The organism is Pontibacter diazotrophicus (assembly GCF_003367245.1).
GTDB classification, from domain to species: Bacteria; Bacteroidota; Bacteroidia; order Cytophagales; family Hymenobacteraceae; genus Pontibacter; species Pontibacter diazotrophicus.
This window is the reverse complement of the sequence record NZ_QRGR01000019.1, coordinates 115,344-155,908: the sequence shown is the minus strand read 5'-3', so window position 1 is coordinate 155,908 and position 40,565 is coordinate 115,344. Positions and strand designations below refer to the sequence as shown.

The window sequence follows — 40,565 nt, the reverse complement described above, 5'->3', positions numbered from 1 at the left end:
ACATCGAGATCTTCTACAACAGAGAAAGACTCCATTCAAGTCTGGGATACCGTACACCCAAACAAATGGAAGAAATGTTAAACATTTAGCAGCTTAATCCTTTGTCCAATTTATTGTTGCAAGTTCAGGGTGTAGAGTTCAGAGGTAAGGTGCCTGTTCTATATTGAAAGCAGCTTTAGAAGTGATGATTCTCTTTGTAAATAATTGTCCGCAGGTGTAATCATCCCCCTACCCCCTTCAAAGGGGGACTTTTCGCAAATGTTTACTTTAATTTTAACTCTCTAACTTCAGAGACCCTCTAACTCCCAAACTCTCTAACTTCAGAGACTTTCTAACTTCCCCAACACTTCCTCCACCTGGTTCCTCACTTGCTTATAGCCGGCTTTGAAGTTGTTGATGCCTCCTTCGGCCCAGCCGCGCCAGAGGAGCATTTTTGATTGAGGACTGATGAGGTCGATGATGAGGGTGCCTTGCTTGAACAGGTCGACGCTGCGGTAGCCGGGCATATCGGCATTCCCATAATTATAGCGGTAGCCGCGCATGTAGCCGTAACTATAGCCAAACCCGGTACTGAAGTTCTCCGGCTTGTCTTTCTCCTCCGGCACCGACACACTGACATCGTAGGCTACCAGCACATCCGGATTCCTCTCGGCTTTCCTGTAGCCGCGCTCCTCTAACTCCTCCTCCACTGCCCGCCGAATATGCATGTCCAGGTTCTCGTTAAAGCCCTTGTCATAGTCAGCTTCAGCTACGGGTTGTTGTTGAAACCAGGCATAGGTTTTATAGGTTTCCATGCGGGCGTAGGGCGCTTTAATGGCACTTGCTCCCACTGCCCCGGATGTTGTGACGCAGGAGTTCAACCCAATAGAGCACATCATGAGGCAAAGCAGGACTATCAGGCGGTTAGTAGCTGTTATCATTAATTGAAACAAATGGATGTAAGTAAAGATGCAACGCAAAATATGAATTGATTATTCCCACTTTGAAGGTAGGGCCGTTTCATTCTAGGCGATTCTCCCCTTGAGGGGAGCAAGAGGGGTGTTTACATGCGCAGAGAAATTACTTGAAACATTTTCCTAGCTGTTTGCCTCTGTATTAGACACCCCTATAATCCCCTCAAGGGGATAGTTTGTAGAATGAAACGGCCCTGTCCTTGAAGGGGGTAAGGGGATGTTTACACCTACGGTTTATAACGCCACCTTCCTTCTTAGTGACAGGCTTCGACCCAATGTCGTCAACTGTAGCTGAACTGTCATTTCGAACAGGGTGAGAAATCTGGGTCATTTCATGTCCCCGCAATATTTAATACTTATCAAAGCGTTTAAAATGACAAATTAAAGCTTACGTTGGTGGCATGGGTCCCAACCTGTCACTACTGGATTACGCCCCCACACAACAGGTGACAAGTATCATTTTTCCAGACCAAGTGAACCAGTAGGTTTGCAAAAATAATACAAAAACAAATTTAGGACGAAGCAGCCAGCATCGCAAGCACTAGTACAATTCATTAAACATACCATATACTTACAAAGTATAGCTACTAAAAAAAACAATAAGAATGTATACCCAACCCACAACCTATAAATCAGCTGAAGAAGCGCTTTCCGTTATTCAGTCAGGAGACAGGGTTTTTCTGCACGGAAGTGCGGCCACTCCCTCCTACCTCATCAAAAAATTAGCAGAACGCGCTGACGAACTGCGCGATGTAGAGCTGGTGAGCATCTCCACCTTTGGCGACATGCCCGTGGCCGACCCGAAGTACAGCGACTCCTTTTATATCAACTCCCTTTTTGTGTCGGCCAATGTGCGGGAAGCGGTAAACAGTGGACGCGGCGATTATGTGCCTATCTTCCTGAGCGAAATCCCCAAGCTCTTCCGCAGCGGCATCATGCCCCTCGATGTGGCCATCGTTCATGTTTCCCCTCCCGACCGCCATGGCTTTTGCTCGCTGGGTGTATCCGTGGACATCGCCCGGGAAGCAGTGCTGAGCGCGAAGCATGTGATTGCGCAGGTAAACCCACAGATGCCGCGCACGCATGGCGATGCCCTCATCCATACCCGTCGGTTTGATGCCCTGGTGGAGGTGAACGAACCGCTTCCGGAAGTAGACTACAGCCAGAAGATAAGCAGCGCAGAGGAAAAGATTGGAAAGTATATAGCGGAAATGGTAGATGACGGGGCCACGCTGCAGATGGGCATCGGCGGCATTCCGGATGCGGTGCTCGGTTACCTGACAAATCACCAGCGACTCGGCATTCATACCGAGATGTTCTCAAACGGCATCCTGCCGCTGGTGGAGAAAGGAGTTATCACGAACGAACACAAGAAGAAGCATCCGGGCCGCATCGCGACAGGGTTTATAGTAGGTAACCGCCAGCTGTACGATTTTGTGGATGACAATCCTCTTATTACAATGTTGCGGACAGATTACGTGAATGATGTGACGGTGATACGAACCAATCCGAAAATGACCGCCATCAACAGTGCCATAGAGATTGACCTGACCGGGCAGGTGGTTTCAGATTCTATCGGCACCTACCAGTACTCCGGCATCGGCGGCCAGATGGATTTTATGCGTGGTGCTGCCCTATCTAAAGGAGGTAAACCTATCATAGCACTGCCTTCTATTACACACAAGGGCATCTCCCGCATCACGCCTTTCATTAACCAGGGAGCCGGCGTGGTGACGACCCGCGCGCACGTGCATTATGTGGTAACGGAATACGGCGTGGCTTACCTGTACGGCAAGAACCTGCGCCAACGGGCCAAAGCACTCATCGGCATTGCTCACCCGGACCACCGCGAACGCCTGGAGGAAGAAGCATTGAAGCGTTTCCGGCATATATAAAAATATTTTGCCTGCAAATGCAGGGGTAGGTTTAAGTATAACAGACGGTATGAATAGAAAAGCTCTTCACTTCTAGCTCCAGAGGAGCGGTCTTCACTGATATAAAACAGGCCGCTCCTCTGGAGCTAATTATGCTTTTGAAACTGCCGGCTATTAACAGGCCGTCCCGCTGGGACTAAGTAAGACATAAAAGGAAGGGGGCATTTTGATATAATCATATATAATACTCCGACTATAGCGCGAGCGTCTTCGCTCGTGTTTACTATCGTGCGGCCTCTGGCCGCTTTAATCTATACAAATCGGCCAGAGGCCGTGTGATATTAATCATGAGCTAGGAGGCTCGCGCTATGAAATATGTTGATGAAACGGCCCTACCTTCGAAGCAGGGCTGTTTCATTCTCCAAGATTATCCCCTTGAGGGGATTATAGGGGTGTAAATTTCGGAGCTATATTGCCTGATTTACCCTTTTTGCGGTCTTCCCGCAGGTGTAAACACCCCTCGCGCTCCCCTCAAGGGGAGAATCGCCTAGAATGAAATGGCCCTACCTTCAAAGGGGACTCTTCAATAAGTTTACACTTGTTGCTTCCCTTACTATAAAGCTGTTTATTATCTATTAGAAGCTATACCAAGGTCTTTTTTACTTCTAAAGTACAGCCATTTATAAATTACAACTTCTTTTTATTTGTCTGCTGTTTGTACGTATAAAACGCTATAGCCTCTAGGTATAAAGCTATACAACGAAAATAGCTTTATACCTGTATGAGAGGTAGAAACTATGAAAATTAAACTCTAAGAATATGGCTGATATTTCAACGCGTGTACCGTCCGCACCCCCTCAGTGGGTGGAGAACTTTGCTAAGTTAGGACTTAGTGCCAAAGGTGTGGTGTATTGCCTGATTGGGATTCTTGCTTTTATGTCTGCTTTTGAACTTGGAGGGCAGTCTACAGAAGGCGCAGACCGATCTGGTACCTTTCAGTTTATACTGGAACAGCCTTTCGGCAAGTGGCTTTTAGGAATAGTGGCAGTAGGCTTGGCGTGTTATGTGCTCTGGCGCTTTATACAGGCAATACAGGATACAGACCACGAGGGCTCCAACGCGAAGGGTATAGCCAAACGCCTGCGCTATGCCTTCAGCGGATTGATATACGCTGGTTTAGCTTACCTGGCAGCTAACATGGCTTTGGGAAACGGCGGAGGCAGCGGCGGCGATTCCCGCCAAACCCTGGCCAGCGAGCTTTTGCAGCAACCCTTCGGCCAGTGGCTGGTGGGCATTGTGGCGGTGGGCACGATGATAGCCGGGCTCAACCAGATTTACCATGGATACTCTGAGGATTATAAGAAAAAAATCCGGAGCACGGGTTTGAAAAGTGACGTCGAAGACACGATGATTCGCGCCGGCATGGCCGGTTTTATAGCACGCGGCATCGTCTGGCTGGTGATTGGTTATATGTTTCTTCGGGCAGCCCTTCATTCTAACGCCCAGGAGGCCGGAGGCAGTAGCAGAGCTTTTGCTTTCCTGGAAGATGCTTCCTATGGCTCCTACCTGCTCGGCGCCGTGGCCCTGGGATTGATTTGCTACGGCGTATTTATGTTCATGCGCGCAAAGTTTCTGCCAGTATACAGGTAACTGCTAACGTAAGTCAATTACTTAAACATCCTGTTCTTCCTATCAAGAGGCAGAGCAGGATGTTTTTTTACTGGCTTACTAGCAACTCTACTGTTAGGGCTTCAGAATAAATCCCATCGTTCCAGTTCTGTAGAACTTATTTTTCTGATGTACCGGGTCAAACCACCCCTGCCCCTCCTGGGGGTGCAGGGGCCCCCTTTAGAGTCCAAGGAGGGGAATCTGCTTCTTTAGGTTGCCAATGGCTTTTTCTATTGTTAAGGCTTTTTGTTAAGGCTTTACCTATATACAAATTTCCAATGTTTTCCGCACGGAGTGAATGAGTTTACAGTCTTTGGGTTGAGCGCCTGGGGGTAGAGGCCCTCTATTTGGAGATTTTTCGGTGCCGCGTGAGCGGCAGCGCCCTGGCGCAGAAAAACTCTCAGCGCGATGCCCTTAAAGTGGGCCCCTTCCCCCAAGACGAGGCCTCTCGGCCTTGAGAGCTCGGAGAGAAATAATGAAACAGTAGGTCTGATGCCGCTGGATAAGCTATCACCACGGATGCTTAGGCAAAGAACAACAATGAGCATAAACTATGGAATGAGCTATAGGAAAAGCGGTATCCACAGCAAAACCTTCTCTCCTATACCAATTATCAAGTTGATTCCGTACCTAATCATATCAGCTGTTATAAACAGTACATGCCAATAATCATCTTACATGCTCCAACACAAACTAACCAATCCAGACGCACTTATCCAGTTACGCCACGATCTGCACCAGCATCCGGAAGTATCAGGGCAGGAGAAGCAGACGGCAGAACGCATTGTGCAATACCTCCAGCAGTATAATCCCGACCAGCTATTGACTGGCCTGGGAGGTACTGGCGTAGCCGCTGTCTTCAATGGCAAGAACCCGGAGGGGCCGGTGGTGCTATTCAGAGCGGAATTGGATGCCCTGCCTATAGCAGAGACAAACGAGTTGGCTTATACTTCAAAGCAGAAAGGTGTCGGCCACCAGTGCGGCCACGACGGCCACATGACCATACTGACCGCTTTGGGAAGTCTCTTACACCAGCACAAACCAGCGAGAGGGAAAGTCATACTGCTGTACCAGCCAGCGGAAGAGACAGGCGCAGGAGCATGGGATTTGTTGCAGGAAGAAGCCTTCTTAGCGTTACAACCGGATTATGTGTTTGCCCTGCACAACCTGCCGGGGGTACCGATGCACCAGGTGGTGGTGCGGCAGGAAGTGTTTGCCGCTGCCTCAACAGGTATGGTGGTCGAATTGCAGGGGAAATCATCGCACGCAGCTGAACCAGAGAAAGGTTTGAACCCCGGGCAGGCGATGGCTGAAATTGTGCTGAACTTCAACCAGATTATTCAGCAGAAGGCACAGTTTGAGGACCTCACGCTGCTGACGGTTATTCATGCCCGCTTGGGAGAGGTGGCCTTCGGCACCAACCCCGGCTTCGCTACAGTGATGGCTACACTCCGCTCCTACCAGCCTGCTGATCTCAAAAAGCTTAAAACGCTAACTCAGGGGGCTGTAGCCCGTATGGCAGAAAAGCACGGGGTAAGCTATAAGCTGCATTTTGTAGAAGAGTTTCCTGCCACGGTAAACTATCCGGAAGCGGTGCAGCTGGTACAGAAAGCAGCTGACTATTTGAACCTGGAGGTGAAGGAAGCGGAGCATCCTTTCAGATGGTCGGAGGATTTCGGCCACTTCACACAGAAGTATAAAGGGGCCATGTTCGGGCTCGGGTCCGGTGAGGCACAACCACAGCTGCACCACTCTGACTACGATTTCCCGGACGAGCTTATCCCGACAGGAGCAGCTATGTTCCATCGCATTGCAAAAGAAATACTGAGCCAATAACACACTATGTTTCACTCTTCTTATATCGAGATAAGTAAATCAGCACTTCAAAACAATATCAATTTCCTGAAGCAGCAGGTCGGACCTAACGTTACCTTCTCATCTGTTATTAAAGGCAATGCCTATGGCCACGGCATTGAAGTATTTGGGCCACTGGCGCAGGCATGTGGCATCGATCACTTTTCCGTGTTCAGTGCCGATGAGGCACAGCGGCTGCAGGATGCGCTTCCCAGGCCTGCCACCATTATGATAATGGGCTACATCGACAATCCGGAACTGGAATGGGCAATTGAGCATGATATTGAGTTTTTTGTTTTCGAACCTGATCGATTAATAGAAGCCGCCAAAGCAGCCGCGAAGATTGGCAAGCCTGCCCGCGTACATATCGAACTGGAAACAGGCATGAACCGGACGGGGTTTAGCCCATCTGAACTTGATCACCTAAAGACTATCCTGCTGAAATACAGCCAGCATCTGGTGCTCCAGGGGCTGTGTACCCATTTTGCCGGGGCTGAAAGTTTTCAAAACCACGAACGTGTTATGGCGCAACAACAAAGCTTCGAGGCACAGCGGAAAGCGTTGGAGGAAAGTGGTCTTGTTCCGAAGCAAACGCATACGGCCTGTTCGGCTGCGATGATGGGTTACCAGGATACGCACATGGACATGGTACGGGTGGGCATAATGCAGTATGGTTTCTGGCCCAGCCCGGAAGTGTACAGCCAGTATGTGAGCCGGCAAAAAAACAGAACAGACCCTTTGCAGCGCCTCATTAACTGGAAAAGCCGCATCATGAGCCTGAAGCAGGTGCCGCAGGGTGAGTTCGTTGGCTACGGTTCCTCTTTTCAGGCTCCCCGCGATATGGTGATGGCGGTGGTACCCGTAGGGTATGCCTGGGGCTACAGCCGCTCGCTCAGTAACCAGGGGCAGGTACTGATACAGGGGCACCAGGCAGGCGTGGTCGGCATCGTAAACATGAATGTGATGATGGTGGATGTGACCGATATTCCGAATGTTCAGAAAGACGACGAGGTGGTGCTGCTCGGGAAGCAGGGCAGCCAGAGCATCTCCGTCGCCTCTTTCAGTGAACTCAGTTCGCAGCTTAACTATGAGTTACTGACAAGGCTGCCACTGAACATACCCCGCGTTGTAGTAGCGTGAACTGATTTTTGATAGACGTAAAAGGATAAAGTTTAGCTGTCGAAGCTGTTACTGATATTTCTGCCTAAAAGAGCAGCAAAAGAGCAGCGTAATTCTAAATCACAATTTATACCCGCAGTTAAAGCAGTAGTTGGCGTCAGCAGGATGACCTTCTACATGGCAATTGGGGCATACGCGGGTGGTGTCAGTCCCACGGTCAGATTTTGCCAGTTCTACTGAAACAATGCCAGTAGGCACTGCAATGATGCCGTAGCCCATGATCATGATGCAGCTTGCAAGCATCTGGCCGAGCGTCGTTACAGGCGCAATATCACCGTAGCCCACAGTGGTCAGGGTGACGATGGTCCAGTAGATGCTCTTCGGAATGCTGGTAAACCCGCTTGCTTCCCCCTCGATCAGGTACATCAGAGAACCCACAATGACCACCACCAGGAGGACCACTCCAAGAAACACCAGGATTTTGTTCATGCTGGCGCGCAGCGCCTTCGACAACACCTGCCCTTCGTTGATAAACCTGGTCAGTTTAAATATACGCGCAATCCGAATCAGTCGCAGCACCCGCACCACTGAAAGGTACTGGCTTCCAAAAATAAGGAGACTCAGGTAACTCGGAAGTATAGAGAGTAAATCAACTATTCCAAAAAAGGAGAAGATATACTTGAACGGGCGTGGCGTGCTGTAGATGCGCAGCGCATATTCAATCGTGAAGAGGATGGTAAATGTCCACTCCAGAAAGCGAAAAAGAGGAAGGTATTTATCGTTTATCTCCTCTATACTTTCCAGGGAAACAACAAGCACACTCAGCAGTATGAGCAGCAGTAACACCACGTCGAAAGCCTTTCCACCCGTGGTTTCGGCTTCGAAGATGATGGTATAAAGTTTCTTTCTGAGCGTGCTTTTGGGTTGTTGAGTCATGTGTGGATGAACAGCGCTAAGATCATGTTTAAATTTTTCCTTTGCGATACAAATTGCCCATATAGGAACCTGACTTCACGCTTTTATCGCCCCAAAGCGCTGCTGTGAGGCTCAGAAACCGTTTCTCCAGAACCCTTTCTGAACAATTTCCGCTTGAAAAAGAAGTTTGAACATGCTCTAAAGAGTTAAGTATACGTCAAAAATAATTTAAGGCTTTATTCATGCTGCCGGCTTTTGCAGGCACCATATAAAAGAGATACAATCCGCATTTAATCTCGCTGCAGCTTAGAGGCCGGAACTTACCTTAAAGCAGGCATGAAGCAAAACTAAGCATTTCAGCGGGAAGCATTTACTTCTTCACCTGAAGCTGGGGCAGGGCAGTTTGCAGTACGTTCATCCTGTTCAGTTCCTGGACCTGCACATTGATCTTCTGCCGGTCGCCGGGGTTATGAATTTCTTTGTCAGCATCAAACAGCAGCAATTCAGCTTCTTTAGAAAGAACAGGCTTTAGATGCGGGTATTCCTGCACCTTAAACAACAGGCTGCGCAGCAAGAACAACAGCCGCAGCAAAATAACACTGCTGCCCTTGCCATAAAGCCGGATCGGGCTCAGGGAAGCAGCATACAGGTTCTCGAACGTTTCGTGCTGAAAGCGAATGCGGGCAGCACCGTCTTTGTCATACAGCACCTTTTCATCCGTTAGCTGCATCCGAAGCACAAAAAGGTCTGTGAGGTAATCAATGGCTTTGATTGCCGTTCCGGGATCATTGATTCCAGGACTTAAAGCCTTCACGGCACTTTCTGTAATATGTTTGAAGCCAAAAAGGTAATTAACGCTTGGTCGCTCCTCCCTGTAAAAATTCACCAGGTCAAAGAAATTCTCTTTGAACTCGTCCATATTTTCGAGGCGCTTGTTGATACGCGCAAAGGGAATACCATCTATCAGAAAGCTACCCAAAGACCTCTCAAAATCCATGACAACATTATACTTGCAGCACAGTTCAAGCACAGCCTGCTCGTCAAGGCTTTGCAGGTACCCGGTTTTAGGGCTTGTAAGGTAATGCCAGCTATGGTCACTTACAAAAACATTCGGCACTCCGGGTCCTTTATCCTTTTCTATCGCCTTAGTTAATTCCTTATGGGTGACCGTGTAAATACTTTCAAGGATGCTTTCAATCTGAATGGATTGAGAGATAGAATGAATGAAATACACAAAAAAGCCCAGGCACACGAAGGTAAAGCACATGGCAAGGAAAATGGAGAACCCGGGAAGGGAGTTGTCATAATACTCGGCCCGCACATTTACCATGATAATTAAGGTATAAATGAGAGTGCCCAGGTATAAGCCCAGCACACGCTGGTTCGATTTATAAGATATAAGCCCAGGTATAACCCGGGGGGTAAAATTGGCACTTGCCTGGTTCAGCACCAGCATCACCATGGTGAAAGAAAAAACGGTGAGTGAGATGATGCCGGTGGTAATGGAACTCAGTATAAGCCGTGCTGTCTCACCATTTGTAATGATCATAAAGGGCAGGTCTTCTCTGAAATGCGAACTAAGCCCCTGTGCTTCTAAGTAAAGCATGAGCAAAGCCAGCGCGAAAAAGAAGGCAGAGATCAGTGTCGGGTAAAAGCCAATACTGTTAACGATGTAGTGGTAGGCAAACTTTAGTTGACTCAGTATTTTCTCCATGATGCAAATTAAAAAAAGCTGCAAAATAAGCAGCTTTTTCTGTTGGCTCATTTAGTAGTACCTGGAGTGAGAGGTTATAAAAAAGAAGTTATACGTCTGTCCAGACCGGCGTTTTCAGAGCGACCTCCTTCAATCTTATCGCACCTCTCCTACTCATACAGACAGGTCACAACCTGTTCGAATGAGGCATTTATAAAAGGAAAAAGCTGTTCCAGTCACATCTCCTGCTGTTAGCTAAAATCCTGTTTAAACCCCAGGCTTATAAGAGGTAAAGGTCTTGTCGGTGTAGAAAACCATGACCTGTTCTATGGCTCTACCGTCAGCCAGTGGTGCTCTTACTACAGGAGACGGTTCTTGTACTTTTTCAGGTGGTGGCGATGGGTTTGGTGTTTCAGCACTTGCCTTAGGCTGTTCATCTTCTGGGGAGGCAACAGCTTTTTCAGGCTTACTTTCTGAGGCTAAACCTTTTAGCATATCTCCTTCTCCGAGCAAAAGCCAGTTGACGCTTATTTCCCTGTAGCAGCTTATAATCTTTAGCATGACGTCCAGACTCGGTTTATTCCTGCCGCTAAGGATGTGGCTGACTACAGCACGAGGCACTTCTATGTTATCAGCAAGTTGAGTAGAGGTAAACTCCTTATACTCCATGAGTTGCCTTATTCGATCCACCATAGGATGACGTTATTTTGCTTTTTTAGACCTTTACATTTGTAACATACAAATGATTTTACAAGAAAACAAACGTTAATCAATATAAATATAGCTTACTCTTGTTCTTCACATAGTATCTCACTACAGTCTATAAATGAGCTGTTTATAAGTAATGATTGCCAGCAAAATAGTACTGTTTACAAATGTATATACATTTGTAAACAGTAAAACCGCTATTATTCCTGCAGCCTTCGCTCCTGCTTCTATAATAACATCAGGAAAACAGAATTTTGTTGGTGAAATGGAGGCTAAACTTTAGAAGAAATGTGTATCAAAACTATATAAGTGACATAATGGCAGGGATAAAAGACGCTATTGTGGATAAGTCGAGTTATCCACAATAGCGTCTTTTTCAACCTTTTATCACTATTCAAAAGGTCTTATACTTTCAATCTGTTGAGTTGATTCTGGCCAGGCTATGACATAAATGGCGAAACAAACGAAGCGGCAAACACTCTATAGTGTCTATATTGATAATAGCACTATACCGGCAAACCTATGATGCACTACTGATAAGAAAGAGGAAGGAAAAACAAAGGCCGGTAAGAAGGCTTATTCAAAAGCAGCTCTCTTACCGGCCTCTAAAAAATTAAAAAAGGAGTTTTCTATTTGACGAGTAAAACACCATGCATCCGGTGCCAGTGGTCTGGATAGGTACACACATAATTGTAAGCACCCGGTTTTGAGGGAGAGATAAACTCGAGCTCAACAGTCTGCCCGGGCAAGGCCATGGGTGAGGCCGCAATCACAGCCGGTGTTTCCGGCACATAGTTTCCGGAGGCGCCTACTTCAGCAGCCGCCATCGCTACCTGCTTGTACTTGTCGGGGGCAGTGAAAACTACATTATGCATCATGGGCATATCTACCCCTTCGTTGATGAATGTCAGGTTTACCAGAACCTCTGCTTCAACCTCAAGGGTATCCTCTTTGTAGGCTATCTCTTCGAGGGTATTCCCGATGGCATGCAAGGTTATTTCCTGTACCGGCTGCAGCGTCGTATCCTGCTCCTCCACCACATAGGCACCCGCGCTATCAGCTTCACCTTCTGCCATCAGTTCTTCAGAAGCAACAGGAATCTCCTCCGATCTAGAATCTGCCGGATTACAGTTCCAGAGGAACAAGCAACAAAACAGCAGACTTCCATTCAAAACATATCTTTTCATTAGTATCTCATTTAATAAGCAACAGAGCCCTTAAGCCATGCAGTTGATTGAAGGTGAAAGGCTCTGTTGCTTGTGGCTGGTGCTCTTCCAAATGTTCAGAGACCACAGCCATCTTTTCTTATATCAAAAGCGGATTACCCGAAGTATTCTTGGGCCAGCTTTTTATCGTGGCCGTAGAGGTCTTCCCGGAAATGTATCTGCCCCTTCTCATCTACCCAGCTGGTAAAGTAAACAATATACACCTGCACCTTGGTAGGCAAGGTTACCCATTCTTCCTCACCGCTGGTCATGGTACTTCTAATTTTAGACTCGGTCCATTCCGGCTGGTCCTGCAAAAGGTATTTGGCAAGTTCCACCGGTTGCTCTACGCGCACACAGCCATGGCTAAAATCACGGGAGGTCTGGCTGAAGAGCGCATCAGCGGGTGTATCGTGCAGGTACACGTTATACTCGTTCGGGAACAGGAACTTGATCATACCCAGGGAATTCTTAGGGCCCGGTTTCTGGCGCACCATGTACTGGAAGTTCTCCTTTGTAACATTGTCCCAGTTGATGGAAGAAGGAGAAATATTCTTCGGATTCTTTTCCTTCGTTACCACCTCCATGTTCTGCGTGGACAGCCAATCCGGGTTGTTCACCAACTTCGGCTTAATCTCAGCTTCCATAATGGTATTGGGCACGTTCCAGAAAGGCGCCATCACCACATACTCCAGTTTATCACTGAAGATGGGGGTCGAGTGCATGGTTTTACCTACAATCACGCGCATGTCCATCACCTTCTTATACGCTCTTTCGGCTTCAGGATCGTTATCGGGGTCTTCATAGATGTACATCTTGTACTCCGGAATATTCACCCATATATACTTCTGATCCAGGCTCTTTGGCACCAGACGCTTTGGAATCCAGCGCCAGCGCTCCATGTTAATCGTTATCTGGCGGATGCGTTCCTCCACCGGCACGTTCATGGTGGAAAGGGTATTCCCTCCTACTACGCCGTCTTCTTTCAGGCCGTGCAGCATCTGGAACTGCTTTACCTGCCTGGCCAGGTTTCCATCATATACATACAGGGCAGAATCGTTTTGTGAGAATTGCTTATCCGGGTTAAGGCGCTTGCGCAGCGTTAACACAGCCGCCGCCGTATCCCCTTCTTTCAGCACCTTTCTATCGCCTAGTTCAATTTTGGGCCACCCGCCTTCTTCCTCTAGTTTACGATACTCCTGGAGCTTGTCACGAAGCCGGGTATAGCCTGCATGCAAGGCCTCAAACTCATAGTATGGGTACGTACTCTCACGCTCGCGTAAAATAGTCTGGAGGGTCTTGTGCAGTTTGATTTTGTTTTTCTTAACATCCCAGCTGTTGTTTCCAACCAGCTGCGGGTTAAAACGGCCCCGGTAAAAGTCAGACGCATAGTTAAAGTAGGAAGCTGTGAGGGCCACGTCAATTTCCTGCTGCAGCGCAAGCCTGGCAGAATCCTTGGGCTCCATCTGCCTGTACTGCTCTATCATTTTCTCGATGTCCACGATGCGGTATTTTGCCGGCTCAAGCCCCTCTTTGGAAGAACCTTCTATAACAGCCAGAAACTTTTCTGTTTCAGGCACCAGTTCGTTTTCACGGAACCAGGCCAGTTCATAATCCCGGTCGCCGTAAAACAGGAACATATATTCTTCATGCTCCTTAAATTCCGGTTCTTTTTCAATGTAATTGACTACAAACACGCTGTCGGTAGAGGCTTGTGGTAACTCGTTGCTACCAAACAGGCCGGAGGTTATTCCCCCCTCATCGCCTCCTTCTGAAGAGGTCTGGTTACAACTGCTTACTGCAACCATGCCTAGGCCAGCAACAAGTGGCACAACAAGATATTTATGAATGTAAGGGTTCATTTTTCGGGTTTAGTTGGTTAATGTGCTTTTTAACTGAATCTGTCTGAATACTGCTCTGGTTAATCCTACAACAATCTTTAAATAGTCCAATTAAAAGTATCTTAATGAGTTAAATTTGGCACTTCAGCTCTATGTACTACAAAACAGCACAAAATGTTCTATAGAGGTTCTTCTATGCTTTGTTTTAGCTTTTCAGCCCCTGTTATACGTTGCTTACTGCCACCATTCTACATCATAACAATACGAAAGAGAAAATAGTTAACGGCTGCCCCAAGCGAATCCGGCCCGGCCTTTGCTTCCGCTTTCGTCATTTGGCTTTAAGAGCATGTTTAAAATTCATACTTTGCGCTGCAAATTGCCCATAAAGGAACCTGGCTTCTCCTTTTTCTCGCACCATAGCGCTGCTATGCTGCGAGAAAAACACTTCGCCAGAACCCTTTCTGAACAATTTTCGCTTGCAAAAACGAAATTTAAACATGCTCTAATGCCTATCTTACACCTAAAAGATATAAAATAAATAATGAACGTATACCTACGATGCTTACTTGGGCTGGGTGTGGCAGGAAGCCTGCAGCTTGCCTCCTGCTCCACGCAACCTGCTAACAACAACCAAACCATGACAGAAGAACAAAGTGCTGTAGAAGCAGCCCCTGTTGATGTGCACAGCTATGCCAGGCCCGCAGAGGCAGTAGCCCAACACCTTGACCTGAATATTGCGGTTAACTTTGACCAGAAAGTACTAAGTGGCCGGGCAGCTTACCAGATAGAGAACAAGACCGGCACAGACCAGATTATTTTCGACACGCGCAACCTGCAGATTGAAAAGGTTTACTTAGGCGATGCACTGGAGGAAACAACCTTCCGCTTAGGCGACAGTGACCCGACCCTGGGCCAGCCCCTGATCGTACAGATCAAACCTGATACGAGGAAGGTGACTATACAATACAGCACTTCGCCGGATGCGGCCGCCCTGCAGTGGCTGAACCCACAGCAGACAGCCGGAAAACAGCACCCGTTCCTGTTCACGCAGTCGCAGGCTATCCTTGCCCGCACCTGGATCCCGATCCAGGACAGCCCCGGCATCCGCATCACTTATAATGCCAATGTAAAAGTGCCAAAGGAGCTGCTGGCTTTGATGAGTGCAGAGAACCCGACAACAAAGAACGACACCGGTGTTTACTCGTTTGAGATGAAGCAGCCGATCCCTTCTTACCTGATGGCCCTTTCAGTGGGTGACCTGACGTTCCGCGAAATCGGGCCGCAGACAGGTATTTATGCAGAACCTGCTACCATTGACGCGGCGGCTTACGAATTTGCTGAAATGGACAAGATGCTCGTGGCTGCCGAAAAACTGTACGGGAAATACCGTTGGGACCAGTATGACCTGCTGGTGCTGCCGCCCTCCTTCCCTTTCGGCGGTATGGAGAACCCACGCCTGACCTTTGTGACGCCTACTGTGCTGGCAAAAGACCGCTCCCTCACCAGCCTTATTGCGCATGAGCTCGCACATAGCTGGAGTGGTAACCTGGTTACCAACGGCACCTGGAACGACTTCTGGCTGAATGAAGGCTTTACCGTATACTTTGAGCGCCGCATTATGGAAGAACTCTATGGCAAAGAATACGCGGATATGCTGAACGTGCTGGGCTACCAGGACCTCACCAACACCATAGAGGAAATAGGTGCCAGCCACCCGGATACCCGCCTGAAACTCGACCTCGCAGGTCGTGACCCGGATGAAGGGCTGACAGATATTGCGTACGAGAAAGGAAACTTCTTTTTAAGGAATGTTGAACGGGCCGTAGGCCGCGAAAGATTTGACGCCTTCCTGAACAACTATTTCAGCACCTTTGCCTTCCAGAGCACCAACACAGACAAATTCCTGAACTTCCTGCGCTCTGAGCTGATAAAAGGAGACGAGGAACTGGCGCAAAAGATAAATGTGGAGGGATGGGTTTTCTCGCCGGGCCTGCCAGAGGACTTTGTGAAACCGACATCCTCCCGCTTCGCGAAAGTGGAAGAAGCTTACCAGAGCTGGCAAAGCGGCACACCTGCCGCACAGCTAAATACAGCTGATTGGTCGAGCCACGAATGGCTGCACTTTATCCGGATGCTGCCGGAGCAGATGTCGCAGCAACAGTTAGCGGAGCTGGACAGGGCCTTCAACTTCACCAACTCAGGCAATGCTGAGGTTTTAGCCGCCTGGTTCCTGCATGCCATCCGTAACAATTACACTACTGCTGACCAGGCGCTGGAGACTTTCCTGACGAACGTGGGCCGCCGCAAATTCCTGGTGCCGATTTACAGGGAACTGATCAGGACGCCGGAGGGAAAGAAAAAGGCGCTTGCCATTTATGCGAAAGCCCGGCCTAATTACCATGCAGTGTCTACGGTAACACTGGATGACCTCCTGAAGTAGAAGCAAAAAGAGAGGCGCAGCTAAAGTATAGCTGCGCCTCTCTTTTAAGTTTGTTTTGTGTTGGAAAACTCTGTTACCTTCTTACCTGCTGATTAAGCCAGGCGAAGGTACAGAGCCCCTCTAGTATCAAATCAGAATGTTGACTTATTTTTCAGCCTTGATATTAATGGCCTGCTCTGCAAGTTTTGTAAGCTTAGCATCTGTCTTCTTCTCTTCTTCAAGTGTGGTTGTCAGATGCTTTAACACATCCTTCATATCTAACTGCTTCGCATACGCACATACAGTACCATATGCAGCAATTTCATAGTGTTCTACCCGTTGTGCACTAGCAATGAGTGCGGCATCCATTACACTTGCATCTGCCTTCTCGCTAATCATCGATTCGGCTTCACGGATGATGCCTTCCATTGCCAGGCATTTTTCACCTTTGGCCTTCTCGCCAAGGGTTTCAAAGACACTCTCCAGGCGCTCGATCTGCTGCTGTGTTACATCCAGGTGCTCCTGAAAAGCTTCTTTTAATTTATCTGAAGAAGTTGCCTTCATCATTTTAGGGAGCGCCTTCGTAATTTGCTGCTCTGCGTTATAAATGTCTTTTAGTTCGTGGATCAAAAGGTCCTTTAAATTGTTAAGTTTCATAGCTTGGAAAGGTTTCGCGTTAAAAAATTAAATGGCTTATCAGCCTATGTACATCACTATACGACACACTAATCGCTGAGTTTTGATATATGATTTTTTATTAACTAAATAGTTGTTTTATTTCGCTGCAACAGTGTATAATATAAATTAATCTATATACATAAATAGTGAGCTATAAATAAATCGTGGAAATCTGTAGAACCTGATCCGGTGCGTCAATTATTGTGAAACGATTTTTATTAAATGCTGTAATCCTATTGGGATGGTGGCATGTTTTGTAAATTGCACGTGCTACCCTGATGAAAGAATAAAAGACGACAGCACCCGTGGACAAACCCAAAGGAAAACTTATTGCGATAGGCGGAAATGAAGATAAGGGTACCTACCCTAATCCCAGATCAAAGAAAAAGTATTACCTCGACTTTTTTGAGTTGGGTATACTGAAGCGCTTTCTGCAGGAAATCCCAGCCCGTAAACCACAGATTGAAGTCATTACAACAGCATCCATGATACCTGAAGAGGTCGGGGAACGCTACCTGAGCGCCTTCGGAATTTTGGGGGTGGAGAACGTGGGCCTGATGCACATCCGCACCGAAGAGGACGCACTGGACCCGGCGTACCTGGAGCGGATTAAAAAGGCAGATGGGGTGATGTTCAGTGGCGGCGATCAGTCCCGTATTACGCGTATGTTCCTACACACTGACATCCTGGAAGTGCTGAAGCAACGCTACTGGAACGAAGATTTTACAATAGCCGGAACCAGCGCCGGGGCCATGGCCATGTCCAAAGTCATGATAAAAGGCGGCAGCGCCACTGAATCGCTTTTGCGGGGCTCCGTTAAAATCGGTGAGGGGCTTAACCTAATTGATGGCGTTATCATCGATACGCATTTTGTGGTCAGAGGCCGCTTTGGCCGCCTGATGGAGGCGGTAGTAACGCACCCTAAAACAGTAGGGATTGGTTTAGGTGAAGACACCGGAGTACTTCTGACAGAAGGCCATATCATTGAGACTATCGGCTCTAATCTGGTGGTAGTGGTAGATGGCCACGATGTGCAGTACACAAACGTGCATGAGGTAGAAAAGGGCCGTCCCGTCGCCATCGATAACATGGTGATGCACGTGCTGGCGAAAGGCAACCTCTATGATTTCAACTCCCGCCGCTTCTTCAAAAGCGAAGAAGCTTTTCACCATGCGCAGTTACAGGAAACAAAGTAAGCAACTACTATAGGGTTAGAAACAAATGCCAGTTAATTAGCCTTCCCTGTATATTCCCACAAAGGTTTCTTCCTGGTTTTGCTTGCTGGCCCGGTACATTCCTTCAGAGTTGAAGGGCAGCGCCACCTCTCCAGCTGCATTCACGGCAATCAGGCCTCCTTCCCCACCGAATTGCACCAGCTTATCCATTACTACCTCATCACAGGCCTGCTGCAGCGAATAACCTTTATACGCTATCAGGCAGGACACATCATAGGCCACTACGGCACGCATAAAGAATTCTCCGTGTCCGGTGCAGGAGACAGCACAGGTGTTGTTGTTGGCATAGGTTCCCGAGCCAATAATAGGTGTATCGCCAATCCGGTTATAGCGTTTGTTAGTCATTCCGCCGGTGGAGGTGGCAGCAGCCACGTTTCCTGCGCTGTCTACGGCAACCGCTCCTACGGTGCCATACTTCTCATCCACCTGCTCCGTGTGGTCGAGCATAAAAACATCGGAGTCGCGCACTTCGCTCCATTGCTTGTACCGCTGAGAACTGAAGAAGTAGGATTCAGGAGCAAAGGCAAAGCCATGGTTCCGGGCAAACTCTTCTGCCCCATAGCCGCTCAGCATCACATGGTCGGAGTGCTGCAGCACAGCCCGCGAAAGACTGATGGGGTTCCTGATACCCTTCACGCCCGCTACTGCTCCCGCTTCCAGTGTTTGCCCGCACATAATAGCAGCATCCATCTCGTGCCCGCCTTCTTTCGTGAAAACGGAGCCACGGCCAGCATTAAACAAGGGGTTATCCTCCAGGCTTACAACCGCCTGCTCCACAGCATCCAGCGCTGGCTTTCCGTCCTGCAGCAGTTTATACCCTAATTCTACAGCCTCTTTCAATGCGGCTTTATAAGCTTTCTCCTGCTCCGGGGTAAGAGATGCTTTTGTAATGGTGCCAGCTCCTCCATGAATAGCAATGGCTATGTTTCTCATATAATGAATGGGTTCAATTTTAATTTAGTATCCTGTACGCCTCCTATTATCCAGCTGTTTTAAAAGAGACTTTTTGAAGGGAACAACAAAGTAGAATTTGAGCTTTCAGAGAAAGTTTTGAAAGTATTACAGAGATTTTAAAAGAGATTTGTCATAGCTAAACCTGATAAAAAGTGATACGTTGCAATTTATAAAAACACCTGAAGTTCAGGTGCTCTATTTTAATTACTAATAAAATTCAATTATAGCTATGGCAATAAATTTTGATAAATTCGCACAAGAAGGAAAAGAATACATTAACATATTGGCTGCAGACCTGGGACACCCTGAAGAAAAGGGAAAAACAGCTATCTTACTCAGAGCCGTGCTGCATACGTTGCGTGAACGCATCACTATCAGTGAGTCTCTGAATCTGCTGGAACAACTCCCCATGTTCCTCAAAGGGATATATGTGGAGCATTGGAAATATAAAGAGAAGCCGCTTAAGATTAAAAGTGTGGAAGAGTTTGCAGCGGCTGTAGAACAGGAACAGGCAAAAATCGGAGAGCGCCAGTTTGACTGGAATCAATCTACTGAAGATCTGATCTCGATGGTGCTCACCTCCCTCGGCACCCGTTATTTCTCTGAAGGGCAGTTAGAAGACATTGCCGTTCAGTTACCGGAAGAACTCAGACAGCTCTTTCCGGTGGAAGTGAACAATGGGCGGTAGCCAAAGTTTACCAGGCTAATTTGATGGAGATTAATCTGTAAAACGAAAGAAACACTTTAAGCACATACGCTTGTGCCTGGTAACGTATAGGGTTGTTTTGCACTGATTTTTATAGCTGATTTAGTGCTGCAATGGGCCTGAATTAGATGAAAATTCGTTATCTTTGTTTTAATCTAGATAACCTATTTAATTCATAAATTATGTCGTTTGATATCCAAGGTAAGCTGTACGAAACGTTTGAGGAGCAACAGGTAAGTGATAAGTTTAAAAAGCGCGAATTCGTGCTGGAGATTCCGGATGGCTCGTACACGCAGTATGTAAAGTTTCAGTTAACGCAGGATAAGTGCAGCCTGTTAGAAGCTTTCAAGAATGGCGATGAGGTGAAGGTGACATTTAACCTGACCGGCAAGCCTTTCACTAAAAACGGCACTACCATGTACTTCACAAACCTGCAGGCCTGGAGATTAGAGCCAGCAGGAGCTAATACGCCTGGCGCAGCTCCTCAGCAGCAGCAGGATGCTCCTTCGTTTTATAGCAGCGAAGCAGATAACGATCTACCTTTTTAAGGAATTGAATCTTCAATAAATAAAAAGCGAGCTTTGAGGCTCGCTTTTTTTATGTCCTTCTATATTATGAAGCTGATAAAATTTAAAACTAGATGGTTTGCATGAGCGCACGTATTCTTTGTGAAATCCGGATTTAAGCTATAAAACAAATTATGGGTTGAAGTGTGATAACGGACCCTTTAAAAAAAGTGTCAGCGGGACGGTTTGTTCAAAGGAAAAAAGCTCCTTCTCTAGCTCCAGAGGAGCGGCCTGTTTGGTACATTATGATATACGAGCACCTTCAGAGCTTTAAATTGGATTATTGAATTCAGCTGATAAGAAACCTGGCTGCTTGTATCGCTTAACTTATATCATTATCTTTTATAGTATAGCACGGTTTTTGAAAAGCTTCATTGGAGTTTAGAACATGCATCCCTCTCTAAAAGAAGATTGCTTACAATATTTTGACGAAGCGGCAGAACTAAAATTTCCGATTTCAGTTAATACTTTCAGCGCCTCCCAAACCTATGGACGAACTACAGCGCCTGATTTTACTAGGCGAAAACGACACCGTTGATTTTAAGCAACGGGTAACGCAGCCCGAAAAAATTGCCCGCACCCTTGTGTCTTTTGCTAACACCCGGGGCGGGATTATCCTGATAGGAGTAAAAGACAACGGCACCATTTCAGGCATTGACCCTGAAGAAGAGAAACACACCCTACAAATGGCTGCGGATTTTTACTGCGACCCTCCTGTGCCCGTGCAGTACGAGGAAGTGGAGGAAGACCACCGGACAGTACTGAAAGTGATTATAGAGGAGAGTAAGGTGAAGCCTCACTTTGCCAAGGTGAAAGAAGACGACTGGCGCGGGTACGTACGCGTGAAGGATACCAGCGTGCAGACAAGCAAGATGGTGAACAAAGCGCTGGAGCAAGCACCCGACCAGTTTGAGCGCCTGCCCCTGGACCGGCACGAGAATGCCTTGTTGGGCTATCTGCAACTGAGCCCCCGCATTACCTTAAAACAGTACATGAAGCTGGCAAACCTTTCAGAACGCCGCGCCTACCGCACCCTCGTAAAGCTGGTCATACACGGCTACCTGCGCCTGCACGACAAAGAGAAAGAAGAATATTATACCCTGAGTTAAGCGAACGCTACTCACTGAATCAGCTTCAATTAAATTTCTTAGCAAACAATCATGACAGCGGCAACGGGCTAAAGCTCGCTGCCGCTGTCGCTTACTGATTCAGCACCTGCTGTCCGTTCTCATAGTACTCGTTATGGCTAAAGTTACCCTGCTCGTCATACACCTCCCAGGTGCCGAACCAAAAGTAGCGGGTTTTATCACTGGTGTCCTCTATTTTCGCCTGCCCCACCTTGGCCAAAGCCCCGTTTTCGTGGTACCGCTTCACCAGAATATGATCCAGCCTCCGTTTATATTTCTCCACCATAAATAATTTGCCACTGGGATAGTAGTAGCGCCAGGTGCCCCTTTCACTTCCGTGCCTGAAGCGGCCTTTTCGAATCACCGTCTTATCATCCAGCCCCAACACTTTCCACCTGCCATGGAAGCGGCCGCTGTTATCAAACCGGTTTATACGGAAGGGCCAGATTCCTTTCTGATAGTCGCCATCTGGTGCCTTAGCAATAAGTTGCGCCTCTGCCAGAAATGGCAAAAGAACAAACGCACATAATACATAAAACCGCTTCTTCATATAAATGATGCTTTAAGTGTAGTGCTGAAATATTGAAAGAAATAAAAAATATTTTCTAAGTAACTAAACGTTTAGTTATACATAATATTATAATTAAAGTTTTGAAAATTAACCTTGTATAAGCGGTTCTTTAAGTGTAATATGAAACGGTGATCCAAGCTTCGCATATGAAGCCTGTTTCCAGCGTAGCTTCACCTTCCGTTATCACGTAAACAACAGCATACTCTTGAAAAAGAGCGGAGCATTGTGGAGTAGATAAAACTTTTTAGTTTTCACCCTTAGCCCAAAGCCTATGGCAAGCCCTACCAAATCCCCCACTGCCACCGATGGCAGTATGAAAGTATCTAAATCGAGCAGCACCTCTAAAACAAGCAAGACAGCAAAGGCAAAACCTAAAATAACAGACCAGGACACTAAAAAAATATTTGTGCTGGATACTTCTGTTATCCTCTACGACCACAGCGCCATCCAGAACTTTCAGGAACACGATGTAGCCATTCCTATCACTGTGCTGGAGGAGCTTGATAACTTCAAGAAAGGCAACGACATTAAGAATTTTGAGGCCAGGGAATTTATCCGCTTCATCGACAAACTTTCAGCCGAGCACCGCCTGCAGGAGTGGCTCCCCCTGAACGGGAAAAACAAAGGCTACTTTAAAGTGCTGATGAACGAGTCGTCTGATATTGATGCCTTGACGATATTCGGGGACAAGAACGACCACCGCATCCTTAACTCCGCCCTTTCTTTGAAGCAAGAGAAGCCGGATAACAAGATAGTGCTGGTGACCAAAGACATCAACCTGCGGCTGAAAGCCCGGGCGCTCAACATCACAGCTGAAGATTATGAAACAGGTAAGATACAGGATGTAGCCGGTCTCTACACAGGCAACGACACCATAGAAGACGTATCGCCGGCTGTGATAAGTGAGCTGTATGAGAAAGGGGAATGCGAGCCGGACAAAGCGCTGCAGCAAACACCTGCCGATAATCATTACTTTATCTTAAAGAGCTTTAAAAGCTCCATCTTAGCTTTTTATAACGCTGCTGAAAAGAAGCTCGAGCGGGTAGACAAGCTGACAGCTTTCGGCGTAAAGCCACGGAATGCGGAACAGGCTTTTGCCATCCATGCCCTCACAAACCCGCAAATAAAACTTGTAACCGTACAGGGAGTGGCAGGAACAGGCAAAACGCTTCTTGCACTTGCATCTGCCCTGGAGCAGCGCCGGGAGTATAAGCAGATTTACCTGGCCCGGCCTGTCGTGCCGCTGAGCAACAAAGACATTGGCTTCCTGCCCGGCGATATTAAATCGAAGCTGAACCCTTATATGGAGCCGCTCTGGGATAACCTGAAGTATATTCAGAACCAGTTTGCCGAGACAAGCAAGGAGTACCAGAAGATACGGGACATGGTGGACCTGGAAAAGCTGATGATTACGCCCTTGGCCTATATACGTGGCCGCAGTTTATCGAATATTGTTTTTATCGTGGACGAAGCTCAGAACCTGACACCACACGAAGTAAAGACTATTATATCACGTGCGGGTGAAAACACCAAAATCGTTTTCACCGGAGACGTTTACCAGATAGACACCCCATACCTTGACTCACAAAGTAACGGCCTCTCCTATTTGATTGACCGCGCTAAGAACCACCCTTTATACGCGCACATCACGCTGCTGAAAGGTGAACGCTCTGAATTGGCAAACCTGGCAAACGAGTTATTGTAGCTAAACCCAAGTACATAAAAACAGAAATCCCTGCGTTAGAGACAACGCAGGGATTTCTGTTTTTATGTACTAAGGATTTTCTTCTTATCTCTTGTCCTAAGTTTTACTTCCTTTCTCCTAAACAGCCTACTTCCGTTTTAAGTACCTTGTCTGCAGAATGTGCATGTGGTGCAGTTCGTGCGCTGCCATCACGTGGATAAGCCCCCGCAAAGATATTTCGCGTCCGTTGGCTACCCCACGATTGTTCATCATTTCAAAAGTAAAGCTGCGGAACATGGCCATGTTAGAGCGTCTTGTCAGCTCATATTCATCCAGAAGGCTTTCCAGAGGGCGGATGTTTGCCAGCGAATTATAGACGTATTTCCCTTCGTCCCAACCAGGCAGCGCGGCTTCCTCTCCCCTGCTAATGCAAAGGGCACGATAGCCAAATATCCGATCCGAGTCGATGAGGTGTTGCAGCACTTCTTTCATTGTCCACTTTCCTTCGGCATAAGCTTCTTCTGCACGCTCGTCAGAAATTTTCCTGAACATGTAACGCAGGTCTGCTGCCTGCTTCTCAAGAATGTAAAGAATATCGCCTTCTGGCAAGAGGTTCATGTACTCCTGGTAATAATCAGGATACTCCTCTATTGTAGGTCTGTTGATGGTGATCGGCATATGCTATTTCTACTTTAACGCTTTCTTCTTACTGTTACTCAATATTAAAGTTTTCAGCCCCAGCAGTCCCTTTTCCGCCTCATCCTGCTTTCTGTACGTTCTTAGCAAACAGATGACTCTGTCCCATGGATTTTCCCCGTATACTGCCTCCTGTCGCCAGACAAGTTCAGTGCCTCCCTCTACTTCTGTCAATGTAAAGGAGCCATGCAACCTGCTGGTGTCTGCATCATCGCTTTCCAGATACAGCAGTGATGTTGGACTGGTGCTCCCGGTAAAAACCACCTGCCCGTTTCCAACCCTGTCTCCGCTCCACTGCATACGAGCCCCTGTTCCTGCCATTGGGCCTCCATACAGGTAAATCATGCTGGGGTCCGTCTGCTTGTTCAGAACAGTCCATTTCTCCCACTCCATCGGGTTGTTCAGGTATGTGTAAACCTCTTCAGAACTGGCATTCAGCACAATGCTTTGCTGCACCTCCAGTTGCGTAGGTAACTGGTATAGAGCACCGGCCAAAGCTGCTGTTAGCACAAGCAGCGTTGAAATCACAATTGTGATCAGCTTCATAGAAGACTCATTTTTTATTTATCTATACTAAAGATTGGAGGGAGTAAATTACACTAATTTAAATGAGCTTTCAGATATGAAACAAGCACTGCGGCAGGATATTTTTTTCACTCTTTTTTGAGAGCTATGCAAGACCTACTTTACCTTATTCAGCCTAAAAGGCTTTAGCCACGTAGAGGGTATTGAACACATTAAAACCAACAAAAACAGATATGCTGAACGACTGGATACATCAAGGATTAAAATACTCACAGAATCCGATCTTTAAAAGTATTCTTGGAAAATCAGGCAAGCTGCTTGCAAAACCCGCCAAACTTGGCCTGCTCTTGACCTCTGCCTATGGCAAACTTGTAGAGGTAGACAGTAATAAAAGTGGGTTTGACCAACTGAAGGAATTCATGCTTACTTTCATCAGGCTAGTGAAATCGTACATCAACGGAGATTACCGCAATGTATCCAGCAAGTCTCTGCTCATTGGCGTGGCGGTGCTGCTATACTTGGTAACTCCCCTGGACATTATCCCTGACTTTATACCCGTGATAGGTTTACTGGATGATTTAACCCTGATGGCCTGGTTTATAGATGCTTTTCAGACAGAAATCAACAAGTTCAGACAATGGGAAACCGACACAAACTTCGACCATTCCCGCATAGGTTCTCTTTAATAAGTTACACGATAGTTATAGCAGCTGTGCAGGAATTAAAATTTCTGTCCATGAAGTGAAATCTGCATCTACAACAAAGGCCGGCTCTCGACAGAGAACCGGCCTTTGTTATTAAGTAAATAACGTTTTGTATGCAGCACAATAAATCGCTGCACAATAGACAGGCATTGAATGACAGGTGCTTTGTTTAATGCTGGTGGAAAGCATCTGAAACAAAAGAAAGCACGGTTGGCAGCGCCTCACGCCAATAGGTCCAGGTATGTCCGCCGTCCCTTACCCGGAACTCGTGCGGGATTTCATTCTTGCGCATCGCTATATGGGCTAAAGCATTTCCTTCAAAAAGAAAATCATCATCGCCACAATCAATGTACCAGCGCACTGCCTTTTTCTGATCTTCCGGCATGTTGGCAATCAACTCAAGCGCACTGTGGCGCCTGTAGTGCGCCTCAATTGCTTCATCAGATGCTGTGACTGGTTTGTTGCCAATCCGCTCCATAAACGTTTTGGCATCAGCGAGAGAAAGAGGCCCTACCGCAGCACTTAAGGGGCAGGCTGATGAGAAAAGGTCCGGGCGGTGCAGCGCGTACATAAAGGAACCGCCGCCCCCCATAGATAAACCGGCAACAGCCCGGAAACGCTTTTCGCCTTTTATGCGGTATTCTTTTTCTATGTAAGGCATGAACTCATCAAAAAAGAAATCTTCATAGCGCCACTCCCCTGTCACGTCATTAAAATATCCGCGCTGCCCTGTATTGGCATCGGGCATCACAATCACCATAGGGGTTGCAGTCCCCTCGTTGATGGCTTTGTCTGCTATTCTCAACACTTCCCCAAACTGCACCCATCCCGTCTGATCATCACCGGCGCCATGCAGCAGGTACAAGACAGGATAACTGCGTTTGGAACTGTCGTAGTCCGGCGGCAGGTAAATGGAATATTTCCGGTTGTCCTTCAGGATTTTACTTTTCAGCGTCAGGTTGTCCATGACGCTTCCGGTGGTTTGCGCGAACAAAGCAGCCGGAAAAAGCATGATAACGGTTAAGAAGCCAATGATGTATTGTTTTCTCATATACTTATGATAGGATGATAAATCAGACGATTAAAAACGCTCTTCTTCAATAGGTAATAATAACAATTTGATTAATATCTGACTATTCTGATTTCCATTTTCTGCTGCGAAATGGAGCATTTATCTTTCTAGTGCAGAAAGGAATTGCTAAAGAAAGATAAGGCTTTCGCAATCAGAGTTGCTTGAAAAAAGTATGTTATCAATGATAAGGAACTGCATTTGAGGCTTTGATAAATGCCCCTAAGCGAGCAATATTTCAAATTAACATACAATTTCTAAACTATAGGACTAAGAATTCGTTTCTCTAGTAACAGAACAATCTTTAAACTAAAATAAAACTATGGACACATCAGCAAAAGATTTAAAAGAAAAAGCAGATAGAGCTAACCCAAATCACAAAGAAGGACCGGTAGCATCAGCTATCGAAAACTATACTTCTAAAATTCCATCTGATATATTCTTATGGGCTGCATTAGGCTCTATGGCAATTTCTGCAACATTGAAAATCATGAGAAAAGATGAGGAAGCATTGTTCGTAGGACAGTGGGCTCCATCATTTTTACTTTTAGGTAATTATAACAAGATGATTAAGCTTTCAGGCTACGAAACTGACAAGTAAGTAAATCTGAAACCTATAAAAAGAGAGGGAGCATACGCTTACCTCTTTTTTTATGCCCAACACGCAGCATTGCTGCCACCGCCTCTCCCCTGTAACACTTTTATCAGGCGCCTTCATATACAGCATGTAAATTCATTATCAGAGCATCATTCACAGCCACGACAGAATTATAAAACTGACATAGTTTCTTTCTGTTTATACCATAGCCGCACCATACATATAAGGTGTGTTTAAGCTCCCTGCCCAAGGCTATTCTAAAACGAGATGCTCCTGAATGATGCAGTGCAAAGAAAAAACCTTCCTTTATTTTGCTCCATTCTTCAAAATTAACCTACCTTTGCCGACCGAATGAACATTCAATTGGAAGTAATACCGGAATGGAGCCTTTAGCAGAGAAGAAAAAAGCGATATTGGAAAGTACTTTAGAGCTGGTGAAAGAGAACGGTTTCCACGGCACTCCTATGAGTATGGTGGCCAAAGAGGCTGGCGTTGCTGCCGGTACTATTTACCATTACTTCGACAGCAAAGAACGACTGATTTGTGAATTATACAGCTATGTAAAGCAGCGAACGATTGATGCCTTACAGGCAGGTGATAATGAAGACCTGCCCTATCAGGATCGGTTTTTCGCTATCTGGATGAGCCTCTATACCTTCTACATTAAAAATCCGAATGTGCTGAGGTTCTTCGAGCAATTTGTGAATTCCCCTTATAACACGAATAAAGTAGAGGTAAGACATGATGAGTTTCACAGCTTATTGTATCTCTTCTTTGAAAAAGGAATTGAACAAGGCCACCTCCGGCCAGTAAATCCGGAAATTTTAGGAGTTCTGGCACACGGCAGCATCATCACCACCGCGAAAGTGTACGGCCGTGGCAAAATTCAAATGGGTGATGTGGAGTTGAAACAAATAGCCCGGATTCTATGGGATGGAATGTCGGTGCGGTAACCGCTGGCAGCTTTCCTTGTTATAGCTTACATCTGACCAAACAATGAAGAGAATTTACACAAACCAACTAATGTTTAAACATGAAGCCGATGAAGCCCTTCAAGTATGATTTAAATATTATAAATTCGCTTGCCGCAACCACCCTGTGAATCGGCAAGCTTACTACGCAATCGACCCAATCAGATAATAAATTTTACCGCACTATTTCATGAAATTAACCCAACGACTAAAGCCATTGTTACTGGGGTGCCTGCTGTACCCCACGCTCCTGCTGGCACAAGGCAATACGGCTTCGGTTACAGCACCAGAGGCACTTACACTGCAGGAGTGTATAGATTATGCTTTACAAAACCGGGCGGCAGTTGAACAGGCTGTGCTTGATGAAGAAATCGGAGAAAGGGATATCAAGGCCGAACTCGCTGGCTGGTATCCGCAGGTATCGCTGGGGTATGGCGGCACCAGAAACCTGAAGCTCCAGCAGCAGCCATTCGGAGACCAGGTGATAACTCTCGGAAGGAATTATACTTCTAATATACTACTCCAGGCAAACCAGACGATATTCAGCAGCCAACTCTTGTTGGCTTCTAAGGCATCACGCTTTACAAGACAGCAACTGGACCTGAACACCATCAACACAAAGATCAACACAGTAGTAGTGGTGAGCAAGGCTTTTTATGATGTGCTGCTCACCATGGAGCAAATCAGGATACTGGATGAGAACGTGGTCCGGCAGGAAAGGCAGTATAACGATGCCCGAAGTCGGTTTGAAGTGGGGCTTGTAGATAAAACGGATTACCAGCGCGCCTCCATCACACTGGCCAATATCCGCAGCGACCGGAACAGGGCCATGCAGGCCATCGGTGCAAAGGAGGCTTATTTGAAGCAGTTGATGGGGCTGCCGGTGGAGTCCGAGGTAGAACTGGCATATGATTATGAAGCCATGCAGCAGGCGGTACTGGTGGATACCACAGAGATAGTAGATTTTGCTAACCGGGTAGAGCTTCAGCAGCTTCAGGCCCAGCAGCAGCTTCTGCGCCTGAACACAAGTTTCCAGAAGTGGAGCTTTCTGCCTACAGCTTCAGCCTATGTTAACTATAACTCCCTATACTTCAGCAACCAATTCTCCGATCTTTATAACGAAGCCTTCCCTACCTCTGCGGTGGGCCTGCAGCTCTCCCTTCCCCTGTTTCAGGGCGGCAGAAGACTTCAGAACCTGAAGGCTGCCCAATTGGAGGAACAACGCGCCGAGGTGGAGGTAGAAAACACGCGCAGCATCATCAATACAGAATACCAGGCAGCCCTGGCTGATTACAAAAGCGATTATTATGAGTGGGTAACGCTTCGGGATAATCTGGAAGTGGCCCAGGAGGTGTACGACATCATTCAGCTACAATATGAAGAAGGTATAAAAGCTTACATCGAGTTAGTGGTGGCAGAAACCGAACTCAGAGCAACGCAGCTAAACTATTATAATGCCCTTTATAATGTGCTGTCCAGCAAACTGGACTACCAGAGAGCTTTAGGCAACATAGAGATAAACAGATAAAAATCAGCAACTTCAATAAATAATGAAAAGGAATTTACCATGGCTCATGGCTGCCATTATCGGGCCGCTGGTGCTTGTATCATGTGGCGGTGAGGAGAACAACGCCCAGCAACAGAACCCTGCAGCCGCTGCTGTACCTGTTAATACTTATACGGTAGAAGAAGAACGCGTAACAGGCACCGACACCTATCCGGGTTCTGTGGTGCCCCTGCAGGAGGTTGAACTGCGCCCGCAGGTTTCCGGCTACATTACCAACTACTATGTGCAGGATGGCCAGCGCGTAACCAAAGGCCAGCGGCTGTATGAAATTGACAGAAGCAAATACCAGGCATCCTTCCAGCAGGCGCAGGCAAACCTCCAGAGCGCCAGAGCCAACCTGGCAAGGGTGGAGAAAGACCTTGAACGCTACGAACGATTGGCAGAGCGCGAAGCCATTGCCCGGCAGCAGGTAGATTATGCCCGCACGGATGTGGAGACGGCCCGGTCGCAGGTGGCCGCGGCAGAAGCGCAGGTGAATAGTGCCTCCACCGATCTGAGCTATGCCACCATCGTGGCTCCTTTTGATGGCACGATTGGTATTTCTCAGGTGAGAGTCGGGGCGCAGGTGTCGCCGGGTCAGCCACTCCTGAACACGATTTCCTCTACCGAACCGATTGCCGTTGATTTTGTGATAAACCAGCAGGAAATCAGTCGCTTCAGCCTGCTGATGCAGGGAGACCAGCCAGATTCTCTGTTTACAATCATGCTCAACAACCAGACGGAGTACCCTTACCCTGGAGAAATAGTAGCCATCGACCGGGCCATCGGGCGCCAGACAGGTACCACCACTTTACGGCTGCAGTTCCCGAACAGGGACCGCACACTAATACCCGGCATGAGTGTGACGGTGCGCGTGCTGAACCAGGATATTGGGGAGCAACTGGTGGTACCTTTCCGGGCGGTGACTGAGCAGCTGGGAGAATACTATGTGTATGTGGTGCAGGGCGATTCTGTGAACCAGCGGAACGTAACGCTGGGTACAAGATTCGGTTCTGATGTGGTGGTGCGCGAAGGCCTGGAAGAAGGCAGTACCATTGTGGTGGAAGGCACACAGCGGCTGCGCCAGGGCGCCAAAGTGCAGGCAGATGCTCCTCAGGCACAACCCGCTGCTGCTGCAAGATAAAATTTGTACAGAAATACTTTCGAAAGAAACATGATATCAGATGTATTTATAAGAAGGCCCGTCACCTCCATCGTCATCTCGCTGGTGATTGTGTTGGTTGGCCTGCTGGCCATGATGAATCTACCCGTTACGCAGTACCCGAACATCTCTCCTCCTGTGGTGTCTGTGTCTGCTATTTATACGGGTGCCGATGCGCAGACGGTAGAACAGACGGTGGCAACGCCTGTGGAGACACAGATTAACGGTACGCCGGGCATGGCCTATATCACCTCCACCAACACCAGCAACGGCCAGATGAACATGAGCGTGACCTTTGAGATAGGCACCGACATCGACATCGCCACGCTGGATGTGCAGAACAGGGCCAGTATTGCCGAGCCAAGCCTGCCCGAGGAAGTAAGGCGCCTTGGGGTGACGGTGCGAAAGCGTAACCCGAGCATTATGATGGTGGTGGGTATTTTCTCGCCAAATGGAACCCACGGTATCGAATACCTCGACAACTATACCAACATCTTTGTGCGCGATGCCTTGTTGCGTGTAAATGGCGTGGGTGATATCAATGCGTTGGGGCAGGACTTCAGTATGCGTATCTGGTTAAAACCGGATATGCTGGCGCAGTACAGCATCAGTGCGAGCGAAGTGACAGGCGCTATCCAGGAACAGAACCTACAGGTTGCTGCCGGTACGGTTGGAGCCAAGCCGCAGTACGATACACAGGCTTTTCAATACCCTATTACGGTAACCGGCAGACTATCTACCCAGGAAGAGTTCGGGGACATTATTGTGCGCACCAACCCGGAAGACGGCTCTATCGTGTACCTGCGGGATGTGGCCAGGATAGAATTCGGCAGGTTTGACTACGGAAGAGCCTCCACTATCAACGGTAATCCGTCGGCCATTTTGCTTTTATACCAGGCGCCCGGCAGCAATGCCCTGGAAACAGCGGAAGGAGTTTACGCTGCCCTGGATGAGCTGAAGGAGTCTTTTCCTGCCGATGTAGATTACGTTGTTTCCTTTGAAAGCGTGTCTGTGGTGCAGGTTTCTATCAATGAAGTGGTGCACACGCTCGTAGAGGCACTTATACTGGTGATCATCGTGGTGTTCCTGTTCCTGCAAAGCTGGCGTGCTACGCTGATACCGATCCTGGCTATCCCGGTGTCCATCATTGGTACCTTCGTATTCTTTATTCCGCTTGGCTTTACCATCAATACCCTGACGCTGTTCGGGTTCGTGCTGGCTATTGGTATTGTAGTGGATGATGCCATTGTAGTGGTGGAAGCGGTACAGCATTACATCGACCACGAGCGCATTTCAGCGAAAGAAGCAACCCGCAAGGCTATGAAGGATATTACAGCACCGGTTATAGCCATTGCGCTTATACTGGCCGCAGTGTTTATTCCAGTGGGCTTTATCCCGGGTATTGTAGGCCGGCTTTACCAGCAGTTCGCTATCACCATCGCCATCTCTGTTCTGATTTCCGCTTTTGTGGCGCTTACGCTTACGCCGGCGCTTTGCTCCATCATGCTCAAGCCGATGAACGTGGACAAGAACTCGAGGGGCCTGAACAAATTCTTCTATAAGTTCAACAACTGGTTTGCCCGAACAACAGCGTCTTATTCCGGCGGTGTGCGCAGAAGCATCAAGGCTGCCCCACTGGTGCTGGTGCTGCTGGCTTGCTTATATGTTGGTACCGTTGGCTTATTTGCAACAAAGCCAACAGGTTTTATCCCAACAGAAGACGAAGGCCGTGTAATTGTATCCATCGAATTGCCGGAAGGCTCCTCTGCCTCCAGAACGGAAGCCATATTGGCTGAAATGGGTACCATTTTGGCTGACATTCCTGCTATTAAGAACTATACTGCCATTGGTGGCCTGAATGCCATTAACTTTTCCTTTAAATCGAACAGTGGTACTTTCTTCCTCCAGTTACATCCCTGGGCCGAAAGAGAGAACGAGGAGGAGCAGCTGGCCGGCGTAATGGCCACCCTGAATCAGCGGCTAGCTGTAATGAGGGATGCGAACGTAGTGGTAGTGGCTCCACCAGCTATTCCCGGGCTTGGTAACTCCGGTGGTTTCAGCTTTATGCTGGAGCAACGCGCCGGAGGCGGGAGTCTGAAGGACTTCGAAGCTGTGATGGGACAGTTTGTAGGGGCCGTGAACCAGCGACCGGAAATAGCCAGTGCTTATTCCTTTTTCAATACCCGAACCCCAGGCTACCATGTAGAGGTAGACCGGGAAAAAACGAAACAGCTGGGTGTGAACATCGCGGATGTTTACGCCACGATGTCTTCCCTGATGGGTAGCCGGTACGTAAACGACTTCTCCCGCTACGGACGTAACTTCCGGGTGGTGGCCCAGGCCGATACAGCTTACCGTATGGACATCCAGAGCCTGAACCAGTATTACGTGATGAACAGGCAGGGTGAGTCCGTGCCATTGAGTGCACTCGTAACTTCCAACGTCGTAGAAAATGCTTCGGTTATCTCCCACTATAACCTGTTCCGTTCGGCAGAGGTGATGGGTAGCGCCGCACCCGGTTACAGTAGCGGTCAGGCCCTGGCCGCTCTGGAGGAGGTGGCGGCTGAGGTGCTGCCAACCGGCTATGGCTACGACTTCTCCGGCCTGAGCCGCGAAGAGCTTGCTGCCGGCGATAGCACCATCTATATCTTCTCGCTTTCCGTGTTGCTGGTGTTGTTACTTTTGGCGGCGCTGTATGAAAGTTGGTCTGTGCCATTCTCCATCCTGTTTGCCATACCTTTGGGCATGTTTGGCGCTATCCTGGCGCTTACCCTGCTGCCAAGGCTGGACAATAACGTGTATGCCCAGATTGGTATGATCACGCTGATAGGTCTGGCTGCCAAAAACGCAATTCTGATTGTGGAGTTCGCCAAGGAGCGTGTAGACCGTGGCATGGAACTGATAGAGGCAACGATTGAAGCCGTGAAGCTGCGTCTGCGCCCGATTATCATGACTTCCATGGCCTTTATATTAGGTGTGGTTCCGCTGGCGATGGCCACTGGCGCCGGTGCCGTTTCGCGCCAGACAATCGGATGGGTGGTAATTGGCGGTATGCTGGCAGCTACCTTCCTGGCTATCTTTGTGGTGCCGGTGCTATACGTGATAATTACGAGAGTAGCATATGGTAAGAAAGAGCTTGCCAGGCTCCGCGAAAACTATAGACCAGGAGAAGACGAAGGTGGTGACCCAGCCTATGTTAATCCGCACGCCTAGTTATTCTTTTCTTTATTTCAAGCAGAAAGCCCCGGCCAAATTGGCCGGGGCTTTCTGCTTATGTAAGTTACTGTTTCTGATACCTAACCTTTCTGACTTCTATCACAAAAAAAATATAATATAGCAATTGGCTTATTAAAGCTAAAAGCATACTTTAGGTGCAACAATTAATCTCCCTACCATGAAAACAAATTTAAGTATGAAGAAAGCCACAGTGCCCTTTTTTATATTTTTCCTGTTGCTGCAGCTAGTACAGGCACAGGATATAATCACTAAAAGAACCGGTGAAAAGGTTGAGGCCAAAGTATTAGAGATCTCTACACTGGAGGTAAAGTACAAGCTCTTTACAAATCTGGAAGGGCCCACCTATGTTGTCCCAAAGTCTGAAATCATGCTGATCCAGTACCCGGACAATACCAGCGAAACGTTTGAACTGAATGAAGCCGCACCTGTAGTGGCATTAGCTTCTGCTGATGCAGAGGCACCTGCCGCTTCAAAGGCTACGGCCTTACAGCTTTATAACCAGGGGCAGACGGATGCCATTACCTATTATGACGGATACAAGTCGGCTGGGACAGCAGTTTTAATTACAAGCCTGCTGTCCCCTGTATTAGGCCTTGCCCCTGCTATTGGAACTTCCGTTACTACTCCAAAACAACAGAATTTAGATGCTCCGGATAGTTCTTTACTACAACAGCCTGATTATGCATCCGGGTATCGCAAGAAAGCACGCAAAATCAAGGCTGGTAAAGTTTGGACAAACTGGGCCATTGGTTTGGGCACTAACGTAGTATTGATCTTGCTTCTAAATAATAGCTGACAAAAAATCTATTCAAATAAAAAGCCTCTGCCAGCAAAGCAGAGGCTTTTTATTTATAAAATCAGCCCGTACAGCATTACTGCCCCTTGCCGCGCATCTGCTTCTCCATTGCATCCCACATTTCCTGCGGTATCTGGTCGAAAGAATTGAATTCACCGGCGCCATAGAGCCACTCACCTCCGTCTATGGTCACGACCTCTCCATTAACAAAAGCAGCATAATCTGACACCAGATAAGCCGCCAGGTTGGCCAGCTCCTGGTGCTCTCCGAAGCGGCCTACTGGTATTCGCTTCACCGGGTCCAGCTTGTCCGCCAGCTGCTTCGGGAACAGGCGCGTCCAGGCACCTTCGGTCGGGAAAGGACCGGGAGCAATAGCATTTGAACGGATACCATACTTGGCCCACTCTGATGCCAGGGAACGTGTCATAGCCAGTACGCCGGCCTTGGCGCAGGCAGAAGGCACCACATAGCCTGAACCGGTCCAGGCGTAGGTTGTGACGATATTTAATACAGCCGCTTCCTGCTTCTGCTCAATCCAGTGCTTTCCTAAAGCAAGGGTACAGTTATAGCTTCCCTTCAGTACAATGTCCGTGATCACATCGAAGGCTTTATGACTCAGGCGTTCTGTGGGGCTCACAAAATTACCCGCTGCATTATTTACCAGCACATCTACGCTTCCAAACGTTTCCAGCGCACGCTGCAGCATCTCCTCAATCTCATTATACTTGCGTACATCACAGGCTATGGGCAACACTTTACCGCCTGTCTCCTGCTCCAGTTCTTTGGCTGTCTGCTCCAGCACTTCTATTTTCCGGCTGCAGATAACGGCATTTGCCCCAAGTTCTAAAAAATATTTCACCATAGAACGGCCAAGTCCCGTACCACCACCTGTTACAATGATAGTTTTGCCATTCAGAGCGCCCTCTTTTAACATAGGTTCTGCTTTCAGCATAGTTTTATTCGTATAAAGGTTCATGCGGAGACGAAGCTACCGCTATCAGATTTATATAAAGATAATAATAGCTCTGAATTTGTACAGAAAAGTATTCTTGATTTAATAACGCGACTGGTATATGAACAAAGACCAACTAGAAAAGGAATTAAACCAGGCGGTAGACGGCCTGTTAATGAAAAGCGAAATTGAAGCACCCTTCGAATTCTTTTACCGGGAGCTTGAACAAGGGGAACAGTTTTCTTCTGAAAAAGTAACGGAATGGACAGGAGAAGCGGCAGGTATGGAGGTGGCCACAAAAGAGCTGGACGAATTTTTTAATGAAACGGGAGGGATAGCAGCGGACGCCAGAAACAAAGGAGAGAGTAATGAACAACGTACTCAGATGCTCAAGTCCAGGCTAAATGAGCTTCTAGAGGATGTAAAAGTATACATGATTACTGAAATAGGCACGCAGGTATTTATTCTGGGCAAAACAGAAGACGGTAACTATGCCGGGCTGCGCACTATGGTGGTAGATGATGAAGCCTCTGTAGAATAAGCTGCCCTTCGCCTGTTCAAAGAAAGAGGAAGAATAAGTTATACAGCGTGATCCTGTACCAGTTTCCCGGCGGCAATGATGCCGCTGAGGCAAACACCTACAATGCCCTGCCCCGGATACACGGTGTCGCCACAGAGGTAGGCGCCACTGTGGTCGAGGCGGGCATCTTTCATTTGCCAGGGCTTTACGTGGCGGTACTGCGGGTAGCCCCCCACGGCACCATAAGCCCGTCGGGTCCAGAAAATCCAGGCGCCGGGCGTAGCTGACTGATTATAGAGGATATCTTCTCTACGTATGAGCCCCCTGGCTACCAGTGCATCTAAAATGGCAGCTTCGATGATTGCTTTATCTTCTATCTTTTTTTGCTCCGGGTGCTGCACATGGGTGCTGATACTGGCAACTACTTCTCCATCCAGAGCCCGCTGCCGGTCTTCCGGATGGCTGAAGCTGATAAAAATGCTCTTGCTTCCGATGATGGGCAGACCATCCGGGGCGTGGACCTGGTGATGCAGTACTTCCGGAGCAGGATGCCCCTTCAGTACCAGACCCATCGTAAAGGCTCCGTTCAACATCTCAGAGGGCATCACATATTTTTGCAGCTTCTGCCCTATCTTTACATCCTCAAACAGCTTTTGTGTATTGTTCAATGGAATACCACTGATCACAAACCGGCTCTTGAAGCTGCCTTTGCTGGTAGTTGTCGTATAACCATCCTTCTCTTTTGAAACGCGCTGTACCTGGTGCCCATACAGCACTTCGGAACCTTGCTCGCTGATATAGGAGACAATGGGTTTCACTAAATTGATGAGCCCGCCCGGAACGTAGTAATTACTGTACAAAGTATAGCATAGGGCCGTCGCCCCGAACAGTTCGTTTACTTCTTCCAGTTTATTCTGGGCAGTTATCAGCAGTTGCTCATTTACAAAATCCACGAAGAGTGTATGCTGCAGCAGTCCGTAATGGCGCAACATGTCCTCCATCGTCCGGAATGCTCCTGACATGAGTTTTAGCTGTGCTGGTCGTGCGCGGGCAGCAGAAAATAGCAGGTCTTTGACATTGGAGAAAGGGAAGCTGCGTTGCTGCAGCGAAGTCCGCCACACCTGCTGACTGATTTTATAGCAGTGCTCCCAGAAGGGCCGCTGGTTATGCTTGCCGAAAACCCGCTCTGCTTCTGCGATCCAGGCTTCCAGGTTTCCGTAGCGTGTGAGCGTTTCTCCGTTTGGCAGGTGTACCTGCATCGGAGGTTCCAGTTTCAGAACCGGTACCTCCACCTCTATTTCATCCAGCAGGTAGCGCAGCGGCATGTGTTCATCCAGCCCAACAAGTGTCGTAGCGCCTGTCTCAAACCAGTAGCCCTTGCGCTTAAAGGAGGAGGAACACCCGCCAGGATATTTTGCCTGCTCCAGCACCCCTACCTTCAGCCCCCGCTTTGCCAGCAGTGCAGCCGCCGTCAGGGAACCAAAACCAGAGCCAATTATGATAACATCATAGTTCATTTATGCTTTACTTTACACAGTAATCTTCTTATAGCACTGCTTTCTTAAACAGCACGCGCCTGATTTTGTTAGAAGAGACAATGACAGTATAAAAACACAAACAAAAGTGGGTAACAAAGACGAAGTAAGTATAATGGGCTGTGGATGGCTGGGCCTGCCGCTGGCAGCGCAATTAGTCAAGGCCGGTTACAAAGTAAAAGGTTCTACCACCACGCCCAAGAAACTGGAGTTGTTGGAGCAAAAAGGTATACATCCTTACCTGCTTAATTTGCAGGATGAACAACTGGACCGGGAGGCACTTAAGGATTTTTTAAAGACACAGGTGCTCGTGCTGAACATCCCGCCGCACCTGCGCTCCGATGGCGGCGAAGGCTACCTGGAGCAAATGCACCTCCTCCTGGAATTCCTCTCTGACTCCCCTGTTAGCCGTATTCTGTTTGTCTCCTCCACATCCGTTTACCTAGACCTGAACAGGGTGGTAACCGAGGAAGACATTGCTTTCACAGAAGAGCAGCAACCAGACCATATGTTGCTGCAGGCCGAAAAGCTGTTTCAGGAAAACGACGGCTGGCTAACGACCATTCTGCGCTTCGGTGGATTGGTGGGAGAAGACCGAAGACCCGGGCGCTTCCTGGCCGGAAAGAAAAATGTGCCAAATGGTGATGCCCCTGTAAACCTGATCCACCTGGAAGACTGCCTGACAATTATACATCGCCTTATAGAGGGAAATATATGGGGACATGTTTTTCACGCCTGTGCCGATAAGCACCCCTTGCGCAAGGAATTCTATACACAGGCCGCCCTAGCACTTCGCCTAACCCCTCCGGAGTTCAAGGACATGGATGAAACCCGGTTCAAGCTCATCAACAGCCAGAAAATAAAGGATGCGTTAGCTTACAACTTCCTCCACCCCGACCCTATGGGCTTCTTTTAGTATCTTTAAACCGATTGTTGATTATTTGTTGTTGATGCTTTTAGATGAAAATTGGTGCCAGAAATTATACTCGCTTTAATACAGGCACATCGGTTTCATCTTAAATCAATCTAATAGAAGATCAGCAATCAACAACAAATAATCAACAACAAATAATGTCTACAATTGTAGTAATAGGTGGCGGTGCGGCCGGTTTTTTTGGGGCAATTACCTGTGCGCAAACTGACCCTACAGCCAGGGTGCTGCTGCTGGAAAAATCAGGCAAGCTGCTCGCCAAGGTGCGTGTTTCTGGTGGAGGGCGCTGCAACGTAACGCACCATTGCTTTGTACCAACCCTCTTGTCGCAGCATTACCCACGGGGAGCCCGGCAACTGAAAGAGGCTTTTAAAGCCTTTGGATCACAGGAAACAGTCGATTGGTTTTCAGAGCGTGGGGTGCAATTAAAAGCAGAAGCAGACGGCCGTATGTTCCCCGTCACAGACAATTCCGAAACGATCATAGAATGTTTGCTGCAAGAGGCAAAACGGGTGGGTGTTCAGATCCGGACCGGCGCTGGTGTTGAAGGCATAGTGCCTGAAGAAACTATAGCAGGCCAGCAAAAGTTTAAACTGCAGCTCAGCTCCGGCGAAAGCTTAAAAGCGGATAAGGTATTGGTAAGTACAGGAGGCAACCCCAAAGCTTCAGGCTATGACTGGCTGCGGGCGCTGGGCCATAAGATACAGGAACCGGTGCCATCGCTGTTTACGTTCAACGTTCCTTCCTCTCCTCTGAAGGAGCTACAAGGCGTATCGGTGCCAAAGGCAAAAGTACGCGTGGCAGGCCAGAAATTGGAGTATGAGGGGCCGCTTCTCATCACGCACTGGGGCTACAGTGGACCTGCCGTTTTAAAGTTGTCTGCCTGGGGTGCCCGCTTGTTCCATGAGCAGCAATATACTTTCACCGCCCTCATCAACTGGATACCGGACTATACAGAAGAAAGCCTGCGGGAGCATTTGCAGGCTTACCGGCAGGCGCACCCCAAAAAGGTGGTGAGTACCAATCCGCTGTTCGGACTGCCGCAACGCCTCTGGAAAGCCCTCACAGGTTTAACCGGAGTGCCTGAAGAAGTTCGATGGGCCGAAATGCCTGGCAAAGGCACAAATAAACTAGTGGAAGCGCTACTGCGCCTGCCGGTAGAGGTAAAAGGCAAAACGACTTTTAAAGAGGAGTTTGTAACCTGTGGCGGCATAGAACTTGGTTCTGTGAATATGAAAACAATGGAGAGCCGTGTACAACCGGGGCTTTACTTTGCAGGGGAAGTACTGGATATCGACGGCATTACAGGTGGTTTTAACTTCCAGGCTGCCTGGACCACTGGTTACCTGGCAGGTAAAGCCATGGCAGGTGCCTTGGTCTGAACAGCTTCATTTAAGTGTTGTGGCAACTATTTTAGTATAATATCAGTACATCTGCATATTAGACACTAAAATCGTATAACTATGAAAATGGATAAAGAAGTACAATCAACCATTCATCACCTGATAGAAAGATGTAAAGATGGTGCGAAAGGTTACAAGACAGCATCTGAA

General features: G+C 47.9%; 35 protein-coding genes (1 of these 35 only partly in view). 21 read left to right on the top strand and 14 right to left on the bottom strand.

Features of this window, described 5'->3' with window-relative positions:
* Window positions 1-320: 320 nt before the first annotated feature.
* Window positions 321-920, bottom strand: a complete 600-nt coding sequence (locus DXT99_RS17165) for a DUF4136 domain-containing protein (protein WP_115566810.1) — start codon at window positions 918-920, stop codon at window positions 321-323.
* Window positions 921-1,558: 638 nt separating this feature from the next.
* Between DXT99_RS17165 and DXT99_RS17160 the strand changes: the two genes are divergently transcribed.
* The 4 genes from DXT99_RS17160 (at window position 1,559) to alr (ending at window position 7,489) form a co-directional block, all read left to right on the top strand.
* Window positions 1,559-2,848, top strand: coding sequence for an acetyl-CoA hydrolase/transferase family protein (locus DXT99_RS17160; RefSeq protein WP_115566809.1), 1,290 nt, complete (start codon window positions 1,559-1,561; stop codon window positions 2,846-2,848).
* 798 nt (window positions 2,849-3,646) lie between these two features.
* Entirely contained in the window at window positions 3,647-4,477 is an 831-nt protein-coding gene (locus tag DXT99_RS17155; protein ID WP_115566808.1) for a DUF1206 domain-containing protein, read from the top strand.
* A 696-nt stretch (window positions 4,478-5,173) separates the two neighbouring features.
* Window positions 5,174-6,331 carry an amidohydrolase gene (locus DXT99_RS17145; RefSeq protein ID WP_115566806.1) on the top strand — a complete coding sequence of 386 codons (1,158 nt, stop codon included), beginning with the start codon at window positions 5,174-5,176 and terminating at the stop codon, window positions 6,329-6,331.
* 6 nt (window positions 6,332-6,337) lie between these two features.
* On the top strand, window positions 6,338-7,489 hold the full coding sequence (alr, locus tag DXT99_RS17140; RefSeq protein ID WP_115566805.1) for an alanine racemase: 1,152 nt from the start codon (window positions 6,338-6,340) through the stop codon (window positions 7,487-7,489).
* Between the two features lie 99 nt (window positions 7,490-7,588).
* On the opposite strand, the gene DXT99_RS17135 is transcribed toward alr, so the two are convergent.
* The 5 genes from DXT99_RS17135 to DXT99_RS17115 form a co-directional block, all read right to left on the bottom strand.
* The gene (locus DXT99_RS17135; protein WP_115566804.1) at window positions 7,589-8,404 is read right to left on the bottom strand and encodes an ion transporter; all 816 of its coding nucleotides are present in this window, start codon (window positions 8,402-8,404) and stop codon (window positions 7,589-7,591) included.
* Between the two features lie 349 nt (window positions 8,405-8,753).
* Window positions 8,754-10,097: a DUF2254 domain-containing protein gene (locus DXT99_RS17130; RefSeq protein ID WP_115566822.1), complete on the bottom strand. Its 1,344-nt coding sequence runs from the start codon at window positions 10,095-10,097 to the stop codon at window positions 8,754-8,756.
* Between the two features lie 246 nt (window positions 10,098-10,343).
* Window positions 10,344-10,769 (bottom strand): helix-turn-helix transcriptional regulator, encoded by a 426-nt coding sequence (locus DXT99_RS17125; protein WP_115566803.1) that lies wholly within the window; start codon window positions 10,767-10,769, stop codon window positions 10,344-10,346.
* Between the two features lie 644 nt (window positions 10,770-11,413).
* Window positions 11,414-11,971: a plastocyanin/azurin family copper-binding protein gene (locus DXT99_RS17120; RefSeq protein ID WP_115566802.1), complete on the bottom strand. Its 558-nt coding sequence runs from the start codon at window positions 11,969-11,971 to the stop codon at window positions 11,414-11,416.
* Between the two features lie 134 nt (window positions 11,972-12,105).
* The gene (locus DXT99_RS17115; RefSeq protein WP_115566801.1) at window positions 12,106-13,851 is read right to left on the bottom strand and encodes a L,D-transpeptidase family protein; all 1,746 of its coding nucleotides are present in this window, start codon (window positions 13,849-13,851) and stop codon (window positions 12,106-12,108) included.
* A gap of 520 nt (window positions 13,852-14,371) precedes the next feature.
* Between DXT99_RS17115 and DXT99_RS17110 the strand changes: the two genes are divergently transcribed.
* Complete coding sequence (locus DXT99_RS17110) at window positions 14,372-16,270, top strand: M1 family metallopeptidase (protein ID WP_246000800.1); 1,899 nt, start codon at window positions 14,372-14,374, stop codon at window positions 16,268-16,270.
* Window positions 16,271-16,414: 144 nt separating this feature from the next.
* On the opposite strand, the gene DXT99_RS17105 is transcribed toward DXT99_RS17110, so the two are convergent.
* The gene (locus DXT99_RS17105) at window positions 16,415-16,906 is read right to left on the bottom strand and encodes a YciE/YciF ferroxidase family protein (RefSeq protein WP_115566800.1); all 492 of its coding nucleotides are present in this window, start codon (window positions 16,904-16,906) and stop codon (window positions 16,415-16,417) included.
* A gap of 326 nt (window positions 16,907-17,232) precedes the next feature.
* On the opposite strand from DXT99_RS17105, the gene DXT99_RS17100 reads away from it, so the two are divergent.
* Window positions 17,233-18,123 (top strand): cyanophycinase, encoded by an 891-nt coding sequence (locus DXT99_RS17100; RefSeq protein ID WP_115566799.1) that lies wholly within the window; start codon window positions 17,233-17,235, stop codon window positions 18,121-18,123.
* A 36-nt stretch (window positions 18,124-18,159) separates the two neighbouring features.
* Here DXT99_RS17100 and DXT99_RS17095 read toward each other — a convergent pair whose 3' ends face one another.
* Complete coding sequence (locus tag DXT99_RS17095; protein WP_115566798.1) at window positions 18,160-19,095, bottom strand: isoaspartyl peptidase/L-asparaginase family protein; 936 nt, start codon at window positions 19,093-19,095, stop codon at window positions 18,160-18,162.
* Window positions 19,096-19,345: 250 nt separating this feature from the next.
* Between DXT99_RS17095 and DXT99_RS17090 the strand changes: the two genes are divergently transcribed.
* The 3 genes from DXT99_RS17090 (at window position 19,346) to DXT99_RS17080 (ending at window position 21,497) form a co-directional block, all read left to right on the top strand.
* Window positions 19,346-19,804, top strand: coding sequence for a DUF2267 domain-containing protein (locus tag DXT99_RS17090; protein ID WP_115566797.1), 459 nt, complete (start codon window positions 19,346-19,348; stop codon window positions 19,802-19,804).
* A 200-nt stretch (window positions 19,805-20,004) separates the two neighbouring features.
* Window positions 20,005-20,370 (top strand): DUF3127 domain-containing protein, encoded by a 366-nt coding sequence (locus tag DXT99_RS17085; protein WP_115566796.1) that lies wholly within the window; start codon window positions 20,005-20,007, stop codon window positions 20,368-20,370.
* Between the two features lie 506 nt (window positions 20,371-20,876).
* The gene (locus DXT99_RS17080; RefSeq protein ID WP_115566795.1) at window positions 20,877-21,497 is read left to right on the top strand and encodes an AlbA family DNA-binding domain-containing protein; all 621 of its coding nucleotides are present in this window, start codon (window positions 20,877-20,879) and stop codon (window positions 21,495-21,497) included.
* A 91-nt stretch (window positions 21,498-21,588) separates the two neighbouring features.
* On the opposite strand, the gene DXT99_RS17075 is transcribed toward DXT99_RS17080, so the two are convergent.
* Complete coding sequence (locus tag DXT99_RS17075) at window positions 21,589-22,065, bottom strand: toxin-antitoxin system YwqK family antitoxin (RefSeq protein ID WP_115566794.1); 477 nt, start codon at window positions 22,063-22,065, stop codon at window positions 21,589-21,591.
* Window positions 22,066-22,399: 334 nt separating this feature from the next.
* Here DXT99_RS17075 and DXT99_RS17070 point away from each other — a divergent pair, with 334 nt between their 5' ends.
* Window positions 22,400-23,791, top strand: coding sequence for a PhoH family protein (locus DXT99_RS17070; RefSeq protein WP_115566820.1), 1,392 nt, complete (start codon window positions 22,400-22,402; stop codon window positions 23,789-23,791).
* 126 nt (window positions 23,792-23,917) lie between these two features.
* Here DXT99_RS17070 and DXT99_RS17065 read toward each other — a convergent pair whose 3' ends face one another.
* Together DXT99_RS17065 and DXT99_RS17060 are read right to left on the bottom strand one after the other, a co-directional pair.
* Entirely contained in the window at window positions 23,918-24,448 is a 531-nt protein-coding gene (locus tag DXT99_RS17065) for a DinB family protein (protein WP_115566793.1), read from the bottom strand.
* A 9-nt stretch (window positions 24,449-24,457) separates the two neighbouring features.
* Window positions 24,458-25,012: an SRPBCC family protein gene (locus DXT99_RS17060; protein WP_115566792.1), complete on the bottom strand. Its 555-nt coding sequence runs from the start codon at window positions 25,010-25,012 to the stop codon at window positions 24,458-24,460.
* Between the two features lie 212 nt (window positions 25,013-25,224).
* Between DXT99_RS17060 and DXT99_RS17055 the strand changes: the two genes are divergently transcribed.
* Window positions 25,225-25,677, top strand: coding sequence for a YkvA family protein (locus DXT99_RS17055; protein ID WP_115566791.1), 453 nt, complete (start codon window positions 25,225-25,227; stop codon window positions 25,675-25,677).
* A gap of 187 nt (window positions 25,678-25,864) precedes the next feature.
* On the opposite strand, the gene DXT99_RS17050 is transcribed toward DXT99_RS17055, so the two are convergent.
* Window positions 25,865-26,707, bottom strand: a complete 843-nt coding sequence (locus DXT99_RS17050) for an alpha/beta hydrolase (RefSeq protein ID WP_394851333.1) — start codon at window positions 26,705-26,707, stop codon at window positions 25,865-25,867.
* A 379-nt stretch (window positions 26,708-27,086) separates the two neighbouring features.
* Between DXT99_RS17050 and DXT99_RS17045 the strand changes: the two genes are divergently transcribed.
* From DXT99_RS17045 to DXT99_RS17020, 6 genes are all read left to right on the top strand, one after another.
* Window positions 27,087-27,365, top strand: a complete 279-nt coding sequence (locus tag DXT99_RS17045; protein WP_115566789.1) for a hypothetical protein — start codon at window positions 27,087-27,089, stop codon at window positions 27,363-27,365.
* A 377-nt stretch (window positions 27,366-27,742) separates the two neighbouring features.
* Window positions 27,743-28,315 (top strand): TetR/AcrR family transcriptional regulator, encoded by a 573-nt coding sequence (locus DXT99_RS17040; RefSeq protein WP_115566788.1) that lies wholly within the window; start codon window positions 27,743-27,745, stop codon window positions 28,313-28,315.
* 208 nt (window positions 28,316-28,523) lie between these two features.
* A complete protein-coding gene (locus DXT99_RS17035) occupies window positions 28,524-29,861 on the top strand; it encodes a TolC family protein (protein ID WP_115566787.1) in 1,338 nt (445 codons plus the stop codon).
* Between the two features lie 22 nt (window positions 29,862-29,883).
* Window positions 29,884-31,023: an efflux RND transporter periplasmic adaptor subunit gene (locus tag DXT99_RS17030; RefSeq protein ID WP_115566786.1), complete on the top strand. Its 1,140-nt coding sequence runs from the start codon at window positions 29,884-29,886 to the stop codon at window positions 31,021-31,023.
* A gap of 30 nt (window positions 31,024-31,053) precedes the next feature.
* Window positions 31,054-34,254 (top strand): efflux RND transporter permease subunit, encoded by a 3,201-nt coding sequence (locus DXT99_RS17025; RefSeq protein WP_115566785.1) that lies wholly within the window; start codon window positions 31,054-31,056, stop codon window positions 34,252-34,254.
* 199 nt (window positions 34,255-34,453) lie between these two features.
* The gene (locus tag DXT99_RS17020; RefSeq protein WP_147294243.1) at window positions 34,454-35,074 is read left to right on the top strand and encodes a hypothetical protein; all 621 of its coding nucleotides are present in this window, start codon (window positions 34,454-34,456) and stop codon (window positions 35,072-35,074) included.
* Between the two features lie 76 nt (window positions 35,075-35,150).
* Here the strand turns inward: DXT99_RS17020 and DXT99_RS17015 are convergent, their stop codons facing one another.
* Entirely contained in the window at window positions 35,151-36,026 is an 876-nt protein-coding gene (locus DXT99_RS17015; RefSeq protein ID WP_115566783.1) for an SDR family oxidoreductase, read from the bottom strand.
* Window positions 36,027-36,147: 121 nt separating this feature from the next.
* On the opposite strand from DXT99_RS17015, the gene DXT99_RS17010 reads away from it, so the two are divergent.
* Window positions 36,148-36,567, top strand: a complete 420-nt coding sequence (locus DXT99_RS17010; RefSeq protein WP_115566782.1) for a nuclease A inhibitor family protein — start codon at window positions 36,148-36,150, stop codon at window positions 36,565-36,567.
* A 38-nt stretch (window positions 36,568-36,605) separates the two neighbouring features.
* On the opposite strand, the gene DXT99_RS17005 is transcribed toward DXT99_RS17010, so the two are convergent.
* Entirely contained in the window at window positions 36,606-38,063 is a 1,458-nt protein-coding gene (locus tag DXT99_RS17005; RefSeq protein ID WP_115566781.1) for a phytoene desaturase family protein, read from the bottom strand.
* 106 nt (window positions 38,064-38,169) lie between these two features.
* On the opposite strand from DXT99_RS17005, the gene DXT99_RS17000 reads away from it, so the two are divergent.
* The 3 genes from DXT99_RS17000 to DXT99_RS16990 form a co-directional block, all read left to right on the top strand.
* Window positions 38,170-38,997, top strand: coding sequence for an SDR family oxidoreductase (locus tag DXT99_RS17000; protein ID WP_115566780.1), 828 nt, complete (start codon window positions 38,170-38,172; stop codon window positions 38,995-38,997).
* Window positions 38,998-39,152: 155 nt separating this feature from the next.
* A complete protein-coding gene (locus tag DXT99_RS16995) occupies window positions 39,153-40,394 on the top strand; it encodes a BaiN/RdsA family NAD(P)/FAD-dependent oxidoreductase (RefSeq protein ID WP_115566779.1) in 1,242 nt (413 codons plus the stop codon).
* A gap of 87 nt (window positions 40,395-40,481) precedes the next feature.
* Window positions 40,482-40,565: the 5' end (the start) of a ferritin-like domain-containing protein gene (locus DXT99_RS16990; RefSeq protein ID WP_246000795.1), read on the top strand. It continues 366 nt past the right edge of the window; 84 of the gene's 450 nt are visible here — the first part of the coding sequence; the start codon lies at window positions 40,482-40,484; its stop codon lies off the right edge, out of view.

Excerpts from the sequence above, each read along its gene's own strand:
- DXT99_RS17165 (WP_115566810.1), bottom strand. The coding sequence starts at position 920 with ATGATAACAGCTACTAACCGCCTGATAGTCCTGCTTTGCCTCATGATG.
- DXT99_RS17160 (WP_115566809.1), top strand. The coding sequence starts at position 1,559 with ATGTATACCCAACCCACAACCTATAAATCAGCTGAAGAAGCGCTTTCC.
- DXT99_RS17155 (WP_115566808.1), top strand. The coding sequence starts at position 3,647 with ATGGCTGATATTTCAACGCGTGTACCGTCCGCACCCCCTCAGTGGGTG.
- DXT99_RS17145 (WP_115566806.1), top strand. The coding sequence starts at position 5,174 with ATGCTCCAACACAAACTAACCAATCCAGACGCACTTATCCAGTTACGC.
- alr (WP_115566805.1), top strand. The coding sequence starts at position 6,338 with ATGTTTCACTCTTCTTATATCGAGATAAGTAAATCAGCACTTCAAAAC.
- DXT99_RS17135 (WP_115566804.1), bottom strand. The coding sequence starts at position 8,404 with ATGACTCAACAACCCAAAAGCACGCTCAGAAAGAAACTTTATACCATC.
- DXT99_RS17130 (WP_115566822.1), bottom strand. The coding sequence starts at position 10,097 with ATGGAGAAAATACTGAGTCAACTAAAGTTTGCCTACCACTACATCGTT.
- DXT99_RS17125 (WP_115566803.1), bottom strand. The coding sequence starts at position 10,769 with ATGGTGGATCGAATAAGGCAACTCATGGAGTATAAGGAGTTTACCTCT.
- DXT99_RS17120 (WP_115566802.1), bottom strand. The coding sequence starts at position 11,971 with ATGAAAAGATATGTTTTGAATGGAAGTCTGCTGTTTTGTTGCTTGTTC.
- DXT99_RS17115 (WP_115566801.1), bottom strand. The coding sequence starts at position 13,851 with ATGAACCCTTACATTCATAAATATCTTGTTGTGCCACTTGTTGCTGGC.
- DXT99_RS17110 (WP_246000800.1), top strand. The coding sequence starts at position 14,372 with ATGAACGTATACCTACGATGCTTACTTGGGCTGGGTGTGGCAGGAAGC.
- DXT99_RS17105 (WP_115566800.1), bottom strand. The coding sequence starts at position 16,906 with ATGAAACTTAACAATTTAAAGGACCTTTTGATCCACGAACTAAAAGAC.
- DXT99_RS17095 (WP_115566798.1), bottom strand. The coding sequence starts at position 19,095 with ATGAGAAACATAGCCATTGCTATTCATGGAGGAGCTGGCACCATTACA.
- DXT99_RS17090 (WP_115566797.1), top strand. The coding sequence starts at position 19,346 with ATGGCAATAAATTTTGATAAATTCGCACAAGAAGGAAAAGAATACATT.
- DXT99_RS17085 (WP_115566796.1), top strand. The coding sequence starts at position 20,005 with ATGTCGTTTGATATCCAAGGTAAGCTGTACGAAACGTTTGAGGAGCAA.
- DXT99_RS17080 (WP_115566795.1), top strand. The coding sequence starts at position 20,877 with ATGGACGAACTACAGCGCCTGATTTTACTAGGCGAAAACGACACCGTT.
- DXT99_RS17075 (WP_115566794.1), bottom strand. The coding sequence starts at position 22,065 with ATGAAGAAGCGGTTTTATGTATTATGTGCGTTTGTTCTTTTGCCATTT.
- DXT99_RS17070 (WP_115566820.1), top strand. The coding sequence starts at position 22,400 with ATGAAAGTATCTAAATCGAGCAGCACCTCTAAAACAAGCAAGACAGCA.
- DXT99_RS17065 (WP_115566793.1), bottom strand. The coding sequence starts at position 24,448 with ATGCCGATCACCATCAACAGACCTACAATAGAGGAGTATCCTGATTAT.
- DXT99_RS17060 (WP_115566792.1), bottom strand. The coding sequence starts at position 25,012 with ATGAAGCTGATCACAATTGTGATTTCAACGCTGCTTGTGCTAACAGCA.
- DXT99_RS17055 (WP_115566791.1), top strand. The coding sequence starts at position 25,225 with ATGCTGAACGACTGGATACATCAAGGATTAAAATACTCACAGAATCCG.
- DXT99_RS17050 (WP_394851333.1), bottom strand. The coding sequence starts at position 26,707 with ATGCTTTTTCCGGCTGCTTTGTTCGCGCAAACCACCGGAAGCGTCATG.
- DXT99_RS17045 (WP_115566789.1), top strand. The coding sequence starts at position 27,087 with ATGGACACATCAGCAAAAGATTTAAAAGAAAAAGCAGATAGAGCTAAC.
- DXT99_RS17040 (WP_115566788.1), top strand. The coding sequence starts at position 27,743 with ATGGAGCCTTTAGCAGAGAAGAAAAAAGCGATATTGGAAAGTACTTTA.
- DXT99_RS17035 (WP_115566787.1), top strand. The coding sequence starts at position 28,524 with ATGAAATTAACCCAACGACTAAAGCCATTGTTACTGGGGTGCCTGCTG.
- DXT99_RS17030 (WP_115566786.1), top strand. The coding sequence starts at position 29,884 with ATGAAAAGGAATTTACCATGGCTCATGGCTGCCATTATCGGGCCGCTG.
- DXT99_RS17025 (WP_115566785.1), top strand. The coding sequence starts at position 31,054 with ATGATATCAGATGTATTTATAAGAAGGCCCGTCACCTCCATCGTCATC.
- DXT99_RS17020 (WP_147294243.1), top strand. The coding sequence starts at position 34,454 with ATGAAGAAAGCCACAGTGCCCTTTTTTATATTTTTCCTGTTGCTGCAG.
- DXT99_RS17015 (WP_115566783.1), bottom strand. The coding sequence starts at position 36,026 with ATGCTGAAAGCAGAACCTATGTTAAAAGAGGGCGCTCTGAATGGCAAA.
- DXT99_RS17010 (WP_115566782.1), top strand. The coding sequence starts at position 36,148 with ATGAACAAAGACCAACTAGAAAAGGAATTAAACCAGGCGGTAGACGGC.
- DXT99_RS17005 (WP_115566781.1), bottom strand. The coding sequence starts at position 38,063 with ATGAACTATGATGTTATCATAATTGGCTCTGGTTTTGGTTCCCTGACG.
- DXT99_RS16995 (WP_115566779.1), top strand. The coding sequence starts at position 39,153 with ATGTCTACAATTGTAGTAATAGGTGGCGGTGCGGCCGGTTTTTTTGGG.